The 56,005-nt window shown below is 37.9% G+C and carries 66 protein-coding genes (2 of these 66 cut by a window edge); 40 read left to right on the top strand and 26 right to left on the bottom strand.

Going from position 1 to position 56,005, the window contains the following annotated elements; genetic code table 11:
- The 4 genes in view from KN1_RS02295 to KN1_RS02280 are tightly spaced (at most 23 nt apart) and all read right to left on the bottom strand, a layout consistent with a single transcriptional unit that may run on beyond the window.
- A protein-coding gene (locus tag KN1_RS02295) for a diphthine--ammonia ligase (RefSeq protein ID WP_221289232.1) crosses the window boundary here: on the bottom strand, positions 1–431 show its 5' portion. 241 nt of this gene lie to the left of the window's left edge; the window shows 431 of its 672 coding nt (coding positions 1–431); the start codon lies at positions 429–431; the stop codon falls past the left edge of the window.
- Complete coding sequence (locus KN1_RS02290) at positions 428–895, bottom strand: hypothetical protein (protein WP_221289231.1); 468 nt, start codon at positions 893–895, stop codon at positions 428–430. Before KN1_RS02290 ends, KN1_RS02295 begins: the two co-directional genes overlap by 4 nt.
- A gap of 23 nt (positions 896–918) precedes the next feature.
- The gene (locus KN1_RS02285) at positions 919–1,518 is read right to left on the bottom strand and encodes a molybdenum cofactor guanylyltransferase (RefSeq protein WP_221289230.1); all 600 of its coding nucleotides are present in this window, start codon (positions 1,516–1,518) and stop codon (positions 919–921) included.
- Positions 1,490–2,650 carry a molybdopterin molybdotransferase MoeA gene (locus tag KN1_RS02280; RefSeq protein ID WP_221289229.1) on the bottom strand — a complete coding sequence of 387 codons (1,161 nt, stop codon included), beginning with the start codon at positions 2,648–2,650 and terminating at the stop codon, positions 1,490–1,492. Before KN1_RS02280 ends, KN1_RS02285 begins: the two co-directional genes overlap by 29 nt.
- Before the next feature lie 39 nt (positions 2,651–2,689).
- Between KN1_RS02280 and mobB the strand changes: the two genes are divergently transcribed.
- Genes mobB through KN1_RS02265 form a run of 3 tightly spaced genes read left to right on the top strand, consistent with a single transcriptional unit; the run spans position 2,690 to position 4,606 of the window.
- Positions 2,690–3,196, top strand: coding sequence for a molybdopterin-guanine dinucleotide biosynthesis protein B (gene mobB / locus KN1_RS02275; RefSeq protein WP_221289228.1), 507 nt, complete (start codon positions 2,690–2,692; stop codon positions 3,194–3,196).
- Complete coding sequence (locus KN1_RS02270; RefSeq protein WP_221289227.1) at positions 3,180–3,890, top strand: CBS domain-containing protein; 711 nt, start codon at positions 3,180–3,182, stop codon at positions 3,888–3,890. The genes mobB and KN1_RS02270 overlap by 17 nt, the downstream gene beginning before the upstream one ends.
- 14 nt (positions 3,891–3,904) lie before the next feature.
- Positions 3,905–4,606, top strand: a complete 702-nt coding sequence (locus tag KN1_RS02265) for a class I SAM-dependent methyltransferase (protein WP_221289226.1) — start codon at positions 3,905–3,907, stop codon at positions 4,604–4,606.
- Here KN1_RS02265 and KN1_RS02260 read toward each other — a convergent pair.
- Both KN1_RS02260 and KN1_RS02255 read right to left on the bottom strand, forming a co-directional pair.
- A complete protein-coding gene (locus tag KN1_RS02260; protein ID WP_221289225.1) occupies positions 4,587–4,997 on the bottom strand; it encodes a hypothetical protein in 411 nt (136 codons plus the stop codon). The genes KN1_RS02265 and KN1_RS02260 overlap by 20 nt on opposite strands.
- A complete protein-coding gene (locus tag KN1_RS02255) occupies positions 4,970–5,398 on the bottom strand; it encodes a hypothetical protein (RefSeq protein ID WP_221289224.1) in 429 nt (142 codons plus the stop codon). The genes KN1_RS02260 and KN1_RS02255 overlap by 28 nt, the downstream gene beginning before the upstream one ends.
- A gap of 111 nt (positions 5,399–5,509) precedes the next feature.
- Between KN1_RS02255 and KN1_RS02250 the strand changes: the two genes are divergently transcribed.
- The 7 genes from KN1_RS02250 (at position 5,510) to KN1_RS02220 (ending at position 10,924) form a co-directional block, all read left to right on the top strand.
- Positions 5,510–5,767 (top strand): hypothetical protein, encoded by a 258-nt coding sequence (locus tag KN1_RS02250; RefSeq protein WP_221289223.1) that lies wholly within the window; start codon positions 5,510–5,512, stop codon positions 5,765–5,767.
- Positions 5,767–6,429, top strand: a complete 663-nt coding sequence (locus KN1_RS02245; RefSeq protein ID WP_221289222.1) for a metal-dependent transcriptional regulator — start codon at positions 5,767–5,769, stop codon at positions 6,427–6,429. The genes KN1_RS02250 and KN1_RS02245 overlap by 1 nt, the downstream gene beginning before the upstream one ends.
- On the top strand, positions 6,407–6,751 hold the full coding sequence (locus KN1_RS02240) for a DUF2250 domain-containing protein (protein WP_221289221.1): 345 nt from the start codon (positions 6,407–6,409) through the stop codon (positions 6,749–6,751). Before KN1_RS02245 ends, KN1_RS02240 begins: the two co-directional genes overlap by 23 nt.
- 2 nt (positions 6,752–6,753) lie before the next feature.
- The gene (locus KN1_RS02235) at positions 6,754–7,959 is read left to right on the top strand and encodes a DUF4147 domain-containing protein (RefSeq protein ID WP_221289220.1); all 1,206 of its coding nucleotides are present in this window, start codon (positions 6,754–6,756) and stop codon (positions 7,957–7,959) included.
- Positions 7,960–8,526: 567 nt separating this feature from the next.
- Positions 8,527–9,726 (top strand): extracellular solute-binding protein, encoded by a 1,200-nt coding sequence (locus KN1_RS02230; RefSeq protein WP_221289219.1) that lies wholly within the window; start codon positions 8,527–8,529, stop codon positions 9,724–9,726.
- The gene (locus KN1_RS02225) at positions 9,701–10,504 is read left to right on the top strand and encodes an ABC transporter permease (RefSeq protein WP_221289218.1); all 804 of its coding nucleotides are present in this window, start codon (positions 9,701–9,703) and stop codon (positions 10,502–10,504) included. The genes KN1_RS02230 and KN1_RS02225 overlap by 26 nt, the downstream gene beginning before the upstream one ends.
- An 84-nt stretch (positions 10,505–10,588) precedes the next feature.
- Complete coding sequence (locus KN1_RS02220) at positions 10,589–10,924, top strand: hypothetical protein (protein ID WP_221289217.1); 336 nt, start codon at positions 10,589–10,591, stop codon at positions 10,922–10,924.
- Here the strand turns inward: KN1_RS02220 and tpiA are convergent.
- Positions 10,921–11,610: a triose-phosphate isomerase gene (gene tpiA, locus KN1_RS02215; protein WP_221289216.1), complete on the bottom strand. Its 690-nt coding sequence runs from the start codon at positions 11,608–11,610 to the stop codon at positions 10,921–10,923. The two genes, KN1_RS02220 and tpiA, sit on opposite strands and share 4 nt — an antisense overlap.
- A gap of 24 nt (positions 11,611–11,634) precedes the next feature.
- Between tpiA and KN1_RS02210 the strand changes: the two genes are divergently transcribed.
- A complete protein-coding gene (locus tag KN1_RS02210) occupies positions 11,635–12,144 on the top strand; it encodes a DUF429 domain-containing protein (protein WP_221289215.1) in 510 nt (169 codons plus the stop codon).
- Here KN1_RS02210 and KN1_RS02205 read toward each other — a convergent pair.
- Entirely contained in the window at positions 12,136–13,710 is a 1,575-nt protein-coding gene (locus KN1_RS02205; RefSeq protein WP_221289214.1) for a cation:proton antiporter, read from the bottom strand. The two genes, KN1_RS02210 and KN1_RS02205, sit on opposite strands and share 9 nt — an antisense overlap.
- Positions 13,711–13,761: 51 nt before the next feature.
- Here KN1_RS02205 and KN1_RS02200 point away from each other — a divergent pair, with 51 nt between their 5' ends.
- Positions 13,762–14,736 carry an alpha/beta hydrolase-fold protein gene (locus tag KN1_RS02200; RefSeq protein ID WP_221289213.1) on the top strand — a complete coding sequence of 325 codons (975 nt, stop codon included), beginning with the start codon at positions 13,762–13,764 and terminating at the stop codon, positions 14,734–14,736.
- Positions 14,733–14,978, top strand: coding sequence for a hypothetical protein (locus KN1_RS02195; RefSeq protein WP_221289212.1), 246 nt, complete (start codon positions 14,733–14,735; stop codon positions 14,976–14,978). The genes KN1_RS02200 and KN1_RS02195 overlap by 4 nt, the downstream gene beginning before the upstream one ends.
- Here KN1_RS02195 and KN1_RS02190 read toward each other — a convergent pair.
- Positions 14,961–15,413 (bottom strand): 8-oxo-dGTP diphosphatase, encoded by a 453-nt coding sequence (locus tag KN1_RS02190; RefSeq protein ID WP_221289211.1) that lies wholly within the window; start codon positions 15,411–15,413, stop codon positions 14,961–14,963. The two genes, KN1_RS02195 and KN1_RS02190, sit on opposite strands and share 18 nt — an antisense overlap.
- Positions 15,410–16,726, bottom strand: coding sequence for a class II fumarate hydratase (locus KN1_RS02185; protein ID WP_221289210.1), 1,317 nt, complete (start codon positions 16,724–16,726; stop codon positions 15,410–15,412). Before KN1_RS02185 ends, KN1_RS02190 begins: the two co-directional genes overlap by 4 nt.
- Before the next feature lie 112 nt (positions 16,727–16,838).
- On the opposite strand from KN1_RS02185, the gene KN1_RS02180 reads away from it, so the two are divergent.
- Together KN1_RS02180 and KN1_RS02175 are read left to right on the top strand one after the other, a co-directional pair.
- Complete coding sequence (locus KN1_RS02180; RefSeq protein ID WP_221289209.1) at positions 16,839–17,441, top strand: MBL fold metallo-hydrolase; 603 nt, start codon at positions 16,839–16,841, stop codon at positions 17,439–17,441.
- 14 nt (positions 17,442–17,455) lie between these two features.
- Complete coding sequence (locus KN1_RS02175) at positions 17,456–17,677, top strand: hypothetical protein (RefSeq protein WP_225905757.1); 222 nt, start codon at positions 17,456–17,458, stop codon at positions 17,675–17,677.
- Here KN1_RS02175 and KN1_RS02170 read toward each other — a convergent pair.
- Entirely contained in the window at positions 17,660–18,940 is a 1,281-nt protein-coding gene (locus KN1_RS02170) for a glycosyltransferase (protein WP_221289208.1), read from the bottom strand. The two genes, KN1_RS02175 and KN1_RS02170, sit on opposite strands and share 18 nt — an antisense overlap.
- Before the next feature lie 439 nt (positions 18,941–19,379).
- Here KN1_RS02170 and KN1_RS02165 point away from each other — a divergent pair, with 439 nt between their 5' ends.
- The 5 genes from KN1_RS02165 (at position 19,380) to KN1_RS02145 (ending at position 29,073) form a co-directional block, all read left to right on the top strand.
- Positions 19,380–21,182 (top strand): glycoside hydrolase family 15 protein, encoded by a 1,803-nt coding sequence (locus KN1_RS02165; protein ID WP_221289207.1) that lies wholly within the window; start codon positions 19,380–19,382, stop codon positions 21,180–21,182.
- A gap of 86 nt (positions 21,183–21,268) precedes the next feature.
- A complete protein-coding gene (locus KN1_RS02160; protein ID WP_221289206.1) occupies positions 21,269–23,749 on the top strand; it encodes an MMPL family transporter in 2,481 nt (826 codons plus the stop codon).
- 161 nt (positions 23,750–23,910) lie between these two features.
- Positions 23,911–25,872, top strand: a complete 1,962-nt coding sequence (locus tag KN1_RS02155) for a COG1361 S-layer family protein (protein ID WP_221289205.1) — start codon at positions 23,911–23,913, stop codon at positions 25,870–25,872.
- A complete protein-coding gene (locus tag KN1_RS02150) occupies positions 25,859–28,054 on the top strand; it encodes a tRNA(Met) cytidine acetyltransferase TmcA (protein ID WP_221289204.1) in 2,196 nt (731 codons plus the stop codon). Before KN1_RS02155 ends, KN1_RS02150 begins: the two co-directional genes overlap by 14 nt.
- Before the next feature lie 47 nt (positions 28,055–28,101).
- Positions 28,102–29,073: a stage II sporulation protein M gene (locus KN1_RS02145; RefSeq protein WP_221289203.1), complete on the top strand. Its 972-nt coding sequence runs from the start codon at positions 28,102–28,104 to the stop codon at positions 29,071–29,073.
- Here KN1_RS02145 and KN1_RS02140 read toward each other — a convergent pair.
- Positions 29,051–29,773 (bottom strand): exodeoxyribonuclease III, encoded by a 723-nt coding sequence (locus tag KN1_RS02140; RefSeq protein ID WP_221290458.1) that lies wholly within the window; start codon positions 29,771–29,773, stop codon positions 29,051–29,053. The genes KN1_RS02145 and KN1_RS02140 overlap by 23 nt on opposite strands.
- A gap of 85 nt (positions 29,774–29,858) precedes the next feature.
- Here KN1_RS02140 and KN1_RS02135 point away from each other — a divergent pair, with 85 nt between their 5' ends.
- Together KN1_RS02135 and KN1_RS02130 are read left to right on the top strand one after the other, a co-directional pair.
- Positions 29,859–31,619, top strand: coding sequence for a protein kinase domain-containing protein (locus KN1_RS02135; RefSeq protein WP_221289202.1), 1,761 nt, complete (start codon positions 29,859–29,861; stop codon positions 31,617–31,619).
- Positions 31,620–31,724: 105 nt separating this feature from the next.
- Complete coding sequence (locus tag KN1_RS02130) at positions 31,725–33,197, top strand: sugar porter family MFS transporter (protein WP_221289201.1); 1,473 nt, start codon at positions 31,725–31,727, stop codon at positions 33,195–33,197.
- 135 nt (positions 33,198–33,332) lie between these two features.
- Here KN1_RS02130 and KN1_RS02125 read toward each other — a convergent pair whose 3' ends face one another.
- The 4 genes from KN1_RS02125 to KN1_RS02110 form a co-directional block, all read right to left on the bottom strand.
- Entirely contained in the window at positions 33,333–34,538 is a 1,206-nt protein-coding gene (locus tag KN1_RS02125; protein ID WP_221289200.1) for an NRAMP family divalent metal transporter, read from the bottom strand.
- 291 nt (positions 34,539–34,829) lie between these two features.
- Positions 34,830–35,156 (bottom strand): hypothetical protein, encoded by a 327-nt coding sequence (locus tag KN1_RS02120; RefSeq protein WP_221289199.1) that lies wholly within the window; start codon positions 35,154–35,156, stop codon positions 34,830–34,832.
- Positions 35,157–35,189: 33 nt separating this feature from the next.
- On the bottom strand, positions 35,190–35,600 hold the full coding sequence (locus KN1_RS02115; RefSeq protein ID WP_221289198.1) for an OsmC family protein: 411 nt from the start codon (positions 35,598–35,600) through the stop codon (positions 35,190–35,192).
- Complete coding sequence (locus KN1_RS02110; RefSeq protein WP_221289197.1) at positions 35,597–36,043, bottom strand: hypothetical protein; 447 nt, start codon at positions 36,041–36,043, stop codon at positions 35,597–35,599. The genes KN1_RS02115 and KN1_RS02110 overlap by 4 nt, the downstream gene beginning before the upstream one ends.
- Positions 36,044–36,084: 41 nt before the next feature.
- Here KN1_RS02110 and KN1_RS02105 point away from each other — a divergent pair, with 41 nt between their 5' ends.
- Together KN1_RS02105 and KN1_RS02100 are read left to right on the top strand one after the other, a co-directional pair.
- Positions 36,085–36,225, top strand: a complete 141-nt coding sequence (locus KN1_RS02105; RefSeq protein WP_221289196.1) for a hypothetical protein — start codon at positions 36,085–36,087, stop codon at positions 36,223–36,225.
- A complete protein-coding gene (locus KN1_RS02100; protein WP_221289195.1) occupies positions 36,225–36,944 on the top strand; it encodes a CBS domain-containing protein in 720 nt (239 codons plus the stop codon). The genes KN1_RS02105 and KN1_RS02100 overlap by 1 nt, the downstream gene beginning before the upstream one ends.
- Here KN1_RS02100 and KN1_RS02095 read toward each other — a convergent pair.
- The 3 genes from KN1_RS02095 to KN1_RS02085 all read right to left on the bottom strand — a co-directional run bounded on the left by KN1_RS02095 (position 36,937) and on the right by KN1_RS02085 (position 38,998).
- Positions 36,937–38,031 (bottom strand): lipoyl protein ligase domain-containing protein, encoded by a 1,095-nt coding sequence (locus KN1_RS02095; protein WP_221289194.1) that lies wholly within the window; start codon positions 38,029–38,031, stop codon positions 36,937–36,939. The two genes, KN1_RS02100 and KN1_RS02095, sit on opposite strands and share 8 nt — an antisense overlap.
- A gap of 1 nt (position 38,032) precedes the next feature.
- Positions 38,033–38,479 (bottom strand): glycine cleavage system protein H, encoded by a 447-nt coding sequence (gene gcvH, locus KN1_RS02090; RefSeq protein WP_221289193.1) that lies wholly within the window; start codon positions 38,477–38,479, stop codon positions 38,033–38,035.
- 108 nt (positions 38,480–38,587) lie between these two features.
- A complete protein-coding gene (locus tag KN1_RS02085; protein WP_221289192.1) occupies positions 38,588–38,998 on the bottom strand; it encodes a glycine cleavage system protein H in 411 nt (136 codons plus the stop codon).
- Positions 38,999–39,041: 43 nt separating this feature from the next.
- Between KN1_RS02085 and KN1_RS02080 the strand changes: the two genes are divergently transcribed.
- Entirely contained in the window at positions 39,042–39,548 is a 507-nt protein-coding gene (locus tag KN1_RS02080; protein WP_221289191.1) for an HAD family hydrolase, read from the top strand.
- Here the strand turns inward: KN1_RS02080 and KN1_RS02075 are convergent.
- Positions 39,543–40,148: a 7-cyano-7-deazaguanine synthase gene (locus KN1_RS02075; protein ID WP_221289190.1), complete on the bottom strand. Its 606-nt coding sequence runs from the start codon at positions 40,146–40,148 to the stop codon at positions 39,543–39,545. The two genes, KN1_RS02080 and KN1_RS02075, sit on opposite strands and share 6 nt — an antisense overlap.
- 34 nt (positions 40,149–40,182) lie before the next feature.
- On the opposite strand from KN1_RS02075, the gene KN1_RS02070 reads away from it, so the two are divergent.
- Positions 40,183–40,539: a hypothetical protein gene (locus tag KN1_RS02070; RefSeq protein ID WP_221289189.1), complete on the top strand. Its 357-nt coding sequence runs from the start codon at positions 40,183–40,185 to the stop codon at positions 40,537–40,539.
- A gap of 51 nt (positions 40,540–40,590) precedes the next feature.
- On the top strand, positions 40,591–40,977 hold the full coding sequence (gene lrs14, locus KN1_RS02065) for an Lrs14 family HTH-type transcriptional regulator (protein WP_221289188.1): 387 nt from the start codon (positions 40,591–40,593) through the stop codon (positions 40,975–40,977).
- On the opposite strand, the gene KN1_RS02060 is transcribed toward lrs14, so the two are convergent.
- A complete protein-coding gene (locus tag KN1_RS02060) occupies positions 40,946–41,119 on the bottom strand; it encodes a hypothetical protein (RefSeq protein WP_221289187.1) in 174 nt (57 codons plus the stop codon). The genes lrs14 and KN1_RS02060 overlap by 32 nt on opposite strands.
- 54 nt (positions 41,120–41,173) lie before the next feature.
- On the opposite strand from KN1_RS02060, the gene KN1_RS02055 reads away from it, so the two are divergent.
- From KN1_RS02055 to KN1_RS02030, 6 genes are all read left to right on the top strand, one after another.
- Positions 41,174–41,431 carry a sulfurtransferase TusA family protein gene (locus tag KN1_RS02055; protein WP_221289186.1) on the top strand — a complete coding sequence of 86 codons (258 nt, stop codon included), beginning with the start codon at positions 41,174–41,176 and terminating at the stop codon, positions 41,429–41,431.
- 90 nt (positions 41,432–41,521) lie between these two features.
- Positions 41,522–42,556 carry a lipoate--protein ligase family protein gene (locus tag KN1_RS02050; RefSeq protein WP_221289185.1) on the top strand — a complete coding sequence of 345 codons (1,035 nt, stop codon included), beginning with the start codon at positions 41,522–41,524 and terminating at the stop codon, positions 42,554–42,556.
- Complete coding sequence (locus KN1_RS02045; protein WP_221289184.1) at positions 42,553–43,443, top strand: radical SAM protein; 891 nt, start codon at positions 42,553–42,555, stop codon at positions 43,441–43,443. Before KN1_RS02050 ends, KN1_RS02045 begins: the two co-directional genes overlap by 4 nt.
- Positions 43,444–44,502 (top strand): radical SAM protein, encoded by a 1,059-nt coding sequence (locus KN1_RS02040; protein ID WP_221289183.1) that lies wholly within the window; start codon positions 43,444–43,446, stop codon positions 44,500–44,502. It begins immediately after the preceding gene.
- 1 nt (position 44,503) lies between these two features.
- Entirely contained in the window at positions 44,504–45,331 is an 828-nt protein-coding gene (locus KN1_RS02035; protein ID WP_221289182.1) for a DUF8155 domain-containing protein, read from the top strand.
- Entirely contained in the window at positions 45,285–46,313 is a 1,029-nt protein-coding gene (locus tag KN1_RS02030) for a histone deacetylase family protein (RefSeq protein WP_221290456.1), read from the top strand. The genes KN1_RS02035 and KN1_RS02030 overlap by 47 nt, the downstream gene beginning before the upstream one ends.
- On the opposite strand, the gene KN1_RS02025 is transcribed toward KN1_RS02030, so the two are convergent.
- Complete coding sequence (locus KN1_RS02025) at positions 46,287–47,828, bottom strand: DUF1641 domain-containing protein (protein ID WP_221289181.1); 1,542 nt, start codon at positions 47,826–47,828, stop codon at positions 46,287–46,289. The genes KN1_RS02030 and KN1_RS02025 overlap by 27 nt on opposite strands.
- 49 nt (positions 47,829–47,877) lie before the next feature.
- On the opposite strand from KN1_RS02025, the gene KN1_RS02020 reads away from it, so the two are divergent.
- On the top strand, positions 47,878–48,201 hold the full coding sequence (locus KN1_RS02020) for a PIN domain-containing protein (RefSeq protein ID WP_221289180.1): 324 nt from the start codon (positions 47,878–47,880) through the stop codon (positions 48,199–48,201).
- Here KN1_RS02020 and KN1_RS02015 read toward each other — a convergent pair.
- The 4 genes from KN1_RS02015 to KN1_RS02000 all read right to left on the bottom strand — a co-directional run bounded on the left by KN1_RS02015 (position 48,179) and on the right by KN1_RS02000 (position 50,959).
- On the bottom strand, positions 48,179–48,730 hold the full coding sequence (locus KN1_RS02015; protein ID WP_221289179.1) for a thioredoxin family protein: 552 nt from the start codon (positions 48,728–48,730) through the stop codon (positions 48,179–48,181). The genes KN1_RS02020 and KN1_RS02015 overlap by 23 nt on opposite strands.
- Positions 48,727–49,074: a hypothetical protein gene (locus tag KN1_RS02010; protein ID WP_221289178.1), complete on the bottom strand. Its 348-nt coding sequence runs from the start codon at positions 49,072–49,074 to the stop codon at positions 48,727–48,729. The genes KN1_RS02015 and KN1_RS02010 overlap by 4 nt, the downstream gene beginning before the upstream one ends.
- A 181-nt stretch (positions 49,075–49,255) precedes the next feature.
- A complete protein-coding gene (locus tag KN1_RS02005) occupies positions 49,256–50,575 on the bottom strand; it encodes a dihydrolipoyl dehydrogenase family protein (protein WP_221289177.1) in 1,320 nt (439 codons plus the stop codon).
- 6 nt (positions 50,576–50,581) lie between these two features.
- A complete protein-coding gene (locus KN1_RS02000) occupies positions 50,582–50,959 on the bottom strand; it encodes a DsrE family protein (RefSeq protein WP_221289176.1) in 378 nt (125 codons plus the stop codon).
- A gap of 185 nt (positions 50,960–51,144) precedes the next feature.
- Between KN1_RS02000 and KN1_RS01995 the strand changes: the two genes are divergently transcribed.
- From KN1_RS01995 to KN1_RS01970, 6 genes are all read left to right on the top strand, one after another.
- Positions 51,145–51,567, top strand: coding sequence for a DsrE/DsrF/DrsH-like family protein (locus KN1_RS01995; protein WP_221289175.1), 423 nt, complete (start codon positions 51,145–51,147; stop codon positions 51,565–51,567).
- 10 nt (positions 51,568–51,577) lie between these two features.
- Positions 51,578–51,817 (top strand): sulfurtransferase TusA family protein, encoded by a 240-nt coding sequence (locus KN1_RS01990; protein ID WP_221289174.1) that lies wholly within the window; start codon positions 51,578–51,580, stop codon positions 51,815–51,817.
- 70 nt (positions 51,818–51,887) lie between these two features.
- Positions 51,888–52,721, top strand: coding sequence for a 4Fe-4S dicluster domain-containing protein (locus tag KN1_RS01985; RefSeq protein WP_221289173.1), 834 nt, complete (start codon positions 51,888–51,890; stop codon positions 52,719–52,721).
- Between the two features lie 172 nt (positions 52,722–52,893).
- Positions 52,894–54,213, top strand: coding sequence for a CoB--CoM heterodisulfide reductase iron-sulfur subunit B family protein (locus KN1_RS01980; RefSeq protein ID WP_221289172.1), 1,320 nt, complete (start codon positions 52,894–52,896; stop codon positions 54,211–54,213).
- Between the two features lie 56 nt (positions 54,214–54,269).
- Complete coding sequence (locus KN1_RS01975; protein WP_221289171.1) at positions 54,270–55,358, top strand: CoB--CoM heterodisulfide reductase iron-sulfur subunit A family protein; 1,089 nt, start codon at positions 54,270–54,272, stop codon at positions 55,356–55,358.
- 46 nt (positions 55,359–55,404) lie between these two features.
- Positions 55,405–56,005 carry the 5' portion of a hypothetical protein gene (locus KN1_RS01970; RefSeq protein WP_221289170.1) on the top strand. 83 nt of this gene lie beyond the right edge of the window, so the window shows 601 of its 684 coding nt (coding positions 1–601); its start codon is at positions 55,405–55,407; the stop codon falls past the right edge of the window.

The following is a 56,005-nucleotide window of genomic DNA, read 5'->3' as shown; positions in this document are numbered from 1 at the left end:
ATAATAAACTTAAACCCATACCTTATGAGTTCTTTCATATATTCTCTTTGGTCTTTTCTCCATAACGGTGAGTAAGTCTTCAACTGGAGTTCCTCTGCTATAAGGTTAATATTAAGCCTTTGGTAATCTGAGAGGAGAGCCCCAGTGACTATTCCGTTAACCCCTTTGCTGGATTTAACTATCTTTAAAACTTGTTTTAGGTCCTCTAGTTCCTTATCTTTCTCTCCAGATGATGGGTACTGTATTAAATCTATCCCTAGGACTTCGGCTTGGTACTTAGTTAATTCCACATTAGGGACCTGAAACATCCAAGAGTAGTCTTTCTTAGGGAGTAGCGTGATAAGGCACTCTACTTCGAATCCCTTAAAGACCGACCAATGCAGGGCGTAAGTGCTATCCTTACCGCCGGAGAAAAGGACACATACTTTCATAGTTGGTAACAGTACACTATATGTTCTGTGGGTCCTAATATCCCGTTTGCGACTACTTTTCTAGTTTCAATTAGCTTTAGGTTCGGATATTGAAAATCGTTAGATGCTACCCTTAATCCTCTTCTACCGTTTTGAATTATCAGTGGTTCAAGTAATTCATTGGATCTTGTTGATAAATATGAGACAAGGATATTTGCCTTTGGGATTAAAATAGGTGCTAACGTTAGTAGATCTCCGCAAATTATTTCAAACTCCCTATTATTGTCCTTATAAGCTTCTCTACATAATTTCCTGTCTATCTCTACTCCTATTGCAATCTTTACTCTAAATTCTTCTTTGGCTATCTTCAATATTTTACCTATCCCAGCCCCTAGGTCTAGTACGATGTCATCTTCCCCGGCTTTTACACATTTTAACATTTCTCTTGCTACTTCATCGGGCGTAGGTACAAACGGAACTAGCATTAAACTAAATTCTGAAGAGAGGTTTATAAAGACGTTAATATTAATTTACTCTCAGTAGACGGTATTCTGTTTACGCTAAAATTTAAATCAAGCCATGAATTCACGTTCTTAACGGTTAATAGGTTAATTCCGTTTATCTTAAGCTCATACGTGCCGACCATGTAAATTTTCTTTCCAAGTTCTAAGAGGTCCATCATTCTTTTACAATTGTTAATATTCTCTCTCAGGAAATTTGTGTTATAACAAGCTAAAAGGGGTTGTGGTTTACCTACGTTTACAATAGTTATATCGTAGTCCCCTCTGTTACACAAGCTTTGAGCTAAATAGCTGGTAACAAATGGAAAATCACAGCCGGTTACAAAGACTTTGCCAGCGGATACATAGTTTAATCCGAGTTCAAGTCCCTTTACTGGACCTTTTCGTAGGTTGTCAATAACTTGAATACCATTCACTCTATTCCTAATTTTGCTAGTTACGATTATCGGTTCGTTAAATTCTTCACTTACCCTCTGCAAGAAGGTCTTTTTATTAAATTCATGTTCGCATTTGTCTTCTCCAAACCTTTTAGATTCCCCTCCTGCAAGTATGATAACGTCAAAATATAAGCTGTTGTAATTCGACAAGTTCTCCCCTTTTATATGTCTTATCTCTGGCTAGTATACCGAAAGCGTTAGCTTTAGCTAATTCACTATATAGTCCTGTTCCCCACCTCAACGGTCTCGCGTAAATCCCTTCGGTCCTAAATAGGAATACTGAGTCCATTTTATGTTTTACGTTTACTTCTTGATCTAATATGTAGGCAGAGAACTTTCTTATTTCTTTGCCTACCATTCTCGAAATAACGTGGAGTCCGTGCTCATGGAACACTGTGATTGCAGAGACTACTTGACCGGGTAAGTTGATAACTGGTATATCACCTATAACGCCCAGTCCTCCCCTTTTTATTATGTTTACGCTAACTCCTTCGAAGAGTAAAGTACCGATCTCCCTTATTACTTTTTTAGAATAATCTTTATCACCCATTGATGAACCCCCAATGAGTACGATATAATCACATTCTTCCGATAATTTTTTCACTGTTTCTGTGATTTCTTCCTTATTGTCTTTGATTACTCCGTAGTATTTTGCTTTGCCAAATTTACTTAAAATATTTAGTAAAATGGGAGATATGGAATCGGGGATTTTCCCTTCTTGGTAGTACGGTACTATTTCGTCTCCTGATGCAGCAACGCAACTTTTCATGTCTACTACGTTTATCTCTCTGATACCTTGTATCGTGAGAATTCCTAAATGATAAGGAGTTAGGATCTCTCCTTTCTCAATGATTTTACTCCCTTCGCTGATGTCTTCTCCTATAAACTTTATGTCTTTACCTTCGAATACGTCCTCTACAAACTTTACTTTTTCTCCAGTTACTTTACTGGCTTCAATTCTAGCTACAGCGTTTGCACCTTTGGGGATAGGAGAGCCTGTAGTCACGTAGTATGCTTCGCCTTCTTTTAACTCTGGGATATTCTCTGATGAGGGGTAAAGCGTGCCTGCAATTTTTAGTTCTCCATACTTCTTATAATCACTTACCTTGAAAGCAAATCCATCCATTGCAGACAAGTTAGTTTCGGGGATGTTTTTTACAGCGTAAATGTCTTCTCCTATTACTTTTCCAACTGCATCATAAATGCTCGTTTTCCTTTTTGATACTTTTCTAAAATCAGTATTATCTATGATCTTTCTCGCTTCGTCAAGGTGAACTAGCATGCATTTTAAAATATGATTGGTAAAAAATAAAAGTTAATTATGAATAAATGCATAATTCAAGTTATAGGTAGGAAAGATTCCGGTAAGACTTTAACAATAGAAAAAGCTGTAAGGAAATTAAAGCAGGTTGGGTTTAAGGTAGCCGTAATAAAGCATTCTCACCACGAGATCGATTTACAAGGTAAGGATACTTTCAGGTTCTGGAGCTCTGGTTCAGATTATGTGGTTTTCATGAACGGGAAGGGCGTGATTATGGGTAGGTTCAGTGTAGACGAATTGGTTAACTTACTTCCAACAGACGTTATCTTCATAGAGGGGTTTAAGGAATTTAAGTTAGGTGAGGTATTTGAGATTATTAAGCCTGAGGAAGCTGAATTTCTCTCGGAAAAAATCGTTGATTACGTAGAAAAAAACTGTAATAAAATAGACTTTACAATCATAGGGGACGGTAAGGTACTAGACGCGAATAATAAGTATGTTATAATGTTATATAATTTGATGCTTACCCTAAACTTGAGTGAGGTAAAGATTGATAGAAGGTCATGAAATAATCGGAATTACTGAAGACTCTTACATTACAGACGCGATATTTTTTATGGCTAGAAACAAAATTAGGCGTATAGCAGTATATAGGAATAGGGAAATAATTGGCCTCTTTACAATAGAAGAAGCATTGTATCACATTCTATACAACGAGACAGAAAATAGGTTAAAAGAGGCTAAATTAAAACCCGTTATTAAGTCTAGAGATAGTCTAGCTGAGATAATTAAGGACATGATTTATAACAAAATAGACGCGGTTTTCATAGAAAAGGACGGCAACACCAGAATTGTTACATATAGGGATGTAATCAGAGAAATTAATTGGGCTAATGCTGGCGATAGGGTTTCAAAAATATCCAGAGTTGCACTGGTCGTCTCTCCCTACGCCAGGATTAGGACTGCAGCAAGTATAATGGTAAATAATGGTGTCAGGCATGTACCGGTTTACGAGGGAGACCTTTATGGAATTATTTCAGCTAGGGATATTGTATACCGCTACCCTGAATTGGATTTAAACTGTGATGTTAATAAGGTCATGATCCCTGAAGTATACTCAGTATCAAGTGAAACTCCAATAGGGACTGTAGCTCAGGATATAATAAGGCTGAATATTGGTAGCGCTATTGTAAATAAAAATCAAATAGTTACTTTAAAGGATTTAATTGAATACGCCTTAAGAAATTTAATAAAGGAATAGGGCTATATCTACCTATGATAGATGTATTCAGATGTCCTATAGACGGTTCGAGATTTAAAGAAAAGTGGGTCTGTGAGAATGGCCACTCCTTTAGTGAAGATAACGGTATTATAGATTTTTTAAAAGATGAAAAGGTCGAGAGTGATGATATTCTTGAAAAAGTCGCGGGTTTCTATGAGCAGCTATGGGCACCTATTGGACTATTCCTCACCTCTGGTGGGAATACTTATTCGTCTATCATGAGACAGGCAGGAAATTACGTTTCGGGTAATATAGTGATTGATATAGGAACCGGGACTGGTAAGCTCTTCGATTACGCTAAATGTGAGATCTGTATTGGTTTGGACGTTTCCACAAAGTTTCTTCGCATATTAAAGAAGAAAAGGAACAACGTGATAGCTGTTAGAGGGAACGCTAATAAATTACCTTTTGAAAACGAGGTAGCCGATGGAGTATCAGCTATGTTTGTTTTACATATGATACCTTCAAAAGCGGTAGTATTAAATGAGATTTTTAGAGTCCTCAAGAGTAACGGAAAATTCGTCTCGACTATTCTGACTAACAATAATTCATTTAGCAGGTTTCTTGCAAGGTGGTGGAAGTTAGACCTATTCTCTGTGGATTATTATTTGAAATTATTTAGAGAAGTAGGGTTTGAAAAAATAGATTATCAGAAAATAGGTGCGTGGACTATTTTTAAATGTGCCAAGCCTTAAACAAACTCAGTGAGTACAAGAGGAAGCTTAGCCCATTTAATGCGTTCATGGCTATTAAGAATGGGCTGGTATATAAGAAGGAATATGCTAGTACGTAAAGCCCGAAGCTAAGGAGGAACAGAAATATAGCTATACTAGTGAACGAAGAGAACTCACCTGAACCGGTCATTAAAGAGAACAACTTTGTGCTGCCGGTTATAGAATAAAATAGCCTTTCAGCTCCGAATATTAATCCTAGAAAATAAAACGGATAAGGGTTCAATGTATATAAAATTTCAGCAAATGATACATGTACTTTTACGATTAATAAAATAGAAGTAACAAACATTAACGCACCTATGAGTAGGTTAAATCCTCTTTTTGTTAACCTGTTAATTGTTGGATTGGCCATGCTAATATCCCCATGGGTGTTTGACCCAATTCAATATCTAACAACTCACCTAAAAATATTCCCCCCAATACGCCTAGAACCAAACCTGCTATACCTGCAAACTGATAGCCAAGTAGAGCGCCGAGGCTCCCACCAGCGGCTTTACCTAAGTACTGCTCTTCTATTTTATAAATCTTAGCGAAATCATATCCTCCTACCTTTCCTTCTCTAGAAAGCATATAAGCTACATCCAGTATAGCCTCCTTTACTTCGTTTATGTCACTACTCCTATACAGTGCAGTGTACTCCTCTATCCCTTTATCCCTTTTGAAATAAACTGGGATAAACCCTGCCTTCGAAATGGTCTTTAAAGAATTTGTAAATTTACCATTACTATTAACTTTAAAAATTACTTTATACATAGATATAGTTCTCTCACAAGTAGTAAATATTTTTTTATTCACGTTTCAGTCATACGAAAATAAAACCTTAACCTTTAATTGTTGTTCTTTTACATTAAACATTGGATACTTATGGAGACAAGCGGAGAGAAGAAAAAATACTACGCGGTAACTGAAATCGAAACGGTAGAAATCCCAAGTAGGTATAGCAGCAGTAAGTACCATGAACACATTTCATCTGCAATTGACGAAGCTCTCAAAAAGACCGTAGATTACCTAAAATCTGAGGGATATGAAGGTAAGTTTAGTGCTAATGTTAACGTTTTCGTAAGGGAAGATAGGTCAATAAGATTAATACAGACAGTTAAGACAAAAATAATAGTGAAATAATGGAGAAAGGAGAATTATCTGAGCCTCTTGAAAATTACCTAAAGGAAATTTACGAACTCGAAGAAATGAAGGGATATGCAAGGGTTTCTGAATTAATAACTATATTCCAGATTTCGCCTGGTACAATCAGTAAAGCGCTTAATAGACTGGAAAAACTTGGCCTTATAACTAAGAAGGATAAGAAAATACATTTATCCGAAGAGGGTAAGAAAATCGCTGAGAGACTCATAAAGTCTCACAGACTCTCGGAAAGACTATTAACAGACATTTTAGGACTAGACTGGATAAGGGCCCACCAAATAGCTCATAGACTTGAACATGTATGGCCAGACGATGTGTTAGAAAAGTTGGACCTAGTTTTAAATCGCCCTAAGACTTGCCCTCACGGACACCCTATACCCGGAAGGGAAGCGGTTAAAGGTGAACCGTTATTAAGCACCCAAGTCGGAGAGGAAATTGAAGTTATAATGATAGTTAAGGAAGAGGAATGGATTTTAGCCAAGGCTAGCGAAATAGGGCTTTATCCAGGGAATAGATTTAGAGTTGTAGAAAAGAAGGACTCTGGCGATATCGTGATAGAAGATAAAAACGGTAAAAGGTTTGAAATACCTAAAGTCATAGCTGAACAGGTGTTGGTGGATGGAAGAGCTCACAGAACTTGAAAAGAAAGTATTAGTCCACATCTACAAGTACGGTCCTGATAACCCATGGTATATGGCTAGAAGGTTATTGGGAGAAGCAGGCTGGGCACCTAAGTATAATGAAGATGAAATAGAAAAAGCTTGCAGAAATTTAGAAGATAAAGGGTTATTACAGAGGTTCCAAGGAGCCCTTAAAAGGAGTGTAACCTCATCTGTCAAACCTTGGTTAAAAGTCAAAGCTAAAGAACTAGACCACAAACCCAAGGGTATTTACTACGACCTTACTAAAAAAGGCAAGAAGATAGCTTCAGAACTTTATAAAGATTATTTCAAAAATGATTGAGCATGCAATTAGGGGAAAAAGATAAGGTTATAAATGAGTTGCTTAAGTACTCCGATTCGTACAGTGCACTTAAAGATAAGGTAACAATTCGAGGGAACATAATATCTGTTAATAGTTCTGAATTTGTGTACAATAACCCGATCCTGATCTCAGTAGGGAAATCGTCAATCAAGATGGCTAAGTTCTTTTTAGAGCACACGCCTATAAAGAAAGGGATAATAATAACACCTGAGGCCAGCCACAATGAAAGATTTCCGTTGGACGTCTTCATATCTACACATCCTGAGATAAGTGAAAGGAGCTTAGAAGCTGGAAGAAAAGTTGTAGAACTTCTAACTAAAGAGGACTATGACCTAGTAATCTTTCTAATATCCGGTGGCGCGTCCGCTTTAATGGAATATTCTGATATACCATTAGACGTCCTAAAGGAGATAAATATGAAGCTAATAACATCAGGACTAGGTATCGATCAAATTAACACAATTAGAAAACACCTCTCTCTAATCAAAGGAGGTTGGATGTTGAAGTATTCTAAATCTCCTATTCTTACCTTTGTGATAAGTGATGTACCTGGAGGAGACCTCACTATGGTAGGTAGCGGTCCAACCTTAATAGACCAGACTACAAAAGAAGACGCAGAAAATGTTTTACGGTCAATAGGTCTAGGAGCCTATTCAGTTTACCTTAAAGAGACCCCTAAGACAAGTAAAGTAAAGAGTTATGTCTACAAAGTCCTTGATGTCGAAAGTGTCCTTATCAAGTTGAAAAATACCTTTCAACAAGCAGAGGTTTTGAGCAGTGAGATACGAGGAGACGCATATTCATTCGGGATTCAGTTGGCAGGTATTGCAAACACTTTATCTAGGCTTAGGGAAGGAAAAAAGATATTACTATTTGGTGGTGAACCGGATGTAAAGATAACAGGGAAACATGGTAAAGGCGGTAGGAACGGTGAAGTCTGTTTAGGCTTTCTGAAATATATAAAAACCGATGCTATACTGTATGCGTTTGCTACAGACGGAATTGATGGTAATAGTGATTATGCTGGATGTTATGTAAGTGACCAACTAAGGATAAACTCTTTGGAGATAGAGGAAGCTATAGAGACGCATTCTTCTTACGAGTTATTAGAAAGGTATGGCAGTGTAATAAAGACCGGTTACACTGGCAATAATGTTAATAACATATATTTACTAGAAATAAGTTAGGTCTATGAAAGTTCATACTCACAGTACTAGAGTAATTTTTCGTAGCTTGTAAGATACATAAATTTCTTATTCTTATTTTACATCTATACTCCATCAACAGCGTGGTTTGATATACTGAGTAAATCAAGCTAGTAGGACGAATAGTGAGGGGGTTATAACTTTGTTTAGATAGAGTGCTTAAAAGATATTTGGATTATTTACAGGTTGAATTATATTATTTCGAAAGAGAGTATTTCAATTTGCACTGGACACCTTAGCGGCCCTATTTAGGCATTTACGTAGAGTGGGATATGAGTATTGAGGCAAATATTCGGGTAACTTAATTATCACGATTTTTCGATAAATTCTAACCAAATAGATTTACAATCTTAGAGCAATATAAAGGAATTTAATTAGATTGACAATTTAGTATTATATTTAACTAGTTTTATATCTGTTTAGTATTAGTTTTAATTTAAAATCTTCCACTTTTAATCGATTTAAAAGAAGATTAATTATTTATCTAAGGTTATATTTATTTCTTTTCCCTAGTAATATTTTTAAGTAGAAATATCACTATTAAGTAATATGAACAAGCACACAAAAAAGTTTAAGGCTATATCTTCATATGTAATAATAGCGATAATAGTAATAGCAATAATAGCCATTGCAGGTGTTTTGTTGCTGTATCATCCATCTTCTACCACCCCTTCAACTACGACTACTACGATTACCACTACTTCTACCACCACTTCTATTTCTACTTCTACCACAACTGTTACAACTACTTCAACTATGACTACCTCGTCTGTAATACCTCCGCCATCCTCAAATACTGTGATCGTTTATGTAGCAGGTGCATACAAGGCAATATTTAACTATTTAGCTATGCAGTTCGAAAAGGAGTACGGTATTCAAGTCGATGTAGTCCCAGGTGGGTCTTTCGGGTTAGCCGCTGAAATAGCACACGGGACACCGGTGGATGATTTCGTACCGGTAGCTTATATCCAAGCTGTAGAACTTGAAGGCCCTAATAACCCCGGTTGGGCGATAGCGTTTATTTCAGACCAGATGTCACTAGTATATTCCAATTACACTACTATGAACCCGTACTGGGGACAACTTTACGGCAACTACACTATGGCAATGAAGACCAATGAGACTCAGTATTGGTATAATTTCTTCCAGCTATTGACCACTAAATTCTCCTTAGGCATATCGAACCCGAACAGTGACCCAGAAGGGCTATATGGTTACCTGATACTCAAAATGGCTGGGTACTTATATGCAAACCACTCTTTTGACTACTTTATCCACTTAGCTAATGTAAGCGGGGTAGTACATAGTGCACCGACGACAGCAGACTTCGTAGCACCTCTAAAGGCTGGAGAGTTGGACTTCGTGTTCTCGTATAAGTCTTATGCGATATCTCAGCATCTAGAGTATTTACAACTTCCTCCATGGTTGAGTTTCGGGTATTTCCCTAACGAGACTAGCTGGTATAGTTTCTTCTTCTATAAGATAAGTGTAAATGGACAGACCCTGAAGATCTATGGTAACCCCGTATACTTGTACATTACCATACCTAAGAACGCCCCTAACCAGCAATTAGCGATTAAATTCCTACAGTTTGTCGTACAGAATGTAAATGAGCTATCGATGTTTGGAGTAACTCCGATTACTCACCCGGTATTATTCTATGAGAACCAGTCCGATGTACCCCAGCAAGTCTTAAGTCTATTAAATGAGGGAGTACTAAAATATGGTGGCAACTTCACGGCTGTTTAAGGTATTGTCCTTTTTTCTTTCTATACTCCTTGCTATACCCATAATTTATTTGGTTATTTATGGGTACGGACCCTTTTACGTTAAGTCCGTTGCCTTCGGAAAACAACTTATTAGTTCTATCGAACTATCCTATCTCGCTTCGGCTGTTGCTGTGATCGTTATTGTTATAGTATTTACTCCTTTAGCATATTTTCTAGCCCGTTATAAAAACCCTTTAATCGAAAGTATAGTAGATATACCGGCCTCTATCCCTCACCCTCTCGTAGGGATCGCTTTAGTCTTCATTGATAGCCCTACAAATATAGTGGGCAAGTTCCTTACTTCTCACGGAATCAACTTTTACTACTCATACACCGGGCTATTTCTAGCCTTGATAATAGTCTCCGCACCTATCTATATACGTTCTATGCAGAGTTTCTTTGAGAGTTTACCCCTACATTATGAGCAGTACGCAATGGGGTTGGGGCACTCAGAACTTGGTGTCTTCTTTAAGATGGTTTTTCCGATGTCTATAGGGGGAATGGTATCTTCTGGGTTAACTTCTATGGCGAGGGCAATAAGCGAATTTGGTTCCATAGCTATTGTTGCACCGTTCGTCCAAGGATGGATCTTTAACGGTGACTGTGTAGCTTCAGTCTATATTTATAACGAATACCAGACTTACTTTAACGCTTCTATCACGGCATCAGCGACCCTTATCGTCTTTTCCTTAATACTCCTAGCCACGGCTAGGATATCACGGTATGTCCTAATTAGAAAAGGATATATTTATTATTGAAATTAGGAAAGAATCTGTGAGAATGAAGAACCCAACCTTACCTGAAACAGTGATGAAAGGGTTGTTCAACGGATGGTGATAAAGGTGATATGTAAAGAGATTGAATGCGTTGAAGGAGTAGTTAGGAGGATATTAGAACAAGAGGGCAAGTTTAACGTAGGTAATCTAAAAATTAAAGTTTCAGATTTACCCTATGACGAGATGTCGAAGTTAGACGGTAATTTAATAATAATAAATTCGGTGAGGTTTAGAAATTTCAGTAATGAAACAGGTGGGGACTCAAAATTAGTTTCGGCTTATTTGATCGTCCTCTCTCTTTACGCTATAGTAAAAGATAGGTTAGAACTAGAGAAAATTATCTCAAATAAACTAGGTATGGATTCAGTAGAATTTGAGGTATACAAGATCTTGTTTTCTTAGCTCCTTTTCTCTAAAGCTTTTAAGGCCTGGTTTATGAACTCGGCAACTACTCTCTCAGGCTCTTTGGCTCTCATTACTGCGCTTGCTACACCTATTCCGTCAGCACCAAGTTCCACAGCCTTATATACATCCTCTCCGCTTGTTATCCCTGCGCCTGCAACAAGGTATACTCCCGGTACCTTCTTTATTTCGTCTACAGCTTTCGTTATTACTTCTGGCTTAGCCTTTGATACTGCAACTCCACTTCCGATCAGCTCTGGTGGTTCAATAAGTATTGCATCGGGTTTGAGTATTCCCATCGAATAGACTAGTTCATATCTGTCCACACACACTACGCTTTCAAGTCCTATTTTTCTCATCCTTATTACGGCATCATGGATCTCATCTAACCTAATCCTCCTTTCGCTGTGGTTTAACAGCGAACCTTTACCCCCTGCGTCTTTAACCATTTCTGGTAATATAGACCCTGTTTTAGCTCCGTGCTCCAGACCATCTACATGCTGTGCATAGACAATTAGTTCTGTCTCTTTGCTCAGCTTGTATATCATTGTAGCAGGAACTGTAACTATTACTGGCACTCCATATTCTTTGCTTACTTTCTCTATTTTTCGAGATATTTCATAACCTCTTTCACCATAGGAGTTTTCATATGCCTTGTAGTTTATTAAAATAATAGGAGGTTTCATGACTTTAAATAAGAGGAATGAGTATTGAAACTTTGCGGGATTGATTTAGCAGTAAAGAGACCATCTACGGTGGGAGTGTTATTAGGTGACAAAATAGAAGTTTTTGAAGCTGGTGATGAAGGTATAGTTAAGCTTTGTGAGGACGCCGAAGTAGTCTCTATTGATTCTCCCTTATCTCATAGTAAAGGCTTTAGGGATGTTGATAAACAGATGATAAGGAATGGTTACCGTGTTTTACCGCCCAGTTGGATGAAAGGGTTGGTAGATAAGGCTTTAGCCTTGTCGTCAACATTAAGAGGTACTGTGATTGAGACCCACCCGACTTCGTCTCTAAAGAATATAGGATTAGACTGGCGTAAGTTCGGGGTTAAAAAAGACTTAATCGACGCTGTGGTGTGTAGCTTAGTCTCATTGTTTTATAAGAGGGGAGAAGCGATGGAGATAAAGGGTTCTGACGGTGCAATATATTTACTCCCTAAGAAGAGGATAGAGGTGATTAGGATAACCGACTCTGTTTATACTTTTCTAGAATAATTCGTCTAATTCCTCTAGTAATTTATAAATTTTACTGTAAAATAGTAATACTATTAATATGCTGATGCTCATTGATAACATTACTATTTCTAGTGGCGAATTTATTATAACCCGTGATAAAAGGATGCTATAGTCTATCATTATCAAGAGGAATAGTCCCCACATAAAGACTTGAGAGATTAATTTGAATTCTTTATTTTCGATTTTTCTTGTATAATAGAGTATAAAAAGCACCAGCAAGAAAGGCGTAAGGACTAGTAAAGATAAAGATAAAAGAGAAAGATATGGTGATAGAGTTACTAATAGATCGGCTAAATATATAGAGCTAAAGGTCAAAGTTATACTCATGATAGAAAATTTCAGGAATGTGGTGATGATTTCTGGCGATCTAAAAGTGACATGCCCTAAAGTCTTGACTATATTATCTATCCTATCCAGCTTAATACTCATGTAAATTTTACTTATTAGCCTTAATACAAGTTGATTTCTGGAAGTAAGTAAGCTTGCTATAGTAGACGAAACTGCTACTAAGACTGTTGAAACATCATAGACTATTGCGACCGGAAGTCCTAACTGCAATGCGGTAAGGGATATAACTATACCGAACTCGCTAAGGGAGGTCATGAACAACCCCGTACCGTACGCTCTCAGGAAGTCGACTCCTGAAAACCAGTACGCTGTACTAAAAGCTACAAACTTTGTCAAAACTAGTATTACAGAAATCAAGATATAAAAGAAAATGAATCCCGAGACCTTTAAGTAACTGCCTGCAATAAAAAAGAAGAAAATAAGTGTGAAATCCACTAGGGGCTTCATACCTCTGATTATCTTATCTGGGTCTGACGAAGCGTAAGAAGTCCCTATCCCTAATAAAAAGTTTGCTAGTGTAGACGGTAAATTGAGGACAGAACTTAACAAGTTAAATAAGAATACCGAGGCCACACTTGATAATATAACAGACTCTTCAGATTTTGTATAACGCAATGTAGGGTTTATTAGGACTTTAGACACGAGGTAACCGAGTGCTAGAGAGGAAAGTGAGGTGATTAAAAGGTTAAGGAGATTTACGCTACCGGATGTAATTACGCTTAATACTATAAAGGCCAGTGTATCTTCAAGGGATGATACTGATAATATTAACTTAAAGTCTTTTTCATTTAATTTTCCTTCTCCGAGCTTAAATGCTATAGAAGTGCTTGTATTAAACCCTATAACAGTAAGTAATAATGTTTGAATTAACGTTAGCCTTATTAGTACTCCTACCAAAGACACTATAGAAAATACGACCAAAAACTCTACGATAACTATGAAGACAGATTTCCTGAATAAGTTTTTAAGGTCTATAAGGTTTACAGAAACACCCATTTCAAAGGACAACAAGTTTACGGCTAGGAACGAGATAAATTGGAATTCCGGGCTGTTATAATTTAGCCCCAAGATCTCCCCTATTAGTCCAGCAACCATATATGCGAGAACAGGTGAAATCCTAAGCCTATTTAAGACGAGCCCAGCAAAAGTGGCTATAACTAACGTCAAGGTAAGCACTGTATTACTGCTCTGGATCACGAATAGTAATATCTATTTTTTAAGTATATAAGTAGAAACAGATGTGATACTATGGTCTTAATGAAAGTTGAGAACATCGAAAGCGAGTTTTTGAAGGATAACCCGCTGAAAGACCCATTCACAAGAAAAGTAGTTTACTTAGATGTAAACGTAAGTTCTAAACCGGTCATAGTATTATACTTGAGTGGGTTTCTCTCGTCCGGTCTGACACTGCTTAACTATGACCCTTTAGGAGAAAATATTGTAGAAAAAGCTGATAGACTCTCTAAAGAAGGCAAAATAACTAACATGGTGATAGTCCTCCCAGATTTGTTTACTAAATTAGGAGGGAACCAGTACATTAATTCTACTGCAGTAGGGCTATATGAGGACTTTATAGTAAAAGAACTGATCCCACGTTTGAAAGAAAAGTACGATACTGAAAAAATAGTTATAATGGGTAAGTCGTCTGGGGGTTACGGGTCTATTATTTTAAGTATGAAGTACCCTGAAATGATTAAAGGCGTTATAGACCACTCAGGGGACTCTTACTTCGAATATATCTACATACCGATCTTTCCATCGGTAATTAAAACACTGAGGAAGTACAAGAGCCCTGAGGACTGGTTACAGAGGTTCTGGGCTAAAGAAAACAAAAAAGAAAAGGAGGACTTGAATACGCTAACGGTGGTCGCAATGTCAGCCTTTTACTCACCCCTAGGTGATAAGTTTGAGCTCCCTTTTGACATAGAAACCGGAGAAATATTAGAACATGTTTGGAAGAAATGGATAGAAAAAGATCCGGTAAGAATAGTAGAAAAATATTCCGAGAATCTACGTAAACTAAAGATGATCTATCTTGATGTAGGTATAAGAGACGAATTTAAGATAAACTTTGGTATGAGGATATTACATAACAAGATGAAAAAACTAGGTATCCCCCATGTATACGAGGAGTTTGAGGGTGGGCATTTCAATACTAGTTTCAGATATGACATTTCATTGTCTCTGGCAAGTAAAATCTTCAATGAAGGTGACCCTATATGAGCATCATAGTTTTCTTCGAATCCTCTGGTAATTGTTACTCCTTAGGAGAAAACTTTACAGAAAAGATTGATGAATGCCCAAATTATGAAGTCTTAGTATTAAGTAAAGTTACTAAAGAAGTGATAGAAGAGGCCAAACAGAGGAAGTTTAAAATCTTAGAATGTATAGATTCAGAGGAAGTCTGCATCGAAAAAATCAGAGGATTAGTATTTAAAATTTTCAAGTCATGTAAGTTTACATGACCTACACTCTCCCCCATGAAATTCCGACCAGTCCTGAGAGAAGTTAAATTCGCAACAGACCGCCTGTCCTGCCAGTACTCGTGGTAACCAGACCTTGTCGTCAGCCCACATCTCTTCATAGATGGGCTCTTTTAGCCACATAGGCAGTGCCTCGGCAGTAATAGTTGGTATATCAGTATAGTCCGTTATCACATAGACATACATTTTCTCTTCATCGTTGCCGTGACGAAATAGGATCTCAGCTACTTTCTCTAGCTTTAGAGCAGTTATTTTGACTTCTTCCCATAACTCCCGTTTAACACACTCCTCAGGGCTCTCCTGTTCTTCAACTTTACCGCCAGGGAACGTCAACAAGCCTTTCCCTAAACCCCTAAGTTTTCTTATAAAGAGTAAAAAAGTGCCATCCCTTACTATTCCTAAGCAGGTCTCTTTCATTTAGCAGGGAACCCTGGCTTGACTAGTCTATTCAAGTCTAATATCTTGTCTATCTCTTCATCCTTATAGCCTAGTTCTCTGAGCGCTTCTCTAATGGACATCCCTCGGGCTAATTGCTTACCTATTTTAGAGGCTTTATCATATCCTATTATCGGAGAAATTATAGTGACCAGTGAAGGGCTGCTCTCTGCGTATTTCTTCATTTTGTCTACGTTAGGCACAATCCCTTTAACTACTAGGTCTGAAATTTTGTTAAAAGCCTCAGCCAAGAGGATCTCCTCAGTGACTACGTCATACCCTATCAAAGGTACTCCCATAGCAAGTTCGAATTCTCCAAGCATTGAGGCAAACTGTACAGCATGGTCTAACCCGACTACTTGGGCGCTTATTAGAAGCGATGCTTCAACCGTGACCGGATTAGTTTTGCCCGGCATTATACTGCTACCTGCAATTTCTTCCTGACTCGGGAGGTCTATCTCATTAAAACCTGTCATAGGTCCAGAGAACATCAGCCTTATGTCCTGCCCTAGTCTGTATAGGTTAACAGCAGATGTCCTTAGTATCCCGCTCAGGGTAAGGAGGTCTGTCAATAGTTTCAGCCCTCTGAACTTATTCGCTGGTTTAAAGCCCATAGAGGTCAGCTTATTTATCTCGGTGATTACTCTCTCTTGAAATTCGGGATGGGCATTTAAACCAGTCCCCACAGCAGTACCTCCTATTGGTAACTCTTTGACATATTCTAATATCCCTTTTAAGTTCTCGAGGTCATGCTTAAAGGCATCAGCATATGAGGTGAGCTCCTGACCCAGAGTCACAGGTAGGGCATCTCTCAAGTGTGTCCTACCGGACTTGACAATTTGGTCGAATTCTTTACCTTTCTGAGACAGTGTACTCGAAATCTTTTCGTAAGCTGGGAGCAAGTTTTCATACGCCGTCTTCACTGCGGCTATACGTATAGCTGTTGGTACTGTGTCGTTAGAGGATTGTCCTAAGTTTACGTGGTCGTTAGGGTGGACGTTTTTGCCCGTTAGTTCGGTAGCCCTTTCTGCTATTATTTCGTTTATGTTCATATTAAGACCAGTGCCTGATCCAGTTTGAAATACGTCTACAATTACTTTATCATCAAATTTCCCTTCCATTACTTCTTTAGAAGCTTCAATTATCCCTTTAGCTATTTGTGGGTCTAGAAGACCTAGGTCTAAGTTTACCTTGGCACACGACTGCTTTATAACTCCCATAGCCCATATTATTTGCTTGGGGAACCTAGTCCCAGTGTTCATAAAAAGCTTAGGAGCTGTTTCAGTGTATTTCATCCCGATTCTACTTAAAGAAGGAGGGTTAATTAATAATTTTGATTAAAAGACAATGGTCTCACTCTTGCTTTAACGATAATAATTTTAGACAATTCTTTAAAACTCTAAAACAATGGTAACAGTAAAGAAGTTTGAGGTAGGAGAACTTAACACAAACTGCTATTTAGTTATTGAGGGTAATTCTGGGATACTCATTGATGCTGGAGAGAACCCCGGTGAAATTATAGGTTATATCCAGAGTAGAGATATAAAATTAAGAGCTATTTTAGCTACTCACGGTCATTTTGACCATATTCTAGGGATCCCAGAAATAAAAAAATACTTTGACGGTGTAATATCCTATCTCCATAGGAATGATAAAAACTTGGTGAGAAACGACCGACGCACACATTCTATCGTTATAGACCGTTACATAGATCGAGAAGGAGAACTTAATTTTGGCCAAATCAAAGTTAAAGTAATTGAGACTCCGGGGCACACTCTAGGGAGTGTTACATACCTTATTGACAGTTATTTGTTTACCGGAGATACGCTATTTAATGAGAGTATAGGTAGGTATGATTTAGGTGGAGATAAAGAACTGTTGAGAAAAAGTTTAGAGAAATTAAAGCAGATGAACGACTTATTGACTGTCTACCCCGGCCACGGGTTTTTTACCACTTTAGGGTATGAGAAGATACATAACCCTTTTTTAAACGGGGAGATAGAGTGGTAAATTGAGGTTTATCCTTGCCGCAACTAGCTGTTAGGATAACAAGAGTGGTTGAGAAAAATAACATAGTTGAGGTAGAGGGCCTTGTACCTGCTAGATGTGCTGTCGGGTACTATAACGTGAAGTTAAAGATCCAAGGATTTAAGATTATAGAAAGTAAATGTGATTGTGGACAGAGCTTCTGTTCTCACGCAGTAAAACTCCATTTAGCTTTTCTCAGGTCAAGAATCCCTAGATGACCAACTCTGTTCCCAAAAGGTGATTAATGCATAGAATGACGCAAAATATTGAACTACGAGGGCTATAGTGCCCAAAGCGAACGTTTTGAGCCTTTCGGTACCTATAAGTCGAGCCAGTGCATAAGTAAATGGTATTATGGACAAGGTCGGTAATAGGTGAGTGATAAGAATTATTGCTAAAAAAGTAGGTCTTATATGGACAAAATGGTTAATAATTATATTTATTTTTATCATAATAGGCTCTATTTGAAAGCCCTTTGTTAAAATATCATAAAATATCTTATCCTCTAATAATTTTTGGAATAAATGGGACGTAAATAGGGAGTGTATGTCAAAAAACAGAAATAGGATAGATAAAATAGGGAGTGTATTAAGGTAGAGCACGTTAAAGGAGTACATTAGCCCTCTTTTACCGATCGTCCCTTCTTTAATTTCTTTAAAAAAGATTAAATAATTAGCTCTAGTCCAACGTGTTACTTGTTTGGCGAAAATTCGTATATTACTTGGAGGTTTTGTATAAACTATCGCATCTATTGCTTTTATTGCTCTGTACCCTTTTAATATGATATACTCTGTTAAGTCTCTATCGTCAGACAACACTAATTTTCTACCTAATATTCTAGGATTCTTAAATTCATCGGACAATAAATAAGGTTTTATGACACTTGTTCTGTATAAAACACATTGTCCGCTAAGAATAATCGCGCTTCCAAAATAGTTCACTGCTCTGTTGACAAGTTCACTCATTCTTTCAAAGAAATCTGCATAATAAGATGATTTACTCCCATCTTTAAGCATCCTTATATTGGCTCCTACTCCTCCTACATTTTCATCAAGATGGCTTAATAGTGCTTCTAAGCTCCGTTTAGATATAATAGTATCGCTGTCTAGTAGTAATACTAAGGGAGTATCTACATGTTTAATCCCTTCCGATAATGCAATTCTTTTACCAGACCTTTTCTTAAGGTAAATATATGTACCCCTATATTTTTTTACGAGACTCTCATAAGGTTGTCTAACTCCGTCCCCTATTACTATAAATTTTATTCCTAATTCAGAAACCGACTTTATTACTTTCTCAAATAAACTTAACTCCTCGTTATAGACTGGGATTAGTGCGGTAACGTCTGAAATGGAATATTTCAGCTCTTTGACTATCTTAGGTTTATATTTTAGCCCGTAGTGTGTATTTAATATAAAATAAGAAACGGTCAAGAGTGCCGAAGAAATTATGAAGATCCCGTAGGAAATAAAGGACAACATCCAAGATATCGCTTTTGATATCGATATATAAAAATCTTTATTGTAAGAGAAAAATAATTCTAAAATTTTTTAATGATATTAAGTTAGGGTGAAAAATTTTTATCATAGCCATTACACCTTCTAAAAACGGTTAATTTTCTGCTTTTTCACTTTAAATTTATATGTGTCTTTAAGAAACCTAGATCAGTATTTTACGCAAAGTCCTCTCGCCTAATATATTTTTACTAGCTTAGGTAGTACGATACTACATACTTCATAGTTAAGGCTTTAAACTCTAAAAAATTTAACATAAAATGGATATATAAGTATTGACGTAAGAGTTTAGGGTAATACTCAGCTACTACAATTTTTTAATAACTGCTACTAGATCTTTAAAACCAAATGTCTACTTGACTCCTCGTATAGAAAATTTATTTTTAACTCCTAATATATTCTAAATATGGCAAGATTAATTATACTTGGAAACGGAAAATTGACTATATTATACGACCAGGGGTATACAATAAGGGAGTTATATTACCCTTTGCCTATTGATAATCATTTACACAAAGCTAAAATAGGCATATGGTATAACGGGAAATTTAGCTGGATAAACCAATTAAACCCTACTTTAAATTATTTTGAAAACTCATTGTCGTCTTTTGCTGAGGTCAACTTTGATAATGTCAAGGTCAAAATAGTGGACGCAATTGACATGGCATATGAAATCCTAGTGAGAGAGGTCAGCGTTACTATGCCTAAGGGAGGGGATTTAAGGCTATTTTTCCACCACGATTTCCACATAAACGGAAACGACATAGGTGACACAGCGCTCTATGACCCCTTTACTTCTTCGATTATCCATTATAAACGTGACAGATGGTTTATGTTTAAATGCGACATCCCGTTTTACCAATATGCTACTGGATATAAAGAAGTAGGTGGCTATGTAGGTACTTGGAAAGACGCTGAAGACGGTGAGCTCTCAGGAAATCCTATAGCACAAGGCTCCGTTGATTCAGTAGCCAGTGTGAGGTTGTCTTTATCTACCGTGTTCTATTGCTGGTTAGTGTGTGGATATAGCTACGGTGATGTATCTAAAAAAAGCGATTATGTGTCAAGGAAAGGACCTAAAGAACTTATACGAAGGACCCAGAACTATTGGAAGGCGTGGCTTAGTAAGATAGTCGATTATGATGATATAATAAAACGTAGTGCTCTAATTATCATGGCTCATTGGCAAAATAATGGTGCTATCCCCGCGTCTTTAGATACAGACATAATGAGGTTTAATAAAGACACATATAATTATGTATGGCACAGAGATGCATCATTTGCTGCTATTGCCCTTACTCTATTAGGTTATCAGGATCAAGTTAGGAACTTACTCCTATTTACTAAGCCCTTGCTGTTTAACGGTTTCCTTTTCCAAAAATATACTTGTGACGGTCATTGGGGGTCGACTTGGCACCCGTGGAATACTAGGAGTATTTCAATCCAAGAAGATGAGACCGCTTTAATTATTTACACAGCTTGGATTCACTTCTCTAAGTTTAATGACGTAGATTTTATAAAACCTTTATACGCTCCAATGATAAAGAGGGCTGCAGAATTTTTGGTAGAGTATAGAGACGAAGAGACTGGGCTACCTTTGCCCTCTTACGACCTATGGGAAGAGAGGCTGGGCACACACTTCTTTACTTCATTGGCAGTTCACGCGGGTCTTGTGGCTGCCAGTAAATTCGCTGAATTTTTTGGTGAAGATAATTTGAAGGACAAGTACTTATCAGCCGCTAATGAAATAAAGAACGGTCTTAGCCGGTTTTACGTAGATAACCACTTTGCAAGGACTATTTACGAAGACGGGAGTATTGATAAAACCGTGGATGCGAGCACACTATTTGCGTCTATTCTAGGGGTCTTTGACGCAAGAGATCCGAGGGTTATAAGCAATAGAAAAGCGGTAGAAGAGAGGCTGAAAATCGATGGTGGTATAATTAGGTACGAGAATGACAGTTACCTGAAAATGTCAGATAAACCAAACATATGGTATATAACCACTCTTTGGTTATCTCAGCAATATGCACTTGAAGGGAATAAAGAAAAGGCGATCCAGTACCTCAATTGGGTCTTATCCCATATTCCGCATACTGGAGTAATACCTGAGCAAATATCTCCAAGCGGTGCTTATCCGTCGGTCTCGCCTCTGGTATGGAGTCATGCAGAACTGATAAGGGCTATATACTTGTTGAAACATGTCTAGTTAAAGAGTGTAAGGCTGATCTTCATTTTCCTTTAATAATGAATTTTAGAACACTCATTTTTAATCGTAAGTGATACTGAAAAATTATGAAATTGCAAATATTACCGTGGATTATTATTCTCGTTATTCTATCTCCCATTGTGCTAGGTATTCAGAACTACTTTGTTTATTCAGATGCCCCTTTCTTGACTCCTCAGTACGGGAGTGTAGTTGTAAAGCACATTATGATAAAGTACTTTAACTATTCTCAGGAGGACGATATTTACGTATTAATTTCAGGTAACTATACACAAGCGTTAAAAGAAGTAAATAGTTCAATGAAATATCTTAATAACGCTAAGCTAATAACTCCGTACGAGTACCTGAACCAAAGCAACCAGACTTACTTTAAGATGGTATCCCCGATTATTAATTCTACATATAAGAGACTACTTCCTCTTCACAGTTTGTATGTTAATTTAACTAGAGAAAAAGAATTTATTTTAAATAATTTTACCGTATTTTTATACGAGCTGAACGTCACTTACGGAATTCCGGCCCACAAGTTTTACCCTATAGGGAGCCCAGCCCAAAAATTCGTGTCAGTGTATTCTAGCTTAAACGGTAGTACTCTAGAAAAGGCAAGGAATGCCAGCCTGGAAGTCTTTAAGGATCCATTTGTATTGCTATTCTCTTTTAACAACTACTCTAACTCTAGTTTAGTATTATACACTATAAAGGCCTTTAACGATTACTCATATCTGGTCAGAGCTTTAACCGGTGTAAATGTTTCTAATTTCGCTTTAGAAGATCCATACAATTATTCGGTATTACAAGTAGAAAAAGAGATTAAGCCTATGCCCGTATCTCTTTCCGACTTTCATAAAAACGGAAAGTGGCTTTTTATAATCCAAGTCCCTAACAATGAGAGCCTAACTAGGATAGAGGACTTTATGAAAAATATAAACGCCACTGTGACCGGCCATTTACCGATCTATGCAGAGTCAGCCATAGCTACAGAAAAAGACCTGAAAATAATTGACGTAGTGACCGTGATACTTCTTTCAATCCTCTTAATTCTACTGGTCAGAGCGTTAATTCCTATCGTGATACTGATACTAAGTGCGATAATAGGTTTAGAGATAGCGTATACAATGCTTTTCATAACTACGTTCTTTGGGTACCAGATTTATTACATCTCAGGGCTGGTGATCCCTCCGATAGTATTCGGTATAACTGTAGACTACTCTATCTTATTTTTATATAGATATTTCGAGGAAGTGAGAAAAGGGAATCAAAACCCGTTATCTAGGTCTTTTAGGACAGCGGGTAAGGCGTTAGTATTTAGCGGATTGAGCATTACCCTAGGGTTCTCCTCTTTCATAATCTCACCCTCTCCCTTACTTAAAAACATAGGTATTGCCCTCGTAATAGCCTCCGTATCTTCGCTAGTCCCGGCATTATTTTTCATAAGGAGTGCGTTAGCCACTATACCCCAAAGGTTGTTACGTTTTCCGAGAAAGGAATTACCTAACCCATACGACATAAGGCAAAAGTACTTAGAGGCTATGAGCAGGAGTGCTATAAAGTGGAAATATGCTATTTTAGGTGTAATGTTAATCCTAGGCATATTCGGTTTTGCTGTCTTTCACACTCACACTACTAACGTTAATATAAACGAAATAGTACCCTCCACCAGCGAAGTAGTAGTAGGAGAACAGCAACTAACGAATTTTCTTAACTACAGCGTAGACTACATCATAATAAAAGGCAATCCTAATTCTTCTTATTCTCAAATATACAACTTGTCTAAGTTTATAATAGATAATAATGGGCTCGTTTATGGACCGGCATCAATAGGTTCAACTTTAATAAAAAATGAGACATACCTAACAAATGCTTATTATTCACACAACTACACCCTTATAGAAGCTTATATACCTTATCCGGTTTTCAGCAAAGGCGCTATCCAGCTGACTAAGCAGTTAATAGATATGGGCTACCTAGTAGGAGGGAGTAATGCACAAAGGATTTACATAGTTGATAATACCGTAAGCGTGTACTACAGCTTTGTCCTACCACTTACCATTGTCCTTATTACAATTTACTTGGGGATAGTGCTAGGTTCAGTAGTAGTACCTTTAAGGCTCTCGTTAACCTTGTTACTTAGTTCCCTAGTTGGGATAGCATTCATGTTTATAATATTCACTCAGGTGTACTGGTTATCTCCTCTAATCGTGTTCGCAATAATGTATAGCTTAGGTATTGATTATGATATGTTTATAATTATAAGAATCTTAGAAGAGAACGGAGAAGAAGAAGAGAGGATAGTGAAAGCTGTAAAAAACACTGGGCTTGTAGTTACCGCTGCAGGGCTAATACTAGCAGGTGCTTTTATGTCACTTGGGTCGGCTGATATGAGGTTCCTTCAAGAGATAGGGATATCCGTAGGACTGACAATCTTATTTGACACGTTTATCGTCAGGCCTATATTTGTCCCTGCAATAATGGCAGTATTGAAGAAGTATAACTGGTGGCCCAGAATTAGAGTAGTTGAAAAGTCAATCGTAGATGAGAGTAAAAAGTAAGCCTTCTTTTTAAATCTACATAAATATGTATTATTTAGAGGATGAGCCTTACAAGGCCTGATAAGTGATGAGCCGGATCCTTCTGATCTTTTGTCGGTCTATTAACGTAATGGCGTGTTAACTTTAAATATTTAGATATATCTATTTCAACTATGAAAAATATGGCGTCAAAAGTTTTAACCCCATTTATGTTATTGGCAGTTATTTTAGGGATCCTTAGCGGGATTACTGCACTAACTTCGACAGCCTCTATAACCTCATTTATAACCGTACCCCATATTAGCCAATTAATAGCACCGGGTGAAACGGAGGTTCCCATAACTTTATCTATAACTAATTTGGGAAATACTCTTTATGATGTAAATATAACACCGTTAAACCAATACCCATTTAAACCTTTTTCGTATTATGAAGGCACACAAAACATAAGCATACCAGTGTTCCAAACAGGTCAAACGATAAATATAACTTTTATTTATAACATCTACTCTAACGCTACTGACGGTGTTTACAAACTATATTATCAGGTTTCTGGTAAGTTGGCTAACGGAAGCAATATCACTAAGAAACTTTCTACGGAAATACCCATTCTAGGCTATGTAACAATATCGGCTAGCTCCGTGTGGGGGTCTGTCTCATCACCTCTCCTTGTAGCACCAGGCGAAAATAACGCCCCATTAACTATAGTCTTAGTTAACTCCGGTAACGTCATTGCTGGTAATGTAAGTCTTGTCTTGAAAGACCATTATCCAATTAAATTTATGCAGAATTATGTAAAGGTAGGTTATTTACCAATAGGACAACCAGTTAGCATACCGGTTTATGCTAGTGTATACTCCAATGCTTCAGATGGAGTCTATAATATACCAATAATAGTTAAGTATTTTAATAACGTCACTGAAACAGATAATTTAACGGTAGCTATAAACGGATATGTTAACTTTTCAGTAAGCAGTATCTGGGGGACTCTACAGTCCCCTATAACCGTATCAGCGGGCGAAGTCCAAGTCCCGCTTACTTTCGTTATCAGGAATTTGGGTGACGTCAACGCTCTCAACTTCTCAATTATTATACCTAATGAATACCCAATTGTAGTATCCCAAAGGTCAGTTTATGTCGGTATAATCCCGGCTGGAGAAGAAAATTATGCGACTACTACTGTAAATGTTTATCCTAACGCTTCAGCGGGGATATATTATATACCAGTTATTCTAAAATATTTCTCAAATGTATCTATGAAAGAGTATGTGCCCATAGAGATTTACCCAGTTAATTTAACGGTAAACGTCATCACTATTCCTCCCCAAGTATTCCCCGGCTATTATGACGTTAGGGTAGAAGCAATACTTCTAAACTACGGGTCTGGAATAGCGGAAAACGTCAGTGTGGGCATATTAACACCTGCTGGCCTTCAAGTGGTGTCACCTAATGAGGTAGACCTTGGAGCTATACCTACTGGGCACCCGATAAATACTACGTTCTTAATAAACGTGCCTAACTCGACTTCCCCAGGGTATTACTATGTCAATTTTACCATAAAATATGATGGTGGTAAATTGATAAAAGCCTACAAATTGCAAGTATACCCCAAAGCTGACCTCCAGATAGTAAACGTGTACTACCCTTCTATAAACCCTGGCTCTTCGAAGGTCCCTATAACTATAACTATTAAGAATGTGGGAAATATTACAGCACAGAACATAAAAGCTATCTTAGGAAGTAGTGATGTGATATATCCCCATGTAAGCTCGTCCAACCCTCTAATGGGTTTGACAGCATCGGAAGAGTATTTAGGTGACCTGAAGCCTGGACAAGAAGTCAATATTACTTATGTAGTAGATGTTAGTAGTGGGGCACAAGTAGGGAATTATTCTATGGCTCTAACCCTAGTCTGGAACCAGACCGGCTCATTATTTCCGTTTGTCCAGAACGACCGGTTTACAGTTCAAGTTACTCCTACATCTTTAGACCAACTGGTTAATGAGGGTATCACTTTCCAGGTCGGTACGTCAAAGTATACCGTAGGTTGGCTATATGTTATTATAGTAGTTATCGTTATAATACTAATAGTTGTAATAGCGGTAAGGTTAGCTACGAGGAGAAAACCTAATGCTGGAAGGTGAACTAAAAAGGGCAGAGGAAGGATACTATAGGTTATTAGCGATTATAAATACAAAACAATGGAGGCAATTTTTATTTCCTATTTTATCTGAATTCTTAGATAAAAAACATAAGAATGAGCTAAGTATAGCTTATGCGTTTCATCCATGGATTAAAGAAGCTAAGGACAGATTTTTTGAAATCTCTTCGCTATTTAAAGGTAATAATGTGAAAGAAATTTTAGACATTGATTACTCAGATTACAATAAATACTTAGGAAGGACTTTTGACCTAGTAATTTTAGATACTGTCGACGACTTTAGGCCTAACTATATTTCAGCACTATCTGATTCAGTCAGAGGCGGTGGCCTAGTGATAATTTATAGTGACGATATTATGAACAATAAGCTGTTCAAAAACTCTCTAGTTAAAGGCGGTCTAGTAGACAGCTACTTTGAAAATAGGTTTCTCGCACTAGCAAAAAACCATGAAGGCATCCTCGTAATAGATGATGAAGGTTCCTCGTTTAGGCCTTTCACGCAGAACGCAAAAGCTCCGAGTAGGTTAATACCTAAAAACCCAAAGGTCGATATCGAGCTTCACAAACTTTGCATCAGTGAAGACCAAAATAAATCTTTAGACGAGATGAGTTTTATTACTGAGGGAAAAGGTAAGAGAGTCCTTGCTATTACAGCGCCAAGGGGAAGAGGGAAAAGTTCTGTGGTAGGACTTTTCCTCTCTTTCTTAGTTAAGAGCCGTGAATACGAGAGCATTGTTATTACTTCTCCTACTTATATGTCGTCTCAAGAGATGTTTAAGTTCCTAGTTAAAGGTCTGAAGGCCCTAAAAATTAGCTACAAAGCGTTGCAGTCTAAAGACGGAAAGGTTATGGAAATACATTCTAAGGGTATTACGGTAAAGTGGTTAGCCCCCGATCTAGCTAAGGACTATAAGGGAGATCTAATAGTCGTTGATGAGGCCGCTGCAGTAGGATTAGATACTATAAATTATATCTTAAATAAATGGGAAAAGGTAATACTAGTGACTACCATTCACGGTTATGAAGGGACGGGCAAGGCTTTTTTGAAGTATTTAAACTTTCTAAGGCAAAAATATAAATTTAAACACATTACGTTGAGTTTTCCCGTTAGATACGCTAAAGGCGACCCGGTAGAAAGGTTTCTTTATGACGTGATGCTCTTAGACGCCGAGCCGAAAACTAATACAGTAGATCAAGGGAATGTGCTAGAACTAGAGAGAAGTTTACTCTTTAAAAACGAAGGGTTATTAAGGCAAATTTACGGTATCTTAGTAACAGCACATTATAGAAATTCACCTGATGACCTGATGATCTTAGGAGACCTACATTATCAGCGAATATTCACTAATAACGGGATCGGTGTGGCTCAAATAGTAGAAGAAGGTAATTTGTCACAATCAGAGATCAATACGTTCTTGAGCGGTGGAGAAAGCTCGGGAGACTTGATACCTCAAAGACTTATAAAATACGATAGGTTAGTCGATTTCGGTGCATTAAAAGGCTGGCGGGTTATGAGGATAGCGGTACACCCTGAATATCAGGGTAAAGGATATGGGTCCAGATTACTTGACCACATACTCCGTAGGGCTGAAGGGGAGGGACTAGATTGGGTAGGTTCATCATTCTCTTCTGACATTAGGGTGATCCAATTCTGGGTTAAAAACGGGTTTATACCAGTTCATTTATCCTCTAGAAAAAACGAAGGTCTAAACGGTTATTCGATAATAGTTATCAAGCCGTTATCGGAGTTAGCGAGTAAGATATCGGGTAGGGCATCAGAATTATTGAGAGAGAAAATACTTAGGACCTCGCATCAAGTATATTTTAATGTAAACCCATTAACTTTAGATACTATCCTCAGGTCTTTGCCAGTTAAAGATACTTCTGGCGAGCCATTACCTGAAGAGTATAAGTCCAAGTTAGAGGCTTATCTAAGCGGTTATTTACCCTATAACGCAGTGGCGGATGCCGTACATTATGTATTATATAAATACTTTACATACTCACGTGAGCGGTTCCTTGATCAGATAGAAGAAGCAGTTTTAATAAGTAGAACTTTACAGGGAAAAAGTTGGTATCATATATCTCTTTACCTAGATATAAAGCCCCGTATAGCGGAAGAATATATGAGAAGTGCTTTAGTTAAGTTATTAGGGAAAATGTGAAATTCCTTATGAAAACTTTTATTTTATGAGTTCAATACTTTAATCTTATGAGGTTGCTATCAAAGCTAATCTTAATATACCTTGTTATTGAACTTGCGATATTCCTAGGTGTGAGCGCCGTACCCTCTAATAGCCCGTCTACTTTCCAGCAATATAATAGCCTTGAAAGTTCTGTCCAAAATACCACATATTTAGGTAAGGTACTAACGATATTCCCACATAATTTGCTCATAGCAACAATTGACTTTATACCAATTATAGGTATAGCTTTCTTTGGAATGTCGATAGCAGATACTGGTTATGTCGTAAGTGTAGTTTCTACCCATTACGGTATCCCGGGGATCTTGGCCGGTATCTCCCTATTGCTTCTCCCGCACTCTGCGGTAGAACTCCCATCTTATGCCATAGCTGTGGGTGCCGGGACTTATATGGTAATCAGGTGGAGGGATTGGAAAAGGTCTTTATTGACTTACATAGTGGTCCCGGTAGAACTGTTCTTTGCGGCGCTAATAGAGTCCTCCCTATTTTACCTCCCAGATCCGTTTATAATGTGGTTAGCTAGCATACCGGTCTTAATAGGCATTTACTTCCTCTACCAGAAGATACAGAAATACGCTGACAAGATAAGCATGCCAGCTTCTACTCAAGTGGGTTACTGGGATTTCGGTAGGTCTCAGCCCTACTATAACCAATTTTATTCACTTTATAAAGAGAGCTGGAATAGAGGGGCAGCTTATGAAGCTGAGGGTCAAATACAACCAGCTATAGATAGTTACTGGTCTGGGATCTTATATTTGCTCGACGCTATAGCTGTAAAATTGGGCTTACCCTACATTTCGAAGGAAGATTTATATAGAGTCGTGCAAGTAGTTTCTAACTACTACCCTAATGTCTCTACGTTGTTTAACAAGGTACAAGCAGATTTCCAAGTTTCTAGAGACCCGCTCATAATAAGTGACTTAAAGTCGCTCGCTATGATGCTGGAAAATGCTTATTTTAATCCGACAATTCGACCATAATCGGTAGGTGGTCAGAGCCCTCTACTTTTAACACTTGGAAATTAGAAACTCTTACTGCCAGTTCTTCTGAAACTAGACAATAATCTATCCTCATAGCTTTCCATTTAAACCTGTAGCTCCGCCACGTATATTCTATTTTTGACATCTTCTCTGCACAGTCTACAAAGCCCTTTTCTAGGAAATTATTAATCCAATCCCTCTCTTGAGGAGTAAGACCAGGCTCGTTCTCGTCCCAAAAACTTGAATCCCTTTTATTCCTTACGGCATTGAAGTCTCCGCAAATAATAACTGATTTAGTTTCTCTAAGTTTTAATGCAAACATTTCAATAGCGTTATCGAATTTTAGTTTGAAGTCCAGTCTAGATAGGCCATCACCAGCTCTCGGAAAGTACGTGTTAATAACGTAAAATTTTTCAAACTCCAGTGTTAGCACTCTCCCTTCAGCGTCGAACTCTTCTATACCTAAGCCCTTAATTACTGATAGCGGTTTTAGTTTACTAATACTCATAACACCGCTATAGCCTTTCTTTTTGGCTGGAAAAGCTGCGATATTGAGACCTGAAATAAGTAGGTCAAGTGGTATATCGTTAGAACGGATCTCTTGTAGTAAAATTACATCATTTTCTTTTATAATCTTTTCGAGTACTCCTTTTCTAGTTATTGCTTTTAATCCATTGACGTTCCATGAGACTATCTTCAACTTATTAACCATAGTGATAACCTAGATAAAAGTTAAACTTAACAAGAACAGGTATTTTTATCGTTAAGCTTGTATAGATAGTAGTATGTCGAAAAAGTATAGCATCATTTCAATGCTTATTTTGGGGTTCACGTTACTTTTAGGTTTCATAGGCTCACTATTTATGATATTTATCTCAGTTTCTCTCCTAGGGAAAATTATCGCTATCTCTTTGCTTGTTGACGATCTGGTCGGAGCATATTTCACGTTTAATATGAGAACTAGAATATCTTCAATATTGATTTTGGCTGGTGCTATAGTCTCTACAATAGGGTATTCATATTTAGCTTACATTAGTAATCCTTTTCTTCTTATATTTCTGTTAATCCCCTTTTTATCAATAATACTTTCATTAAGAAGTAAAGGTGTTGTAAACGTAATTATTTTAGCCTTATTAGCAGTGATTATTTCTATACCTGAATTTTTAGCTTTTATCAGCGGTATATTTATAAATTACACTGCTTTTCCCTTAACCTGGAGTAGCGTCTTTATTTCATCTAGTCTGATATCTTTAGATAGGAACGCGACTAGCGTACAAACCATGTTTCCTAGGGCTATGAAAAAACACGCAAAGAAACAGAACGGTCAAATCAGCTTTGTAGTTTATCCTTCAGACGTATACGTTAATATCTATGTCAATGGTAAGCAATATAATGTTAAGGGTAAGCTTTCTGTTGTTTCAAATGCACCTGTTAAGTGGTATGTAGAAAATGTAAAGAAGGGAAACGGTGTCTTGCTTGTCCCCGAAAGAAGGGAAGGAATAGCTAGACCATCAGAGGTAGTGACAGTTAATATGATCCAAATAGATTTAAAGAATTGGGACCCTAGTTATTGGATCGGGAAAAATCTATATAACTATAAAATAATAGATACTATAGGGCAGGGCGGAAATTCATTCGTACTTAAAGGGGAATGGAACGGTGTGTATTATGCAATTAAGATACCAAAATTCTCTAGTGCAAATCCCTCATCAACCATCGCATCTCCTATTTCTTCTTTCCTCGACTTAACTGCAGAAGCCTTTAACTTAATAAATTTAAGTAAGGACGAAAGGCTCGTGAAGCTTTATGCTATCAATACTGACATTAACATCATAAAAGCGATAGAGAATGGAGATGTAGAAGCGTATCTTAATTCTCCTCCGCTACTGGTTATGGAATACCTAGAGGGCGGGACTTTAATGGACTTAATAAAAAATCCTACAGTAAGCAATAGTAAATATTGGAAATATATTGTATACTTAACCATTAGAGAAGTTGCGTTAGCGTTAAATTACATGCATTCTCAGGGCTATGTCCATTTAGACGTTAAACCTCAAAACATTTTCTTTTCTAAAAAGCTACCAGTGACGGGCGAACAGTTATACAAGATGATGAAATCTTCTTTACCCGGACTGGTAAAGCTAGGTGACCTAGGCAGTGCAGTTAAAATAGGGGGTAAAATCACGCAAATTACCGCAGAATATGCTCCACCCGAACAGCTTGAGTTTTTGATTAAGGGAATAGGTGCTGATCCCCGTTTGGATGTATTTGCCTTGGGGGTTACTTTGTATACGGCTTTATCAGGTTATAATAACAGACCAGATATAACAGCTCTAAATGATGCTATAGACTACTATGTCAAAGGGAAAGTACCAGAGTCACTATCCTTAATTCAAATTTCTAAAAATATGTTAATGACCGATTGGATTAAACTCAATATAGAGCCCGAGATACTTCAACTCATAAAAACAATGGTATCACCAAACTATTTGGCGAGACCCTCACTTACTGATGTAATCCGAATTCTAGATAAGTATATAATTTAAGGATAGCTTATATTTGGTTTAGATTAACATTATAAAAGTTTATATTTTTATAATTAACATTTATTATTAAGGAGATTTTATAAAGTTTTGAGAATATATAAAATTATGGCAGGCGGAAATTATAATTCAATAGAAGAAGTTTTAAGAGTGCTAGACAGTAAAAAGGTTAATAGATTCTACTGGATAATAACGATTTTAGCTGCAATTGGCGGCTTCCTCTTTGGGTATGATACCGCTGTAATCGGTACAGTGGCCCCCTTAACTCCTTATCATTATTCTGGGCTCTTATACGGTTATGAAGTAGCTAGTGCATCTTTAGGAGCAGCGATAGGTGCTCTAATAGCTTATTTTTATACAGACCGATACGGAAGGAAGTCACTTTTGATTATAGACGCCGGAATTTATACTGGAGCTGCTATTCTATCTGCACTAACCATAAATGGGCTAATGCTCCTTATAATGAGGACTATAATAGGAATAGCAATAGGTGCAGATTCTGCAGTAGCTACTGCTTATATAACAGAATATGCTCCAAAAGACAAACGAGGAACATTAGCTATTATGCAGCAGTGGATGATTACTATAGGTATATTGGGCTCATATCTTATAGGGTCTTTTGTTCTGTTCATATCTCCCTCCTTGGCATATACAATTGACTGGAGGTTATTACTAGGTCTAGCAGCTATACCTGCAGTAGTAGGCCTGTTATTTAGATTTTTAATGCCAGAATCACCCCGGTGGATGATATATAATGGAAAATTTGAAAGATTGAAAAAAGATCTCATGAAGTTTGGGATGGAAATTTCTGACTCAGATTTAAAGAATATTAGAAATGAACTTATAAACGAGAAAAAAGAAACTTATAGGTTATCTAAAGCCACTAAAAAAGCATTATTAATAGTGGGTTTATGGCTAGTATTTCAACAAATAACTGGGATAAATGTTCCTTTCTACTACGGGCCTACAGTATTATCTAAGTTGCATATTTTCGGTACTACTTCAAACCCTGTTTACAGTATCATTGAATCAGTATTGGAGTCTACCGTATTAGCTGCTATAAATGTAGCTGCTACATATATTGCGTTCCGATATATAGATAGAATAGGGAGAAGAACATTAGGCATATCTGCATATATAGGAATGTTAATATCTGATTTAATTGGTGGGATTTCCGTCCTTACCAACTTCTTGTTTGGTGTATTAATAGCATTTGCAGGATTCATAATATTCTTCGCTTATGGAGTAGGCGGTACGGGTTGGTTGATCCAGGCTGAATATTTTGATACGAGAGTAAGAGGAAGAATGGCTGCTATAGGTGCTATAATAGATTGGCTGGCCAATTTTGCCCTTATAGAGGTTTTCCCAGTAATGTTATCAACGATAGGCTTATCCGGAAGTATGTTCGTATTTTCAGCACTAGATGTTATAGCTCTAGCGTTTGTTATTTTATTCTTACCCGAGACAAAAGGTATGTCCTTAGAGGAAGTAGTAAGGATGTTTGAAACAGTACCCTTAGGCAAGCTTAGGCATGGTAAAGAAATTATAGCTAAAGAGAATAAGGAGGTAAAAGCTAAGTAAACTCTTTATTTTTTCTTTTTCTTTTCATACTTTGTCAAGGACTAACTGTATTGTCACCCTTTATTAACTAACCGGGTATAATCAAGGATTCCCTTGTAATTTCTATTTGTTTTAATATAGTAATTGTCCTTTTAGTTACGAGAAAATAGAAATTACCCCTAAAGCAAATATTAAAACTACACTTGTCCAATATAGTAAATTCTGTATTAACGAGTTTTTATATATACCCATGATCTTCGAATTATTTACTAAAATTCCCATAACTATAGCGGGGCCTATCAAAATTATAACGAAAAGAGATAAAAGGTTAAGGACTACGTTTCCTAACATATCCCTTGGGATGAGAAGAGTTATTATTACAGCTGGGATACTTTCAATTAAATATAGGCTAAAAGATCTGTTTCTTGGAATTCCCAGTGCTTCTGCTGTGCCCCATGAACTCCCAAGAGATATGACTACCAGAGCTAGAAAAGCTGCACCTATTAATCCCAAGCCAAATAAGTAAGGAGAAAAAGGCCCTGCTATAGCAGCGAAAGCGTATGCTAGCTTTGAAGGTGAGTAAATGTCAACATTGCTAGATATCCCGGTTGAAGCCATTTCTACTATCACCATTAATACTTCAGTTACTATACTGCCTACCAAAGTTTCCACCTTCATAGCCCTGATAGCTTCCTCTTTTTCGAATTTTCCTAGGAAGGACAGTTTCTCGGCTGTGGCAGATGCTTGAAAAAATAGCATAAAAGGCATTATCACAGCACCTGCATTGGCAGCAAGAAAGAAGAGAAAGTTTGGGGTTGGCTCAAAATAGAATAATGGACAGGACGGGATCACCCCCCTGATCAGCAAAGTGGAAGCAAAACCTATGATTAAGGTAGATGAGATGATAAGAAGTATCCTCTCAGTTATCGTGTACTTTCTATTGTAAACAATTAAGAGGTGCAAAATAAAGGCCAAAGGCACGCCTAAGATTAACGGTATTCCTAAGATAGCCAACCCTATCCCTACTCCTATATATTCGATTATATACGTAACTACGTCAGTCAGGAACATAGGCATCGCGATAGCCATCGATATGGTTTTGCTAAAGTTTTCCCTCACTAATTCACCCAGTCCTTTTCCAGTAACTACGCCTATTCTTCCTGATACCTCTTGGATAATGTAGAGAGGTATTGCAAGTAAAAGCAGGAACCACACTAGTTTATAGCCGTAGGTTATCCCAGTTTCCATTGCACCTATAGTACTACTTGCGTCCATATCTGCCATCATTACGAGCCAAGCTGGTCCAAAGAACTTTATCATGTTTATTAAATTACGACTTGTCGTAATTGATTTACGCCCCATCGTAAATAGAATAATTCTAATGGTTAAAAAATCTTGTTATTTCGAGGATTTAAGTAATTAAACAGCTTATAGTGTCGTCACTAAGCCATAGAGTCTCTTTATATTACTTCAGACATATTAAGTCCTTGTCCCACACCGTAGCTCCGGGGTAAGGTTCCTTTCGTGCTAGTTCGTAGCTTAATAACGACACTATGGAATAGCTCAATAAAAAGGGATATATGTGATACACTGATTAAATAAATAAGAGATAGTAAGGAATAAAAAGAAGAATTTTAGTAGAGTGTTAGTAACTTAAATTCCAGCTTCTTTCTTCAATTCGTTTAACTTCTCTATATCGTTTAAAATATCACTCAACTTGCCTGAGACTTCCGGTATTTGTTTCAGTTGGTCTATTGTCTGTAGTAATTGGTCCCATACTTCTTTCATAAATACATCAGGATAGTACCTATGTAAAGTAATTATAGATAATATAACGCTAAGTTTTCTAGCTATTCCTTTCTCGGCTAATATTGCCTCATTTTCAGCCAGCAGGTTGTTGAGGTTGTCTATTAAATCCATAATGTAAGGAATCATTTCTTTAAGCTGCCTTTCCCCCGGTTTCATTAGCTCTTCAGACATTTCACATCGCAAATTGATTTTATTAAAAAAGATTTAAATTATTTTCCATTTAACATCTACTTTAATACTTCTCGTGAGAGTGTCTTTTAGAGGACACCTCCTTTCGGATTCTTCTAAGACTTTTTCTAATAATTCCCTATTTTCTGCACTAACTTCGACTTCATATTTAATCTCTAAGAAACCGGGAGGTATGTTGGGATCTCCTTGAAAACCCTTAGGGTCTAAAGTTCCTTCGATATACCCTTTGAGCGCGTTTAGTTTCAATTTCTTTTCTCTAGCGATGTAATAAACGGTAAGCATTAAGCAAGATAACGCAGAGGTTAAAAGTATTTCTTCTGGAGTAGGGTAGTCAGAGCCGAAGAGTCCTATATTTAGTTCTGTATTATCACTAGTTATCTTCACGTGATCCCCTTCAAGTTCTCCTTCGGCTGTAAAAATCATCATGATATCATCCCTATATCCCTAAGTATTGCTAGGTCTACTGAGTAATTGATGTACATTTGGGTCTTTTCCTCTGGGGAGAGATTTCTACCGAGCCTTTCTTCGTACTTCTCTATTTCTCTTGTCACTACTGTGCTTATATTAACCTCAAGGGGTGCTTTATTGGCTTTAAACGTATAATATATATCCACTAACAACTCATACATTTGTTGTGACATATAAAGTACGTAATCATTTACGATTGGTATAAACTTTCCTTCTTCTTCAACCATCTTTCCTTTAAAATACGGCCTCCAGGTTAACATTGAGCTCTTAACTGTCTCCCAGGACGGCGGAAAGCCTTTAAACTCTGTAGAATCAGGTACTTCTACTACCTTATACGTCTTTCCCTCAATGTCAATCTCTCCTACTACTTCTAATTCGAGATTTCCAACTTTTACTTTCATATGAGTAAAATTTTTTTCTTTTTTAATATAATTTATCTTTGATGGCTATGACGGTTATGCAACAAAAAGTTGAAGGAGAAAATCCGGCAATGGAGTGCTATAAACCCGAGGCTATGTGGAAATACATTACTGTCGAGGAATGCTTTAGAGCTCACGGCCTTAACCCAGAGAGTGCTAAGTAATGTTAGTAAAAGATATAATGACACAGAATGTCATAAAGGTCTCTAAAAGTACTACCGTAGAAAAGGCTCTGGAAATTATGCTAGAAAATAATATAAGAAGGCTATTAGTTGAACAAGATGGTATTGTTACAATTAGGGACTTAGTATATAACTGGAAAGACCTTAAGGCACCCGTTGAAAAGGTTATGTCAAGAGATTTACTTTTTATAACTCCTACTTCTCCAGTCAAGGAAGCATGTAGGGTAGTAACATCTGAAGGAGTAGGTTCGCTTATTGTAGGCGATGGAGCAAGAATAATGGGAGTAGTTACAGAAAGGGACTTAATCAGGCATTGTAAGGTAGAACCAAATGTAAGAGTAGGGGATGTAATGAACGTAGACCCAGTGATCGCGACACCGGATAGTGACCTCTCAGAAATTGTAGAAGTGATGCAGTCGTATTGGAAGAGACATGCTGTAATTATTGATGGTAAGAAGCCTATAGGTGTGATATCAGCTAAAGATATTGGGAGGGCACTTTTGGCTAAGAAGACGTTAAAAGGTATAAGGGCATACGACTTCATGACTATATCTATTTACAAAGTCACTCCGGACTCAAGTGCAGAAACCGCCAGACTCTTAATGGCTGAAAAAAATATAGGGTTTCTCCCTGTGGTCGACCCGGTTACGCTCCTTGGGAGCATAAGCGAAAGGGAACTGCTAGCTGTTATGTCTATATGACTTCTTGGACCTCGGGTTTTTTCATTAGCTCATCTATAGCTTTTATAAGGTCATCCGCAGCAAAACCGAATATTACCGGCTTTTTGTCCTCAAACATTTTTTTAACTACCTCTTGGTACTTAGCCACGTCCACACCCTTTAGACTATCTTCTAACTCCTCTATGAAACCTTTAGGAGACATTACAAAGAAGTCGCCTGAAATAGATATTTCATCTATCTTTTTGCTTACTATTTTTACTGTTATCCTTAGTAGTTTTCTAGCCTTATAATCAATATGACATAGGGCTACCGCGTTATTGATTTTAACGCACCTTTCCGTTTTTAATTCCGGATGCCTATTGTCTTTATAGTATACCCACTCTTCGTTCATCTTGTCTCTGGCTAATTTTTCCCATAGCTGTATCTCTTCTGGAGTTAATGATGCGTCTTCAAATTTTACGTTTAACCATTTTTCGAATTCTTCTTTAAGCCTCTTGTTTATTTCTTCCCTAGGTGGTACATACCCTATTTCCTTCTCGACACTTGTTAACCAATCGCTCATTTCTTTCGCCATCTTATCTCTAAACTTCTCTGAGGGGACCTTTACGCATTTACTTATTAAGTCTACATCCAGACTGAGTAGAATATTCCCGGTGACTACTACCGCTTTATCATAGGTCATTGCACCGTTTCCGCTTATTTTTTTCCCGTTTACTACAATATCTTGGTCTCTCAGTTCTGCATTAATACCATAAGACTTTAGGACGTTGACTACCGGTGTTAAATACTTCTCGTAAAGTGCTTTGGGTGTGCTTGGTGCCTCCTCGGCTCTGACTACAATAAAGTAGTCATGCTCCCCCGGAGTTATTACTACTGTCCCTCCTCCTAAATCTCTCCTTACTACTGATATACCCATTTTCTTAGTGAATTCCAGGTTTACTTCTAACCATACTTCCTGATGTACTCCTACGTTTACGAAAGGTTTGTCAGCATAAAAAACAAGGAGTGTATCTTTACCTCCCCTAGATACATAATCGGCTACAGAAACAAAAGAGGTTACCATATGGTAACCGTCTTGGGGAGGTAACGAAACAAAACGCCAACTCATTTCACAGCCTCTTACACTGTAGCTTTTCGGAATTGATTAATTCTGTAAGTTTCGAGACTGCAGCTGAACCAGTCGCCAGCTGTTTCAGGTCTTCAGGGTTATTGACCTTCATTTTAACGAGCCAACCTTTACCGTATGGATCTTGGTTAACAACAACTGGGTTTTTCTCTACTTCAGCGTTAACATCGACAATTTCACCTGCTACCGGGGCAGGGACAGGACCGGCCCACTTTCCGCTTTCCATAGTCGCTACTGGTTTACCTTTCTCTACCTTAGTCCCCTTTTTCTTAAGCCTAACTTTTACTACTTTTCCAGCCATCGTTTGTGCTAGATCAGTTATTCCAACTACTATTGTATCTGGGCTTTCAGCCTTAGCCCATACAGTGTTTTTCCCCTCAATAAAGTAGTACAGGTTTTCAGGTATCTCACAATTTGAGACGTTCGCCATATAAAACCCTCTTTATTATCTTTCATGGAAATAATAAAAATGTTTTGCTTTAGATATAGGAAAAGTAATTTTAGTCAAAAATTGAGAAAAAATTACTTTTTAATTCCCTTATCTTACTACTCTACTACTCTCGGCTTCAAATAACTTAGATACTTCGTCAATCTTTTTGAGCTTTTTATCGTCATAAACACCTTTTACTTTGACTATCCACGCCTCATAAGGGTTATCATTTAGGAGTGCGGGGTTTTTGATAACAGCCTCGTTGACTTCTACTATCTCACCTTCTAACGGGAGCCTGAATTTTCCTACCCACTTAGCTGATTCTAATGTGAAAATAACGCTCCTAGAATTTATTTTCTCTCCCTTATTTTTGGTAGAAACTTCAAATATCTTTCCTGCCATATATTGTCCTAGCGAAGTTATCCCTACCGTAATTATATCGCCTTCTATTTTTATCCACACATGCTCCTCAGGGTAGTATAGCAGGTCTTCAGGAAATTCAAAACCATTTATATTCATACGAATAAAACAAAAATATTAACTTATTAACTTTCATTAAGTTATGAATTACGCTATCTGGCTTGACGGTGTAGTTTTAAAAATAGATTTAACTGATGTTTTATATAGGAAATATAAGGGAGAAAAAATAGAAGAAATAGGTATAACCAGAGATGTTTTTTGTGACTGGCCAGATTTCTTGAATAAACTGAAAGAGAGTGTAAAGCTTGAAAACGTAGTTTTCCTTTCACCCTATAACAAAGACACGACAAGACACATCATGGAAAATATAGGGCTCTCAGAGTTTAGGTTTATTAGTAACGATAGCGGAGTCACAAAGCCGAGTAGGGCTCCATTCCAAGTACTATTTCAACTTATGAAATGGGAACCCATGGAGACGATCACTATAGGCGCATCGCCCATAGATCTCTTGTCTGCGCGTTTTTACGACTCGCGGATAAAGGTCGCTTGTGTAAAGAGGTTTCAGGACTGTTCCAGGTATAGCCCTTATATAATGGCTGAAAATTTAGGGAGTCTGTACGAGACACTGAAAAGGTTAAGAAAGTTATGAGAGGTATGGTGTCGGGTCTTTTATCTTTAAGGCTTTAAAAGCCTCTATCCTCTTTTTACACTGGCTACATTGCCCACAGTGATATTTATGGCCTAAAAGACACGAGTAAGTAATTGCTGGATCTAGACCCGATGAAAGCCCGAACTTGAGCAGTAACCATTTTGGAAAGCCGGCGAAAGGTGTTGATAACTTAACTCCTAAGACCTCTCCTAATTCCTTAAGCTTCCTTATTACAAAATACCTTTCCTGTTCAAACTCACAGTCCTCCTTTACAGTACCCAATATCACCTCTTTATAACCTTTCTCCTTAGCCAGCGTTAAAGCGATAGGGATGATAACGACGTTTCTGTGGACTATCGGTTCATGAGGCCTCAACCAGTTTCCGTCTATGAACGGTCTGCTTACGTTGCCAATATTAATTTTTATGAGTTTTTTGTTAAGTCTCCTGCAGACTTCTTTGCTAGCTTTTAACTGCATTATAGCTGACCTTTGTCCGTAATTTATTATAAGGCAGTCAAAGTCCAACCCTTTTTTAGATAGGTAGTAAGCTACTGATGAGGAGTCTAGTCCTCCGCTCATAAGGAGTAGGGATTTTCCCATAATGTTTTAAATAAGTGTGTGAAAAATTAAGCTTATGTCAATGGAGAATGAGGCAAAAAAACTTGCAGCTACTTACGCAAGGTGGTTAAGAAAGCCTGAAGACGCCTTATTTGGAAAACAAGGTAGGGGAGTTGTTATGATTATGTACGAGAAACTAAAGAATGCCAAGACCATAGATGAAATAAAAAACATTTTAGATCTTCACCAGTACGAGAGTATTATGGATAAGATGACTTATAATGACCTTCAAAGGTTTATAAATGACCTTCAGACTAAAATATCTGGGATGTCTGACGAACAAGCTAAGAATTTTGTAGTAGAAGTATTTAGATATTTTCAGATTTCTCTATATACTAAAATTGAAGATATAAACAAGGGGATATGGGGATAACTTTGGTTTTTTTGATAAAATTTAAATATATCTATTAATAGATATTAAATCATGGAAGTAGAAAGTGAAAAAGTCGTACTACCATCAGGTAAAGAAGTAAAACTGCTAGATGCTCTTTCATTTTGTTATGATATATCAGATACCGAGTATAAGGTATTGCAGGCAGTTCTTGATAAGAAGACGATTACTGAAGACGAGTTAGTGGAGTCTTTGAAGCTTTCTAAGGCTTCAATCAACAGAAGCCTCAACAAACTTGTATCCTTAGGGTTTATTTCAAGAGAGAAGTTACAGTCTTCTAAAGGTGGAAGACCTAAATATGTATACAGATCCGTGGAAAACCAGATCCTGATAGAACGTATAAGGGAAGATTTTGAGAAATGTTCTCAAATGTTTATTAATATATTGCCTAAGGTACTCCTTTCTTCCCTTGGCAGTTAAAGACAAATTTTCCGGGTTCGCTTCTAAAGGCTAGCAGACACATCTCGGTATCGAAATAATACACTATTTCATTATAACTTTCCTTATATGGTGAACATTCGGCTTCAAATAGTCTGTTGCACACTGGGCAAACGACTTTCATGGAAATAAGTTACTTCAACAATATTTTTAAGTTTTTAACCTAATCATAAAAACTATGGAGGTCATAGACGCTACTTCAGCTGAATGCCCTGAACCTTTTATGAAAACTGTTGCAAAATTAATGGGGATGAAAGAAGGAGTCGTAAAAGTGATATTTAAGGACCCCAAGTGCGTAGACATGATAGCTGAAGCAGTGAAGTTAATGGAATGTAAGATAATAGAAAATACTAATAAAGATGGTATTTATACAATGGTAATTGAGAAGCCCAGTACTAGCAAAGAGGTTAAGGATGTAAAGGTAGGCGGATGTTAAGCACTTTTAGTTTTCTTTAGGTACTATAAATAGCCCTTTTTTCTATTTGAAGAAATATTTAAATAAATTAAAAAAGTTATTTTCCTAAGCATGGATTCATTTAGATTTATCGTAGAGAGAGGGCCTCAGGACCTAATATTGGCGGGAGAAGAAGCGCTACTAGAGTCAGTGAGTAATGGTGCTCCTCCGATTCTGAGGTTCGTAATTTTCGACCCGACCGCAGTGCTGCTAGGCTACCACCAAGCTGTCGAACAGGAAGTCAACCTCGAGGAAGTCAAAAAGAGGGGGTGGGATATAGGTAGGAGGCCTACTGGCGGCGGTACTATAATCATGGGGAAAGACCAACTAGGCTGGGAAATTTATGCGGACGGGCACTACTTAGGGGGTACACCAGAGAACGCAATTAAAAAAGGCGCAGAGGGCGTGATAAAAACGTTACAGAAACTAGGTATAGACGCGAACTTCAGACCTAAAAATGACGTAGAAGTTAAAGGTAAAAAAATATCGGGGATAGGGGCCTTTTCTATAGGAAAATATATTGCTGTGACAGGGACTATCCTTCTCGATTTCGATGCCGAAGCACTTGTCTCCACTCTAAGGCTTACATCTGAAAAGTTGAAGGACAAACTAGCTAAAGACTTTAAGGAAAGGTTAACGTGGATTAGTAAAGAACTAGGCCATGGAATAGAAATGGGTGAACTAATAACTACGGCAAGAGAGAGCTTCTCTGAAGCGTTAGGTATCAGGCTTGATGACGGTCAATATACTGAAGAAGAGAAAAAATTGATCTCTCAACTGAGGCTAAAATACGCGTCTCCAGAATGGATATATAACTTAAGAAAACCGTTAGCCGGAGATGTCAAATTCATAGAGAAGAAGTTCCCCGGTGGACTTGTGAGGCTTCAAGTAAAGATGGCAGGCGAGTCGATAATAGAGAGTGTGCTTTTAACAGGCGACTTTTTCATAGAGCCCAGAAGAGCCATTTATGACCTTGAGTCTAGGTTAAAGTGGAGCAGGGTCGATGAAGTAGAAGAGAATATAAAAGACTGGTATAAAGGTGTCAAAATTTTAGGCATTACCGAGCAGGACTTGCTTGCACTTTTCAATGAGGTGCTTAGAAAATGAGACCAATATACTTGTATGCTCCTGCTCTGAAAAAATATGAGACCGAGTATATGTCGTCGGAACAAGGCTGGAGAATAGTCTCTGTAACTGGAAATGCTTGTGCGTTTAACTGTAAACATTGCAATAGAAGGATCCTCGAAAGTATGGAAGATGCTTCCACCCCAGTTAAACTTGAGATGGAAATAAGGAAGTCCTTGAGCGAGGGGCATAAGGGTCTCATACTATCCGGCGGTTCAACAGGTAGGGGAGAAGTCCCTATATGGAAGTTCTCTGCAGTTTTGAAAAAATATAAGGATAAAATGACCTTTATTGCACATACTGGTGTGGTAAGAAGCAAAGAAATAGCAATGAAATTTAAGGAGGCAGGGGTTAAGATCGCTCTACTGGACATGGTAGGAGACGAAGATACTATAAAAGATACGTTAGGTCAGCCTTTTACTGTTGAAGATTACCTGAACTCATTTAAGCTCCTTAAGAAGGCAGGACTAATGGTAGTCCCCCATGTAATAGTCGGGCTGAGCAAAAAAGGTATAGAAAGTGAACTTAATGCCTTAGATATGCTGAGGGGCGTGAGCCCTGATGCAGTGATCGTAGTGGGGTTAATGCCCCTTTCTTCTTCCAACTCTTTTAGGCAACCTGAGCCGGAGGACATGATAACTGTTATGAAGAAAGCTAGGGATAGCTTCTCGGTACCGGTAATGTTGGGTTGTGCTAGACCTAGAGGGAGAAGGTATTTGGAGGTGGAAAAATTTGCAGTAGATTATGAGTTAGACGGGATAGCTTTCCCAGAAGAAGAAACTATAAATTACGCTTTAAGTAAAAGGCAAGTCGTTTTTAATAGTTCGTGTTGTGCGAATGTAGTTTTTGATATTTTGGGGGTGGTTTAAATGCTAAGAATGATAAGCAGTCCAGATTGGGTTAGGTTAAGTTTTGGAGCAGATATGGTATTAGGTTTTAGTCCAGGTGTTTTTTTACACAACGCTTTAAATACTACTATAAACCTCCTACAATACTATCCGGACGGGTGTAAAGCGAACTGTGCTTATTGTGGGCAGGCTAGAGAAGTCTCACAAGGACCAGAATGTAAAACTCTCATCAGAGTAGAGTGGCCTTTGAGAAAGTTAGACGATGTATTGACTAAGATTAAAGAGAGACAAGGTGACCCAAGGTTTGGTCTCCAAAGGATATGCGTAGGTCAGTTAGCCCATCCTAGAGCCGGTCAGGATTCAGTAGAAATTACTAGGAGGATAAGGGAGGCAGGAATAGAACTTTCAATATCTGAACTTGTTACTCCTACTTATACTTTCAAGCACCATATGGAAGAAATGAGAAAAGCTGGTGGGGATATGATTGATGTAGCCATTGATGCGGCAAGCAAGAGAGTTTTTGAAATTACCAGAGGTAAGGCTGTAAGGAGCATGCATAGTTGGGAGAGGTACTTGAAAGGCATTGACGAGGCTGTTGAGGTGTTTGGAAAAGGGAATGCTGGAATTCATTTAATTATAGGGTTGGGGGAGACAGAAAAAGAAGCTGTAGATATAATGTGGTATGCCCACCAAAGAGGAGCTAAAATTACTCTCTTTGCGTTTTACCCGGAGCAGAACACATTAATGGAGAGAAAGAAGCCTGTACCCGTAAATGTATACCGGAGGGTCCAGTTAGCACGATGGCTTATTGAAAATGACTTAGTCACCTACTCCGACTTTATATTTGATAAGGACGATGAAAGAATAATAGATATTAATATACCTAAGGACCTAACTATAGACGATATAGCCCCTGCTTTTATGACATCTGGTTGTCCAGGGTGTAATAGACCATACTCTAATGAGAGACCTACTATGGAGTTCAGAAATATCCCGTGGTACCCCTCAAGGGAAACTGCACTAAAGGCACTAAGGCAGTCAAGGTTAGATAACGTAATAAAGGCGTTAGAACGTAAGTAAGATGTGGATAAAGAAAGGCTCCCTGATAAGTTTTTTCTCTAGCGGATTTCCCTCACACGTAAGAGGGAAGGCAGTAGACTTAAGCTCTCCTGATGGTAAGACTTTTTTCTCTCCCTTTAAGGGAAAGTTGATTAAGGCCGAGAAATTTTTCATCGGCAGGCCAAATAGGTATGCTACCTCACCTTATGACTACATACTTAGCTTTTCTATAAAAGGCAAGGTGGTAAAAGTCCTTCATGTCGAACCAACAATAGATATAGATGATGAAGTTGTAGAAGGACAAGAAATAGGGTATTTTGTGAATTCACCATACACTGGTGGGGATTTTTTACATGCTCATATTGAGGGTGTTACCTTTAGGTTCAGCAAAATTACAGATTACCGAGAGTCAAGAAAGGGTAAGGTGGTTAATGTTTCACAAAACTATTTTGACGTGGAAGTAGAAGATTACGCATCGGCCGGTAAATTAAACGGAGTAGGTTGTTGCGGAGGTCTTCTGAACACCAGTTACCCCTACGCATGTTACGGTGGAATTATCGGGGGGTTTAACGGTAAATTAAGTTTCTTTGGTATCAACCTTGGGAGAGCGGTTTACGTTAGAAGGAAGAATTTAGTACTTTTTGAAGGTAAAAAGGGGCTAATAAGGACGTGGGAAAGGCAAGCTTCATTTAAGATCCTCGCTAATGAGCCCGTGTGTGGTAAAGCGTTTTTCGAGTCTGTATTATCGTACGGAGGTAAGCCTAGGATAAGGTTTTTTAGAAAATATTTCGGAGATTTAGGGGATAAAGTTGACATCGGAGAAATTATTAGGTATTATATGGGACGATAAGTTTAAAGATATATCTTTCTCACACCATATGATAAGGGATATCTCCAAAGAGAGGATCAGAAGATTTATAGAAATAGCAAGGAAAAAACTTCAATTCATAGAAATAAGGCCTGAAATTGCCACAGTCGAAGACTTATTGGAGATACATTCGAAAGAATACGTCAACAAACTCCAAGAAGTTAGCAGGATCCCGTTCTCGGGATACCTTGACGGAGGGGATACAGTACACTACCCAGGGATTTTTGAGGACGTCCTGTTAGTTTTAGGTGCATCTAAGACTGCATTAAAGTTTTCCTCCTATGTGGACTACGTATACGTACCTTTAGGCGGGTTTCACCACGCTACTTATTCCAAGCCAATGGGATTTTGTCCCATAAATGACGTCGCGTATCTAGTCTTTCAACTGCTCATGAAGAAAGAAAAGGTTGCTATAGTAGATGTTGATGCCCACCACGGAAACGGTATTCAGGAGTACTTATATGATAAACCTGTCCTGAAAATTAACATTTTTGCATATGACGGTAAGTTTTTTCCGGGGACAGGCAGAGTAGACGAACGCGGTGCAGGTGAAGGAAAGGGCTTAAACTACAATTTTCCTTTGCCGTTAGGGTCTGGTGACGACGCGTTTGAATTAGCACTAAAGATCTTGGACATTGTAGAAAGTTTCTCTCCGACATATATTGTAGTGGTCTCTGGAGTAGATGGACATAAAGACGATGGACTTAAATCCCTAGAATTAACTTGTAATTCATACAACCTCCTCGGTCTGAAGGTTAGGAGGCTTGCTAGGACATCGAAGGTGATAGGTTATGGTGGTGGGGGTTATGGTAGGATGTCTTCTGAATGTATGGTAAGTTTCTTACAAGGATTATTGGGAAAAAAGGAAGAATTAGAAGTCCCTACTATCTCTAGTGGTGAAATAATAAAAAAAGTTAAGGAGACTTTATCGCTTCTATTATCCTTCTCTCAGGACTTTTCCTAAGTCTTCAGCTAACTTTAGCATAGCACCTAAGGCATAACTTGTGTCCTTATTACCTAATGCGCCTACTAAACCGAATGTGCCCACGGGCTTTATTGACGGGAGCTCTTGTACCCACATCTTCATAGCTACTCCCATTTTTTGCATTAACGTAACCATTGCATCAATAAATTGAGGGTCTCCGAACACTTCGAATAATTTCATCATCTTATCAATTACTCCAGCCTTCTGTAGCTCAGCCATCCTCTCCAAAAGGGATAGCATTGATGTAAAGTCGACTTGTGTGAGTAACTTAACCGTTTTCTCATTGGTTAGTTGCTTCATTACGGGAGTTAGTGCAATTAACGCATCTAGCGTAGAATCTATATCAATTGCCTCAATTAACTTTAGGGTCTTATCTCCAGTCAGCTTTTGCAGGAGCGGGATAGATCTCTCAGCGACCGTTAGTAGTGAGTCTATATCTAGTGATTGTAGTAGTTTTAATGCGCGGTCGCTTGTCATTTTTTGCATTAGCGGTAGCAATTTCTCTGTTGCGCCCAGTAGTGAGTCTATGTCCAGTGACTGCAATAACGAGATCGCTTTGTCGCTTGTCATTTTTTGCATTACGGGCATTAACTTTTCTGTTGCGTCTAGTAGTGAGTCTATGTCCATGTTTTGGATGATTTTTAGTGCTTTGTCGCTTGTCATTTTTTGCATGAGTGGTAGCAATTTCTCTGTTGCGTCTAGTAGTGAGTCTATGTCTAGTGATTGTAGTAGTGAGAGTGCTCTGTCGCTTGTGAGTTTTTCTAGCATCGGCCATAGGGCTTGGACTTTGGTTATTTGGTCCATCCCGAATGAGATGAGTGCGTTTATTAGGTCGGCTTTCTGCACAGCGTCCAATAAGTCTACAGACTGCTGTAGTAAATTAAGGAGTAGGTCTAATTGTCCTCTCTTCTGCATGTCTGATAGTATTGTAGTTGTCTTCATAAGGACTGGCATTAAGCTCTCTGTGGTCTCCAATAGTGAGTCTATATCTAGTGATTGTAGTAGTTTTAATGCGCGGTCGCTTGTCATTTTTTGCATTACGGGCATTAACTTTTCTGTTGCGTCTAGTAGTGAGTCTATGTCCATGTTTTGGATGATTTTTAGTGCTTTGTCGCTTGTCATTTTTTGCATGAGTGGTAGCAATTTCTCTGTTGCGTCTAGTAGTGAGTCTATGTCTAGTGATTGTAGTAGTGAGAGTGCTCTGTCGCTTGTGAGTTTTTCTAGCATCGGCCATAGGGCTTGGACTTTGGTTATTTGGTCCATCCCGAATGAGATGAGTGCGTTTATTAGGTCGGCTTTCTGCACAGCGTCCATTAAAGATACAGTCTGGTCTAATAGTCCCATTAATAGGTCAAGTTGGCCTTGTTTATCCATTTCAGTTAATTTCGATGTGACTTTCTCAAGTGTGGGTAATGTATCTACTAATTTGGATAGCCTCTGGATATTTTCTGGGGTAGCAAGCTTTTCAAGCGGATCTTCGACCGTCTGAGCCACTTTTATCTCCTCTTAAGTTTATTATCGTTTGTATTTTATATACTTTAATATGGCAAAGTACGCAGTTATAACGATAAACCTTATAAGTAAGATAGTTGAACTCCAGCACATGTTTTACGACAGAAAATTAATAGTTACTACCCTTACTTTTTCTAAGGCGTTAAAGAGGGGTATAGATCCCTCAATCTTACTCGACAATAATGTCTGGATTAGGGCTTATTCTCACAAACCGGTTAAAATTTCAGGTTTGGATGAGGCAGATTCCGAATCTGTATTAGTCGCTCAAGAGCTCTCTGCTGATCTAATTACAGACGATGAAAATGTAGAAAAAATTGCTAAAAAAATGGGAATTACTGTTTTTCGCTACTCTTAATCAGCATTTTTAATATTATATGTGGTGGGAACCCACCTGGTATTTCAGCACTATCGTTTAATACGATCTTCGGTACGTTAAGAACCCTGTATTTTTTACCAAGATCTTCATATTCCGTTACATCTATTATCTCCAAGTTTATGTTCTCATTTATTACGGGTAACTGATAAAGTAGCTCAGCTGCAATCGGGCATTTGGTACAGTCTGGCGTTACGAAAAGTTTAATATTTCCCTTAATTTTCATTGCTTCAGACCTTTCTTTTTCATCAAGTTGAACTACGTTATTCGATACTCTGATGAGAGCATTAAGGAATGGCCATAGCTCATTAGAAGTGGGTACACCGTAGTATATGAAGTATACTCTGTCGTTCTTTAAAACCTTTATATAGGGCTTATCACATCCATCTTTCTCTATTACGTTATTTTCATTACTTAATTTATAAACAAGTTCTTCTTCCTCTTTACAATGTTCTAAAGTCAGACCTTTTACGAATTTAGCATACTGTGATATAATATTGTCATAGCTCATAAAAAGTACCTCAAACTCTCTATTCCATCTAGCGCTTTAATTAATTTCTGTTCTAATTCTTGTGTATCCGCAAATTTCTTTTTCAATAATACATTGGAGTCTTTTATTTCGTACTCTAGCGGGGAGCCTAAACCTTGTGCTATCCTCGACCCTCTAGCGTATTTTATACCCATCTCTACTAGGTCATCTAAGGTCTCTTTACCGGTGGGTAGCGGTATAGGTAGTATAATTTCATTACCTTTTTTATCTATAAAGAACGTATAACTCTCCATCTTTACGGTAATATTATCTACCGTCTCCTCTATTTCGAAACCCCTTTTTTTCAGATAATCATACAATTGCATATACCATAATTGATTTTACAACCTAATTTAAAATTTGGCTAAGTCGGTTAATTCCACAATTTTAGTAATTTTAGTTTAATTCGTTCTTTATACTAATTTAAAAATTAAATAGTAAGTATTTAAGTAAATTTTTCATTTTAAAAGTTTTAAATCATGTTAATAATATATCTTTTTTTTAAAATTATTTATAAATATCTACGTCTAAGTCAAAATGATCCCTAGCTGCATTCAACATCACTTCACTGAGCGAGGGATGAGCAAATATTGAAAATGCTAAGTCCCTTATAGTAAGCCTCTTTCTAATCGCCAATGCCATGAGGTTAACTAACTCTTCGGCATTATCCCCGATTATTTCAGAATATACTATAGTCCCGTTCTTGTCTATCCCTATGAGCGAAAACCCGTCCCTCAGACCCCTGATTATAGCCCTAGTATTTGCCGTATATGGAAATTTGACATATTTTTCTACCTTCCTTTTATCCCCTACAACGCCTATCTCCGGGTCTGTATATATTACTTGAGGGACACCCTCATAGTCCATCTCTTCGCACGAACCTAGTATATTAAGCGATGCTATGATAGCTTCAATATAGGCTAAGTGTGCTACCCTTTTCTCCTTATCAATAACGTCTCCTACCGCGTAAATACCTTTTATTGATGTTTCTAATTTATTATTAACGATGATACCGTTTCTAGTACTCTCTATACCTATCATCGATGCGCCCTTGGGAATAGACGGAACCCTTCCGGTAGCATATACAATTACTTCTCCTTCATGTTCTCCTTTGCTACTAACCACCTTATTTTCTTTAATTTTTTCTGGGACCACTCCCTCTATCACATTCACTCCATCAAACTCTAGTGCTTCTAGTATAATCTTCCTAGTGTCTTCTTCCAGCTCTTTTAATACTTTACCTCTAGACAAAATGGTAACTTCACTACCCAACTTGGCGAAGATCTGGGCTATTTCCGTCCCTGCAACACCGCCTCCTATTACTATAATAGAACTTGGTATCTTTTTGATCCTAACAGCTTCGTCTTCGCTTACAGCGTTTTCAATTCCCTCTATTTGAGGGGGATTTGGCTTACTTCCTGAAGCTATAATGATATTTTTAGCAGTCACCTTTTCTCCGTTAATAACGACTTCGTTCTTCCCGAGTATTTCAGCCTCTCCTTTTATTATCTCTCCTCCAGACGATCTAATTAAGTTCTCTCCTGCAGAACTAAGGTAGTTAACTATCTCATCTCTCTTGTTGAAGAAACTAGACCCATCAATGGATACTGATATGTTAATACCTTTATAATTCCCAATTTCTTTTATTCTAGAATATAAAAAAGATAATTCTGATAAAAAAATACTTGGTACACAGCCGTAATTTACACACGTCCCGCCTATATTTTCCTTTTCTATTACGGCTACTCTTTTACCTCTTCTGCCTAGTATAACACTCGATGCGTAGCCTGCTGTTCCTCCGCCTATTACTGCGACATCAAAATCCATGTCAGATCAGAAGAACAGTGCTCTGTCCGCATCAAATAATAGATCTATCAGCGTAGACCCGCCTACTATCTCTACTCCGTCCACAACCTCATTTTCGTTCATGTGGCACATATCCTTAAGGCTTTGGACACAGACATACATCTTTACACCGTTATCTTTAGCCATATCGAAGAAGTGTATGAAGGGGTTACCTCCCTTCTTTCTCTCTTCTTCTTGCCACTTCTTGCTTAATAGTAGAGGTCCTTTAATCATGTAGAATACTTGTGCGTCGTATTCCATTGATGCTGCTATAGAAGCCATAAAAAGAGGTGCATATGTCCTGTCTAGGTCTTCTGGTCCATGTGTTACTACAATTAATACTTTTTTCTTCTGTTCTTCACTCATAATAATTCCCCTCACTTATAATAAAAATAGCTTACTTAAATTTTTTATCAAACAAAATAACTGAACGTCCGATATTTATTTAGTATATTTGATATGTATTAGATAAAAAAGATATATTTTTCAGTAATTTTCGATATCAGGAAAGCTTATATAATTTTAATTAAAAATAATATTTGGGAACACAAATGGGAGAGAATAAGAAACTCTCAATAATCGTTTTCTCAGGAACGATAGACAAGTTAATGCCCGTAGGCATTCTAGCATCTGGAGCTGCTGCAGCAGGGTATGAAGTAAACTTGTTTTTCACGTTCTGGGGGCTAACTAACATTACTAAACAAGGTATCCAAAACCAACCTGCACCAATTGATAAGAACTATGAAAAGTTCGGTCCAATGATGATGCAGAAAATGCAAGAAATGAAATATCCCATGTGGTATCAACTAGTTGAACAAGCTAAGGAGGTCGGTGAAGTCAAAGTCTATGCTTGCAGTACTACAATGGAGTTCTTCGGGATAAAGAGGGAAGACCTGGCAAATTTTGTTGATGATGTAGTTGGAGTTGCTACATTTTTAGATAGAGCAGAGGGAGGAACAGTACTATTTATCTGAGGTGAAAGAGATGACAGAGGTCAAAGTAGCTAAAACGTTAGACGCTAGAGGGCTCTACTGCCCCGGGCCGGTAATGGAAACGGCTAAGGCCATCAAACAAATCCAAGTAGGTGAAGTACTAGAAGTATTAGCTACAGATCCAGCAGCGAAACCAGATATTGAAGCATGGGCCAGAAGGACAGGACAACAGATCCTTGATATTCAGCAGCAAGGAGGAGTAACCAGAATTCTAATTAAGAGAGTAAAGTAAAGGTAATATAATAATTTATTTTTTTAACAAAATTTATAAGTAACTTTTCGATTAATTTATTTGATTAGGTATGTCTAAAGTTATACCACTACCAGATGATCCAAGAGTAATGGACATGGCTTATGTAGATCAAGAAATAGCTCCAGAAGAATTAAGGAATTTTCAGAGCTCTTTATCATCAGAAGAAGCAGAATTAGCTAAAAAATTCTGGGAGGCAGTAAAGTCCGACTTCAGGTTTAATGAGTATCTAAGGGGTTGTCTAAACTGCGGTGTATGTACATCAGGGTGTCCTGCAGCTAAATTCTACGATTTTGGACCTAGGGAAATGATACAATATATGATGAGAGATGCAGCGGACAAGATATGGGAATTCACCAATAAGAAAGTGTGGGCATGCGTCCAGTGCTACACATGTTCTATGAGATGCCCATTCAATAACGAAATTGCGGGATTAATAATGGTATTAAGGGAGTACGCTGTGCAGTTTGCTCTTCCGTCTGCTAAGGAAATCCTAGCTCCTTATAGAAGAGTCTTATACACGGTAATCACTACAGGTAACCAGGTTACACCTAACATGATACAGCCCGATGCGTTCCCAGATTGGGGTCCACAAGCTATAGAAGAATCAAAGAATATGGATGTATACAGAAAAGCAGTTCCGGTTGACCTAATGCAGAGGGCTGATATAGGCTGGCAATCATCTCTACAGACTGCAGTTGAGCTAATGACCATATTTATTGAATCCGGTGTTATGGACTCTATAAAGAAGGTAGATGAGGACTTATATGAAATGATTATGGACATATATGAGGAGAGGAAACAGCAGCTAGAAGAGATAAGGGAGAAGTGGGAGAAGGGAGAACTTAACGAAGACGAATTACCAGATAACTGGATGGACTTATAAAAAACCTATATTTGTGTAAAATTATGTATTTTTTACTTTTTTAGTATGTATGAATAAATATTATATTTGTGTAAAATTATGTATTTTTTACTTTTTTAGTATGTATGAATAAATGTTTTAAATGAAAGTTTATATATTATAAACTACATAAATTACTATAAAGGTGTAAAGTATGGTTTCTCAAGAAGAAAAAAAGATGCATGAGGCAATAAAAGAGGCTTTTCCTTATGCCGACGATGTAGATTGGAACGAGGTATATCAGAGAATTATTTACAAGTACAGTACTCCACATGGTATACAGCACATTAAAGAGGAATTAGAGAAACTAGAAGATGAGGGCGAAGTAATAGTACACCATATAAAGCCCTATAATAATCCAGTGGAAGTACAGACGATAAACGGTCTACCAAAGAAAATCCCCACGAATAAACTATGGAACCACAAAAGCTGTGGGCAATGTGGTCACATCCCCGGATATCCAACATCAGTATTTTGGATGATGAACAAAGCTGAAATAGACTACCTAGACGAACCCCACCAGACCTCTTGCACTGGCTGGAACTACCACGCATCCGGTGCGTCAAACCCTGTTGCACTAGCAGGAGTATACGTAAGAAACATGTGGAGAGCATACGAAACAGACTACTTCCCGCTAATACACTGTGGGACGTCTTTTGGGCACTACAAGGAGATCAGGAATATGTTAGTCCTCCACAAGGAGATTAGAGACAAACTGAGACCAATCATGAGAAAGTTGGGGATGGACATAGTAATACCCGAAGAAGTAGTCCACTATTCAGAGTGGCTTTATGTGATGAGCAAACAATTATCCCAACAAAAGAAATATGATCTAAGCAATGTTAAAGCTGCAGTCCACACACCATGCCACGTCTATAAGTTAGTCCCTGATGACACTGTCTACGATCCCAAGGTATTTGAAGGAAGAAGGCCAGCTGCACCTACTGGCACGGTCATGAACTTCGGTGCTAAAATAGTAGATTACTCAACATGGTGGGACTGCTGTGGATTCGGCTTTAGGCACATCTTAACAGAGAGGGAATTTAGTAGGAGCTTCGCTCTATTCAAGAAAGTAATTCCTGCTGTAGAAGAAGGGCATGCTGATGTGTTTGTAACATCTGATACTGGGTGTGTAACTACTCTCGATAAGAGCCAGTGGGCAGGTAAGGCTCACGGGTTTAACTATAACTTACCAGTATTAGCAGATGCACAGTTCGCTGCAATTGCAATGGGCGCAGACCCATACAAGATTGCCCAGATACACTGGCATGCTACAGATGTAGAGGGCTTCTTAAGGAAGATAGGTGTGCCGGTTGAGGACTATAAGGAGAAGTTCTTACAGTACTTAGCTGACCTTAGAGAAGGAAAGGCTCAGCCCGAATACCTATACACTCCGCACAGGAAGATTGACTTCTACTTAACTCTACCTGAAAGAGTAAAGTGGTACAAGGGAGAAAAAGCTGTACAAAAGTGAAAAGCAAAATTTTTTAAATTAATTTTATTTAATAAATGTTAGGAATAGGTGATTAAATGGCTGGAGAGAAAGTTCTTGTTATAGGAGCTGGTCCTGCTGGTCTTTCAGCGGCTAAGGAGCTGGCTAACCTCGGAGTGAACGTAGTTTTAGTTGAGAGAGAGTCTTATTTGGGTGGTACTCCTAAAAAACTTAAGTATAGCCTATTATTCCCCGATCTAGTTCCCTCAGAGCAGGTAATAGACCCATTGATAAAGTCGGTCGAGAGTAACAAAAATATAAAGATCTATACAGAAAGTATAGTAGACAGTGTAAAGCAAGAAGGTAACGGATTTACGGTTAGTATTAAAGACAAGTCTGGTAAAACGACTACCGAGAAAGTCAATGCGATAATTGCAGCTTCCGGTTTTGAACACTTTGATTCAAGGAGGAAGTATGAATACGGGTATGGTATAGTACCCAACATATATCAGATATCCGATATAGAAAAGATGTTATCTGAAAATAAGCTTGTAACCACTAAGGGGACTCCACCCAAGAGGGTGGCGATATTATTATGCGTAGGTTCAAGGGATGCTACAGTAGGTAACACATACTGTTCTAGGGTCTGCTGTGCAGTATCAATTAAGCAAGCTATGGAGATAAAGCAGAGGGTACCTGATGCGACAGTCCACATTTACTACATGGATATAAGGACTTACGGCTTGATGGAGGATAAACTGTATTGGAAGGCACAGTTAGATTACAGAGTAGGGTTCATAAGGGGTAGGATATCAGAATTTATGAGAGGTCCAAACGACACTGTAATTATTAAGGGAGAAGATACTATGAACCTAAACAGGGCATTAGTAGTCCCGTATGATATGGTCATTCTGGCAAACGGTATGGAGTTAGGACTAGGCTCGAAACAAGTAGCAAAAGTATTAGGTTTAGAGCTAGAAGAACATGGGTTTATAAAGCCCTTAGATGAGTATAGGATGCCGGTGCAGTCTACTAAGAAGGGTATCTTCTTAGCCGGTGCCTTAACTGGTCCAAAGACTATATCTGATGCAATAACCGAAGGTTATGCTGCAGCGATGAAAGCGTATGAGTATATAACTAAGGGAGTGTGGGAAGAGCCCGTAAAAGTAGAGGTGGCTCATCATTAACACTATTTTTTTAAACCCTGATTATGTAAGAGATATTTTTAATGCTATGTTAGATAAAGATATAAATAATACTTATACTGATCCGAAAAAATCCTTCTCCGTAATATTAGATTCTATGAAAATGAAGTCTGATTTTCTCTCTCGGCTCGAGATTAAGAGGGAGGAGGACCGTAAGAACCTATTTGAAATATTCTTTCACCATAGGAAGTTTTACTCACAAGTAGCCGAGAGCACTCCTTTGTCTGAATTTTCCTCAGTATATTCTAAATTAAAAGATTCGTCCTTATCTTATGATGAAAGGGTCAGCATATTTGTAAATACTGTAAAGGGTATGGAGCCTAAAGATTCAAGGGATATGGCGAGAGAGATTCTCCATTATATACAGCCATCAGATTTTCCTCTTTGGAACAGATGGGTATGGAATGAAGAGAAGAACTCAGGTTCTATAACTTATATCCTTAAAGATAACGTTATATTAAAGAGTAAGGCGGACTTCTTTTCTGCCATAAATGAGTTAAAAACTATCTTATCTATTTTTGGGTTCGATACCTCAAACTATTATCCTACTACGATTTTTTTGGTTTATTCGTATGTAAGATATCTAGACTATACTACACACCTCGCCATAGATAAAAAAGTGGCGGGGT

This window comes from Stygiolobus caldivivus (assembly GCF_019704315.1).
Lineage (GTDB): Archaea > Thermoproteota > Thermoprotei_A > Sulfolobales > Sulfolobaceae > Stygiolobus > Stygiolobus caldivivus.
The sequence above is the reverse complement of the archived record's forward strand: the minus strand, read 5'-3'. Positions and strand labels throughout refer to the sequence as shown.

Excerpts from the sequence above, each read along its gene's own strand:
- KN1_RS02290 (WP_221289231.1), bottom strand. The coding sequence starts at position 895 with ATGCTAGTTCCGTTTGTACCTACGCCCGATGAAGTAGCAAGAGAAATG.
- KN1_RS02280 (WP_221289229.1), bottom strand. The coding sequence starts at position 2,650 with ATGCTAGTTCACCTTGACGAAGCGAGAAAGATCATAGATAATACTGAT.
- mobB (WP_221289228.1), top strand. The coding sequence starts at position 2,690 with ATGAATAAATGCATAATTCAAGTTATAGGTAGGAAAGATTCCGGTAAG.
- KN1_RS02265 (WP_221289226.1), top strand. The coding sequence starts at position 3,905 with ATGATAGATGTATTCAGATGTCCTATAGACGGTTCGAGATTTAAAGAA.
- KN1_RS02260 (WP_221289225.1), bottom strand. The coding sequence starts at position 4,997 with ATGGCCAATCCAACAATTAACAGGTTAACAAAAAGAGGATTTAACCTA.
- KN1_RS02255 (WP_221289224.1), bottom strand. The coding sequence starts at position 5,398 with ATGTATAAAGTAATTTTTAAAGTTAATAGTAATGGTAAATTTACAAAT.
- KN1_RS02250 (WP_221289223.1), top strand. The coding sequence starts at position 5,510 with ATGGAGACAAGCGGAGAGAAGAAAAAATACTACGCGGTAACTGAAATC.
- KN1_RS02245 (WP_221289222.1), top strand. The coding sequence starts at position 5,767 with ATGGAGAAAGGAGAATTATCTGAGCCTCTTGAAAATTACCTAAAGGAA.
- KN1_RS02240 (WP_221289221.1), top strand. The coding sequence starts at position 6,407 with ATGGAAGAGCTCACAGAACTTGAAAAGAAAGTATTAGTCCACATCTAC.
- KN1_RS02235 (WP_221289220.1), top strand. The coding sequence starts at position 6,754 with ATGCAATTAGGGGAAAAAGATAAGGTTATAAATGAGTTGCTTAAGTAC.
- KN1_RS02230 (WP_221289219.1), top strand. The coding sequence starts at position 8,527 with ATGAACAAGCACACAAAAAAGTTTAAGGCTATATCTTCATATGTAATA.
- KN1_RS02225 (WP_221289218.1), top strand. The coding sequence starts at position 9,701 with ATGGTGGCAACTTCACGGCTGTTTAAGGTATTGTCCTTTTTTCTTTCT.
- tpiA (WP_221289216.1), bottom strand. The coding sequence starts at position 11,610 with ATGAAACCTCCTATTATTTTAATAAACTACAAGGCATATGAAAACTCC.
- KN1_RS02200 (WP_221289213.1), top strand. The coding sequence starts at position 13,762 with ATGGTCTTAATGAAAGTTGAGAACATCGAAAGCGAGTTTTTGAAGGAT.
- KN1_RS02195 (WP_221289212.1), top strand. The coding sequence starts at position 14,733 with ATGAGCATCATAGTTTTCTTCGAATCCTCTGGTAATTGTTACTCCTTA.
- KN1_RS02190 (WP_221289211.1), bottom strand. The coding sequence starts at position 15,413 with ATGAAAGAGACCTGCTTAGGAATAGTAAGGGATGGCACTTTTTTACTC.
- KN1_RS02185 (WP_221289210.1), bottom strand. The coding sequence starts at position 16,726 with ATGAAATACACTGAAACAGCTCCTAAGCTTTTTATGAACACTGGGACT.
- KN1_RS02180 (WP_221289209.1), top strand. The coding sequence starts at position 16,839 with ATGGTAACAGTAAAGAAGTTTGAGGTAGGAGAACTTAACACAAACTGC.
- KN1_RS02170 (WP_221289208.1), bottom strand. The coding sequence starts at position 18,940 with ATGTTGTCCTTTATTTCCTACGGGATCTTCATAATTTCTTCGGCACTC.
- KN1_RS02165 (WP_221289207.1), top strand. The coding sequence starts at position 19,380 with ATGGCAAGATTAATTATACTTGGAAACGGAAAATTGACTATATTATAC.
- KN1_RS02160 (WP_221289206.1), top strand. The coding sequence starts at position 21,269 with ATGAAATTGCAAATATTACCGTGGATTATTATTCTCGTTATTCTATCT.
- KN1_RS02155 (WP_221289205.1), top strand. The coding sequence starts at position 23,911 with ATGGCGTCAAAAGTTTTAACCCCATTTATGTTATTGGCAGTTATTTTA.
- KN1_RS02150 (WP_221289204.1), top strand. The coding sequence starts at position 25,859 with ATGCTGGAAGGTGAACTAAAAAGGGCAGAGGAAGGATACTATAGGTTA.
- KN1_RS02145 (WP_221289203.1), top strand. The coding sequence starts at position 28,102 with ATGAGGTTGCTATCAAAGCTAATCTTAATATACCTTGTTATTGAACTT.
- KN1_RS02135 (WP_221289202.1), top strand. The coding sequence starts at position 29,859 with ATGTCGAAAAAGTATAGCATCATTTCAATGCTTATTTTGGGGTTCACG.
- KN1_RS02130 (WP_221289201.1), top strand. The coding sequence starts at position 31,725 with ATGGCAGGCGGAAATTATAATTCAATAGAAGAAGTTTTAAGAGTGCTA.
- KN1_RS02125 (WP_221289200.1), bottom strand. The coding sequence starts at position 34,538 with ATGGGGCGTAAATCAATTACGACAAGTCGTAATTTAATAAACATGATA.
- KN1_RS02120 (WP_221289199.1), bottom strand. The coding sequence starts at position 35,156 with ATGTCTGAAGAGCTAATGAAACCGGGGGAAAGGCAGCTTAAAGAAATG.
- KN1_RS02115 (WP_221289198.1), bottom strand. The coding sequence starts at position 35,600 with ATGATGATTTTTACAGCCGAAGGAGAACTTGAAGGGGATCACGTGAAG.
- KN1_RS02110 (WP_221289197.1), bottom strand. The coding sequence starts at position 36,043 with ATGAAAGTAAAAGTTGGAAATCTCGAATTAGAAGTAGTAGGAGAGATT.
- KN1_RS02105 (WP_221289196.1), top strand. The coding sequence starts at position 36,085 with ATGGCTATGACGGTTATGCAACAAAAAGTTGAAGGAGAAAATCCGGCA.
- KN1_RS02100 (WP_221289195.1), top strand. The coding sequence starts at position 36,225 with ATGTTAGTAAAAGATATAATGACACAGAATGTCATAAAGGTCTCTAAA.
- KN1_RS02095 (WP_221289194.1), bottom strand. The coding sequence starts at position 38,031 with ATGAGTTGGCGTTTTGTTTCGTTACCTCCCCAAGACGGTTACCATATG.
- gcvH (WP_221289193.1), bottom strand. The coding sequence starts at position 38,479 with ATGGCGAACGTCTCAAATTGTGAGATACCTGAAAACCTGTACTACTTT.
- KN1_RS02085 (WP_221289192.1), bottom strand. The coding sequence starts at position 38,998 with ATGAATATAAATGGTTTTGAATTTCCTGAAGACCTGCTATACTACCCT.
- KN1_RS02080 (WP_221289191.1), top strand. The coding sequence starts at position 39,042 with ATGAATTACGCTATCTGGCTTGACGGTGTAGTTTTAAAAATAGATTTA.
- KN1_RS02075 (WP_221289190.1), bottom strand. The coding sequence starts at position 40,148 with ATGGGAAAATCCCTACTCCTTATGAGCGGAGGACTAGACTCCTCATCA.
- KN1_RS02070 (WP_221289189.1), top strand. The coding sequence starts at position 40,183 with ATGTCAATGGAGAATGAGGCAAAAAAACTTGCAGCTACTTACGCAAGG.
- lrs14 (WP_221289188.1), top strand. The coding sequence starts at position 40,591 with ATGGAAGTAGAAAGTGAAAAAGTCGTACTACCATCAGGTAAAGAAGTA.
- KN1_RS02060 (WP_221289187.1), bottom strand. The coding sequence starts at position 41,119 with ATGAAAGTCGTTTGCCCAGTGTGCAACAGACTATTTGAAGCCGAATGT.
- KN1_RS02055 (WP_221289186.1), top strand. The coding sequence starts at position 41,174 with ATGGAGGTCATAGACGCTACTTCAGCTGAATGCCCTGAACCTTTTATG.
- KN1_RS02050 (WP_221289185.1), top strand. The coding sequence starts at position 41,522 with ATGGATTCATTTAGATTTATCGTAGAGAGAGGGCCTCAGGACCTAATA.
- KN1_RS02045 (WP_221289184.1), top strand. The coding sequence starts at position 42,553 with ATGAGACCAATATACTTGTATGCTCCTGCTCTGAAAAAATATGAGACC.
- KN1_RS02040 (WP_221289183.1), top strand. The coding sequence starts at position 43,444 with ATGCTAAGAATGATAAGCAGTCCAGATTGGGTTAGGTTAAGTTTTGGA.
- KN1_RS02035 (WP_221289182.1), top strand. The coding sequence starts at position 44,504 with ATGTGGATAAAGAAAGGCTCCCTGATAAGTTTTTTCTCTAGCGGATTT.
- KN1_RS02020 (WP_221289180.1), top strand. The coding sequence starts at position 47,878 with ATGGCAAAGTACGCAGTTATAACGATAAACCTTATAAGTAAGATAGTT.
- KN1_RS02015 (WP_221289179.1), bottom strand. The coding sequence starts at position 48,730 with ATGAGCTATGACAATATTATATCACAGTATGCTAAATTCGTAAAAGGT.
- KN1_RS02010 (WP_221289178.1), bottom strand. The coding sequence starts at position 49,074 with ATGCAATTGTATGATTATCTGAAAAAAAGGGGTTTCGAAATAGAGGAG.
- KN1_RS02005 (WP_221289177.1), bottom strand. The coding sequence starts at position 50,575 with ATGGATTTTGATGTCGCAGTAATAGGCGGAGGAACAGCAGGCTACGCA.
- KN1_RS02000 (WP_221289176.1), bottom strand. The coding sequence starts at position 50,959 with ATGAGTGAAGAACAGAAGAAAAAAGTATTAATTGTAGTAACACATGGA.
- KN1_RS01995 (WP_221289175.1), top strand. The coding sequence starts at position 51,145 with ATGGGAGAGAATAAGAAACTCTCAATAATCGTTTTCTCAGGAACGATA.
- KN1_RS01990 (WP_221289174.1), top strand. The coding sequence starts at position 51,578 with ATGACAGAGGTCAAAGTAGCTAAAACGTTAGACGCTAGAGGGCTCTAC.
- KN1_RS01985 (WP_221289173.1), top strand. The coding sequence starts at position 51,888 with ATGTCTAAAGTTATACCACTACCAGATGATCCAAGAGTAATGGACATG.
- KN1_RS01980 (WP_221289172.1), top strand. The coding sequence starts at position 52,894 with ATGGTTTCTCAAGAAGAAAAAAAGATGCATGAGGCAATAAAAGAGGCT.
- KN1_RS01975 (WP_221289171.1), top strand. The coding sequence starts at position 54,270 with ATGGCTGGAGAGAAAGTTCTTGTTATAGGAGCTGGTCCTGCTGGTCTT.